This is a genomic window from Sphingosinicella sp. (assembly GCF_041916975.1).
In the GTDB taxonomy this organism is placed as follows: domain Bacteria; phylum Pseudomonadota; class Alphaproteobacteria; order Sphingomonadales; family Sphingomonadaceae; genus Sphingosinicella.
Map to the genome: position 1 here is coordinate 1,462,560 of NZ_JAYRYK010000001.1, position 43,272 is coordinate 1,505,831.

35 protein-coding genes, 2 tRNA genes and 1 pseudogene (1 of these 38 cut by a window edge) are annotated in these 43,272 nt (G+C 63.6%); 20 read left to right on the forward strand and 18 right to left on the reverse strand.

Annotated features, from left to right (window positions below; all coding sequences use genetic code 11):
* Nucleotides 1-320: the final stretch of an ABC transporter permease gene (locus ACE3TJ_RS06860; protein WP_374595171.1), read on the forward strand. Its footprint begins 517 nt before the window's first position; the window shows 320 of its 837 coding nt (coding positions 518-837); its start codon lies beyond the left edge, outside the window; the stop codon is at nt 318-320.
* Entirely contained in the window at nt 317-2,092 is a 1,776-nt protein-coding gene (locus tag ACE3TJ_RS06865) for a dipeptide ABC transporter ATP-binding protein (protein ID WP_374595173.1), read from the forward strand. Before ACE3TJ_RS06860 ends, ACE3TJ_RS06865 begins: the two co-directional genes overlap by 4 nt.
* A gap of 143 nt (nt 2,093-2,235) precedes the next feature.
* Here ACE3TJ_RS06865 and ACE3TJ_RS06870 read toward each other — a convergent pair whose 3' ends face one another.
* On the reverse strand, nt 2,236-2,730 hold the full coding sequence (locus ACE3TJ_RS06870; RefSeq protein ID WP_374595175.1) for a hypothetical protein: 495 nt from the start codon (nt 2,728-2,730) through the stop codon (nt 2,236-2,238).
* Between the two features lie 10 nt (nt 2,731-2,740).
* Nucleotides 2,741-5,608 carry a Ti-type conjugative transfer relaxase TraA gene (gene traA / locus ACE3TJ_RS06875; protein WP_374595177.1) on the reverse strand — a complete coding sequence of 956 codons (2,868 nt, stop codon included), beginning with the start codon at nt 5,606-5,608 and terminating at the stop codon, nt 2,741-2,743.
* A 174-nt stretch (nt 5,609-5,782) separates the two neighbouring features.
* On the opposite strand from traA, the gene ACE3TJ_RS06880 reads away from it, so the two are divergent.
* Together ACE3TJ_RS06880 and ACE3TJ_RS06885 are read left to right on the forward strand one after the other, a co-directional pair.
* On the forward strand, nt 5,783-6,103 hold the full coding sequence (locus ACE3TJ_RS06880; protein ID WP_374595179.1) for a conjugal transfer protein TraD: 321 nt from the start codon (nt 5,783-5,785) through the stop codon (nt 6,101-6,103).
* A gap of 16 nt (nt 6,104-6,119) precedes the next feature.
* Nucleotides 6,120-6,341 carry a conjugal transfer protein TraD gene (locus ACE3TJ_RS06885; RefSeq protein WP_374595181.1) on the forward strand — a complete coding sequence of 74 codons (222 nt, stop codon included), beginning with the start codon at nt 6,120-6,122 and terminating at the stop codon, nt 6,339-6,341.
* A 225-nt stretch (nt 6,342-6,566) separates the two neighbouring features.
* On the opposite strand, the gene ACE3TJ_RS06890 is transcribed toward ACE3TJ_RS06885, so the two are convergent.
* From ACE3TJ_RS06890 to ACE3TJ_RS06925, 8 genes are all read right to left on the reverse strand, one after another.
* On the reverse strand, nt 6,567-9,116 hold the full coding sequence (locus tag ACE3TJ_RS06890) for a S8 family serine peptidase (protein WP_374595183.1): 2,550 nt from the start codon (nt 9,114-9,116) through the stop codon (nt 6,567-6,569).
* A 60-nt stretch (nt 9,117-9,176) separates the two neighbouring features.
* Nucleotides 9,177-10,214, reverse strand: a complete 1,038-nt coding sequence (locus tag ACE3TJ_RS06895; RefSeq protein ID WP_374595185.1) for an AAA family ATPase — start codon at nt 10,212-10,214, stop codon at nt 9,177-9,179.
* 384 nt (nt 10,215-10,598) lie between these two features.
* Complete coding sequence (locus tag ACE3TJ_RS06900) at nt 10,599-12,182, reverse strand: hypothetical protein (protein ID WP_374595187.1); 1,584 nt, start codon at nt 12,180-12,182, stop codon at nt 10,599-10,601.
* Between the two features lie 249 nt (nt 12,183-12,431).
* Entirely contained in the window at nt 12,432-13,355 is a 924-nt protein-coding gene (locus ACE3TJ_RS06905) for a nucleotidyltransferase and HEPN domain-containing protein (protein ID WP_374595189.1), read from the reverse strand.
* 84 nt (nt 13,356-13,439) lie between these two features.
* A complete protein-coding gene (locus ACE3TJ_RS06910; RefSeq protein WP_374595191.1) occupies nt 13,440-13,841 on the reverse strand; it encodes a sigma factor-like helix-turn-helix DNA-binding protein in 402 nt (133 codons plus the stop codon).
* A 637-nt stretch (nt 13,842-14,478) separates the two neighbouring features.
* A complete protein-coding gene (locus ACE3TJ_RS06915) occupies nt 14,479-15,501 on the reverse strand; it encodes an IS110 family transposase (RefSeq protein ID WP_374595193.1) in 1,023 nt (340 codons plus the stop codon).
* A gap of 273 nt (nt 15,502-15,774) precedes the next feature.
* On the reverse strand, nt 15,775-16,338 hold the full coding sequence (locus ACE3TJ_RS06920; RefSeq protein ID WP_374595195.1) for a hypothetical protein: 564 nt from the start codon (nt 16,336-16,338) through the stop codon (nt 15,775-15,777).
* A gap of 125 nt (nt 16,339-16,463) precedes the next feature.
* Nucleotides 16,464-16,895, reverse strand: a complete 432-nt coding sequence (locus ACE3TJ_RS06925) for a MucR family transcriptional regulator (RefSeq protein ID WP_374595197.1) — start codon at nt 16,893-16,895, stop codon at nt 16,464-16,466.
* Nucleotides 16,896-17,259: 364 nt separating this feature from the next.
* Here ACE3TJ_RS06925 and ACE3TJ_RS06930 point away from each other — a divergent pair, with 364 nt between their 5' ends.
* Together ACE3TJ_RS06930 and ACE3TJ_RS06935 are read left to right on the forward strand one after the other, a co-directional pair.
* Nucleotides 17,260-17,466, forward strand: a complete 207-nt coding sequence (locus ACE3TJ_RS06930) for a helix-turn-helix transcriptional regulator (RefSeq protein WP_374595199.1) — start codon at nt 17,260-17,262, stop codon at nt 17,464-17,466.
* A 48-nt stretch (nt 17,467-17,514) separates the two neighbouring features.
* The gene (locus ACE3TJ_RS06935) at nt 17,515-17,718 is read left to right on the forward strand and encodes a hypothetical protein (protein WP_374595201.1); all 204 of its coding nucleotides are present in this window, start codon (nt 17,515-17,517) and stop codon (nt 17,716-17,718) included.
* A gap of 9 nt (nt 17,719-17,727) precedes the next feature.
* Here ACE3TJ_RS06935 and ACE3TJ_RS06940 read toward each other — a convergent pair whose 3' ends face one another.
* Nucleotides 17,728-18,921: a tyrosine-type recombinase/integrase gene (locus tag ACE3TJ_RS06940; RefSeq protein WP_374595203.1), complete on the reverse strand. Its 1,194-nt coding sequence runs from the start codon at nt 18,919-18,921 to the stop codon at nt 17,728-17,730.
* Between the two features lie 221 nt (nt 18,922-19,142).
* Nucleotides 19,143-19,229, reverse strand: a tRNA-Leu gene (locus ACE3TJ_RS06945).
* A 127-nt stretch (nt 19,230-19,356) separates the two neighbouring features.
* On the opposite strand from ACE3TJ_RS06945, the gene ACE3TJ_RS06950 reads away from it, so the two are divergent.
* The 7 genes from ACE3TJ_RS06950 to ACE3TJ_RS06980 all read left to right on the forward strand — a co-directional run bounded on the left by ACE3TJ_RS06950 (nt 19,357) and on the right by ACE3TJ_RS06980 (nt 29,300).
* A complete protein-coding gene (locus tag ACE3TJ_RS06950) occupies nt 19,357-20,289 on the forward strand; it encodes a complex I NDUFA9 subunit family protein (protein ID WP_374595205.1) in 933 nt (310 codons plus the stop codon).
* Nucleotides 20,290-20,313: 24 nt separating this feature from the next.
* Nucleotides 20,314-21,114: an undecaprenyl-diphosphate phosphatase gene (locus ACE3TJ_RS06955; protein WP_374595207.1), complete on the forward strand. Its 801-nt coding sequence runs from the start codon at nt 20,314-20,316 to the stop codon at nt 21,112-21,114.
* A 168-nt stretch (nt 21,115-21,282) separates the two neighbouring features.
* Nucleotides 21,283-22,737 (forward strand): NAD(P)-dependent oxidoreductase, encoded by a 1,455-nt coding sequence (locus tag ACE3TJ_RS06960; protein ID WP_374595209.1) that lies wholly within the window; start codon nt 21,283-21,285, stop codon nt 22,735-22,737.
* Nucleotides 22,734-23,267: a DUF2059 domain-containing protein gene (locus ACE3TJ_RS06965; RefSeq protein WP_374595211.1), complete on the forward strand. Its 534-nt coding sequence runs from the start codon at nt 22,734-22,736 to the stop codon at nt 23,265-23,267. Before ACE3TJ_RS06960 ends, ACE3TJ_RS06965 begins: the two co-directional genes overlap by 4 nt.
* Nucleotides 23,264-23,974: a hypothetical protein gene (locus ACE3TJ_RS06970; protein ID WP_374595213.1), complete on the forward strand. Its 711-nt coding sequence runs from the start codon at nt 23,264-23,266 to the stop codon at nt 23,972-23,974. Before ACE3TJ_RS06965 ends, ACE3TJ_RS06970 begins: the two co-directional genes overlap by 4 nt.
* An 85-nt stretch (nt 23,975-24,059) precedes the next feature.
* The gene (gltB, locus tag ACE3TJ_RS06975; RefSeq protein WP_374595215.1) at nt 24,060-28,589 is read left to right on the forward strand and encodes a glutamate synthase large subunit; all 4,530 of its coding nucleotides are present in this window, start codon (nt 24,060-24,062) and stop codon (nt 28,587-28,589) included.
* Between the two features lie 42 nt (nt 28,590-28,631).
* The gene (locus ACE3TJ_RS06980; protein WP_374595217.1) at nt 28,632-29,300 is read left to right on the forward strand and encodes a glutathione S-transferase family protein; all 669 of its coding nucleotides are present in this window, start codon (nt 28,632-28,634) and stop codon (nt 29,298-29,300) included.
* 14 nt (nt 29,301-29,314) lie between these two features.
* On the opposite strand, the gene ACE3TJ_RS06985 is transcribed toward ACE3TJ_RS06980, so the two are convergent.
* From ACE3TJ_RS06985 to ACE3TJ_RS06995, 3 genes are all read right to left on the reverse strand, one after another.
* Complete coding sequence (locus ACE3TJ_RS06985; RefSeq protein ID WP_374595219.1) at nt 29,315-29,749, reverse strand: hypothetical protein; 435 nt, start codon at nt 29,747-29,749, stop codon at nt 29,315-29,317.
* 242 nt (nt 29,750-29,991) lie between these two features.
* On the reverse strand, nt 29,992-34,758 hold the full coding sequence (locus ACE3TJ_RS06990) for an NAD-glutamate dehydrogenase (protein WP_374595221.1): 4,767 nt from the start codon (nt 34,756-34,758) through the stop codon (nt 29,992-29,994).
* A 61-nt stretch (nt 34,759-34,819) separates the two neighbouring features.
* Entirely contained in the window at nt 34,820-36,016 is a 1,197-nt protein-coding gene (locus tag ACE3TJ_RS06995; RefSeq protein ID WP_374595223.1) for a hypothetical protein, read from the reverse strand.
* A 168-nt stretch (nt 36,017-36,184) separates the two neighbouring features.
* On the opposite strand from ACE3TJ_RS06995, the gene ACE3TJ_RS07000 reads away from it, so the two are divergent.
* From ACE3TJ_RS07000 to ACE3TJ_RS07010, 3 genes are all read left to right on the forward strand, one after another.
* A complete protein-coding gene (locus tag ACE3TJ_RS07000; protein ID WP_374595225.1) occupies nt 36,185-37,570 on the forward strand; it encodes a methyl-accepting chemotaxis protein in 1,386 nt (461 codons plus the stop codon).
* 70 nt (nt 37,571-37,640) lie between these two features.
* Nucleotides 37,641-37,716, forward strand: a tRNA-Thr gene (locus tag ACE3TJ_RS07005).
* Nucleotides 37,717-37,878: 162 nt separating this feature from the next.
* Nucleotides 37,879-39,108, forward strand: a complete 1,230-nt coding sequence (locus ACE3TJ_RS07010) for a tyrosine-type recombinase/integrase (RefSeq protein WP_374595227.1) — start codon at nt 37,879-37,881, stop codon at nt 39,106-39,108.
* Nucleotides 39,109-39,117: 9 nt separating this feature from the next.
* On the opposite strand, the gene ACE3TJ_RS07015 is transcribed toward ACE3TJ_RS07010, so the two are convergent.
* Nucleotides 39,118-39,321 (reverse strand): hypothetical protein, encoded by a 204-nt coding sequence (locus ACE3TJ_RS07015; protein WP_121050356.1) that lies wholly within the window; start codon nt 39,319-39,321, stop codon nt 39,118-39,120.
* Between the two features lie 49 nt (nt 39,322-39,370).
* The gene (locus ACE3TJ_RS07020; protein WP_374595230.1) at nt 39,371-39,577 is read right to left on the reverse strand and encodes a helix-turn-helix transcriptional regulator; all 207 of its coding nucleotides are present in this window, start codon (nt 39,575-39,577) and stop codon (nt 39,371-39,373) included.
* 362 nt (nt 39,578-39,939) lie between these two features.
* Here ACE3TJ_RS07020 and ACE3TJ_RS07025 point away from each other — a divergent pair, with 362 nt between their 5' ends.
* From ACE3TJ_RS07025 to ACE3TJ_RS07040, 4 genes and pseudogenes are all read left to right on the forward strand, one after another.
* Complete coding sequence (locus tag ACE3TJ_RS07025; protein ID WP_374595232.1) at nt 39,940-40,371, forward strand: MucR family transcriptional regulator; 432 nt, start codon at nt 39,940-39,942, stop codon at nt 40,369-40,371.
* A gap of 125 nt (nt 40,372-40,496) precedes the next feature.
* Entirely contained in the window at nt 40,497-41,042 is a 546-nt protein-coding gene (locus tag ACE3TJ_RS07030) for a hypothetical protein (RefSeq protein WP_374595234.1), read from the forward strand.
* A gap of 295 nt (nt 41,043-41,337) precedes the next feature.
* Nucleotides 41,338-41,598, forward strand: a pseudogene (locus ACE3TJ_RS07035) (sigma factor-like helix-turn-helix DNA-binding protein); the annotation flags it as partial.
* 76 nt (nt 41,599-41,674) lie between these two features.
* The gene (locus ACE3TJ_RS07040) at nt 41,675-42,574 is read left to right on the forward strand and encodes a HEPN domain-containing protein (RefSeq protein WP_374599341.1); all 900 of its coding nucleotides are present in this window, start codon (nt 41,675-41,677) and stop codon (nt 42,572-42,574) included.
* Between the two features lie 215 nt (nt 42,575-42,789).
* Here the strand turns inward: ACE3TJ_RS07040 and ACE3TJ_RS07045 are convergent.
* The coding region (locus tag ACE3TJ_RS07045) for an alpha/beta hydrolase family protein (RefSeq protein ID WP_374595236.1) at nt 42,790-43,272 on the reverse strand (483 nt) is incomplete at its 5' end.

The following is a 43,272-nucleotide window of genomic DNA, read 5'->3' on the forward strand; positions in this document are numbered from 1 at the left end:
CCCTTGTGATGGGCAACAGTCGCGCCTTCACATTATATCGACATATATTGCCCAATACGATCGCGACAGTGATCGTGCTCGCCACTTCCCTGTTTGGCTGGGCTTTACTCGCGGAAAGCTCCCTCTCGTTCCTTGGACTCGGCGTACCACCGCCCGCCCCAAGTTGGGGGGGGATGCTGGCCGACAGTCGCCATTATTTTGAAGATGCCCCTTGGCTGGCGATCGCACCCGGCCTTGCCATTTCGTTCTCCCTTCTTGGTACAAACCTGCTTGGCGACGCGCTGCGTGACCATTTCGATCCAAGGATGCGCAATCTGTGAGTATCGATACACCCACGCCCGTTCTTGATGTTAACGGACTGACCATCGCACTGTCGCGGCATGGCCGTGTCGTGCGCAAGCTGGTCGAGAATGTCAGCTTCACGATCCCTTCCAAGGGAATTCTGGCACTCGTTGGCGAATCCGGCAGCGGCAAAACGATGATCGGTCGATCAATACTTGGTCTGCTGCCCGATGCCGCATCGATCGCGGCGGGGAATGTCGATCTGGCAGGAGAGAGCCTGATCGGGCTGCCGCCCCAACGCATGCGTCATATCCGAGGCAGCAGGATCGGCATGGTGTTTCAGGAGCCGATGGTATCGCTCAACCCATCTCTGCGTATTGGTTTTCAAATGATGGAAGCGCTGCGCCTCCACAAGCGGATGTCAGTTTCAGAAGCCCGCGAGCTCTGTCTCGACATGCTTGCACGCGTTGGCATCGTAGACCCCCAGGGAAGCTTCGATGCATATCCGGCACAATTTTCAGGTGGCATGCGGCAGCGAATCATGCTCGCCTCGGTCCTGGCGATCCGCCCCACACTCCTGATAGCCGACGAGCCAACAACCGCTCTCGATGCCGTCATTCGCAAGCAGGTGATGGACCTGATGGTCGACCTGACACAGGAGATGAGCACAGCAGTGCTGCTCATCAGCCACGATCTGGGCATGGTGTCCCAATATGCCGATCAGGTTGTCGTCATGCAGCACGGCCAGATGATTGAAGCAGGTTCGCCCGATGACATCCTACTTAATCCCCAGCATGATTATACGGCAGCACTGGTCGGCGCGCTCCCGAGCCGCCTGCCGGACGATAATAGCAAAAGCGCGAAAGCGCCGCTGATAGAGATACGCGATCTGCGTATCGAATATCCCCGAAAACGCCGGCTTTTCAGGAAGTCGCCCCCAACCAGGCCGGCGGTCGACGCCGTATCTTTCGACATCTGCCGGGGCGAAACGTTAGCAGTGGTGGGTGAATCCGGATCGGGCAAAACAACGATTGGCCGAGCCCTGATCCGGCTTCTCGAAAAGACCAGCGGCCAGGTACGTTTCGACGGCGATGACTACGATCAGTTTAGCGCCGAGCGTCTGCGGTGGTTTCGTCAGAGCACACAGATGGTGTTCCAGGATCCCTATGGCTCACTCGACCCACGCATGCGGTTGGAGGAGCTTGTTGCGGAGAGCCTGAGACTTCAACGAAGTCTTCCAACCCAGCAGCGCCTGGAACGCGCCAGGGCAATGCTCACCGAAGTGGGCTTGCCCGGGGAATTTGCGCGGCGCTTCGCCCATGAACTGTCGGGTGGCCAACGTCAGCGCGTCTGCATCGCCCGCGCGATCGTTGGCGAACCGAAGTTCATTGTAGCCGACGAACCTGTGTCAGCACTGGATGTCACAATTCAGAGTCAGGTGCTGGCATTGCTGTCCCGCTTACAGAAAAAATACAGTTTCACAGTCATGTTCATCAGTCATGACCTTGGTGTCGTCGAACAGATCGCCGACCGGGTCGCTGTGATGTTCCGGGGGTATCTGGTGGAGATCGGTTCGCGCGACGATATCTATGATCGTCCCCATCATCCCTACACGCAAAAACTTCTTGCGGCTACGCCGCGGCTATACCGGCGCGACGAAGGCGGCTATGCGCTGATGACACCCGATCTCCGTAAGATGCGCACACCCGACAATCTCGACTGGTTCTCCCCCTCTGACATGCCACATCAAATGCGAATGATGGAAGTTGGACAAGGACATTGGGTCGCCTGCCGGCCCAGTCTGACATAATTGCACAAAATTGGAGCTCCCCCGACAAAGGTGCCTATATTGACAACAACGATTTGTTGGTGTGGTCTGGGGAAAGGGGGCCATTTGGCAATTTAGTTTTTCCGCCTTGTGAAGCGCTTGGGATTGGTGGTCCAGATCCAGCGTTAACTGGAGCTGTTTACGCCACCTTCGCCGGTGATCGCGGCGTGCGACTTGTTCCATTCGATTGTGATGGCAGCGCTCGCGGCGCCGATGAAAAGCCCAGCAACAATGCCGACTACTGCAGACCATCTGATGATGCGTTGTTGGGCATGCGCCGTGCGTGCCGTCGCGAGCGCCGCCTCGATCTGACGCGTCGCGCTTGTCATCCCATTCTGAGCATGACCGAGCAGTCGGGCGTCTTCGGCGCGCACCTGGTCGCTCGCGCGCATGATCTGCTGTCCGATGGCTTCGGGTGTCAACTGGAGCGCCGGCGTCTCGGCCATGGCGCCGAGCGCGGCGTTCTGTTCCCTGATCCTCTGGCCGATCCCGGCCAGCACGCCGCTGTAATCGGGCTGTGCCTTCTGCTCGGCGGCAAGCCCTTCGAGCGCGCGGCGGAGCAGCGCTACCTCGCGCCTCAGTGCCTCGAACGCGTCTGCCGGGGATGAGTCGGTCGTCATGGGTGTGAGCCTAACGGCTGAGACCCCGCCCGCGCGAGAGGCCGAACCAGTCTGAGAGCTCCCGGGACAGGCCGCGCGCCGGTTCCATGCCGATGCCGAGCCCAAGCTCGCGAGCGCGTGGCCGAAGGAGTGATTCCATCTGCGCGTCGCGCTCGAGGCTCTTGGCGAGCCCGGCCATGCCGGCGTTGATCTTCGAGAGCTTGTGTTCCTCGCCCCAGAACCTGGCATGTTCCTGCTGCTTCCTGAGCCGGGTCCATTCGGCGACGAAGCGGTCGGCGCGGTAGGCAGGGTCGCTGCGAACACGCTCGGCCTCGTCGAGAAGGGCACGCGCCTTCCGCACGTCGCCGCGCGCCATCGTGTCGAGGAGTTTCAGGTCCGCGCGCCATGTATTGCGAAGGTCGCGCGCCGCGCCTGGGCGGATCGCGTCGAGCGCGGCCTCGTCGCGTTCGTGCGTTGCGCGAAGTTCGTCGCTCATCGGGACGCGCGCAAGCCCCATCTCGCGGACCTTGTGCACCGTCCGCGCATACTGCTCGACCGCCGGCTCCAGCTGGGGTTTCGGCGCCTGGATGGGGGTGCTTTTGAGCTGCAGCCCCTCGAACATGTCGCGGACCTTGACCGCGATCGCCTTGGCGCGCTCCCGGAGCGTGATGCCGCGCCGGGCGGCGAACGCCTCGGCCTTGTCTGCGACCGGCCCGTAGTCGCCGACCATATCCTTGCCGCGGTCGCGCCCAAGCGTGCGGACAAGCTGCTGCTCGGTCTTGAACGTCTCCTTGCCGTAGTAGAGATCGACCCGCTCCCTGTGACGCGAGAGCGCCACATAGGCACCGTGCCGGTCCATGCCGGATGTTCCGAGGACATAGGTCCGGTCCACCGTCACCCCCTGCGCCTTGTGGATCGTAGCGGCATAGCCATGGTCGATGTCGGTGTAGAGCTTCGTGTCGAACTGCAGGCTCCTGCCGTCATCGAGCATGATGGCCATGCGGGCCGGACTTACGTTCTCGACCCGCCCAAGCGATCCGTTCTTCACCTCCAGGCTTTTCTCGTTCCGCAGGAACATCACCCGGTCACCGCGCGCGAACGGCTTTGCGCCTTTCGTCGTTTCCACACGGACGTCATCACCCAGCTGCCTCCCCAGCCGCAGGCGCTGCCGCGCCAGTGCGTTGAGCTCTGCAACATCGGCGCGCGTGTGCGCGAGGATCAGCCGGCTCTTCTGCGGCTGCGTCGTCCGATCCTTGTCCCAGTGGTCGATGAGCGCTTTCTTCGCGTCGGCTTCGGTCGGCGCTCCGTGGACACGGTCATGCTCCTTGAGCGTCTGGACCGCCTCTGCCGTTCTGCCCGTGGCGAGCTGCCGGACGGCATCCCTCTGCCAGCCCTCATGCTGGCGGCGGATCTCGGTGACCTCGACGCCGCCGTGACGCTCGTGGATGGAGCGGAACGCCGCGCCTGCCTCGATCGCTTGCAGCTGCTCGGGATCACCCACGAGCACCACCTTCGCGCCGGCGTAGTTGGCGTGGCTCAGCACGCGCTCCATCTGCCGCGTCCCGATCATCCCGGCCTCGTCGATGACGAGCACGTCGCGGGGCGTCAGATGATCGGTGCCGCCCGCCCAGGCGTGCTCTTGTGCCGCGATCGTTCGCGACATGATGCGTGAGCCGCTTTCAAGGTTCTCGGCGGCGATGCCCGAGAGCGCGAGCCCTCGTACACGATAGCCTGCATCTTCCCAGGCTTCGCGCGCCACACCGAGCAGCGCGGACTTCCCCGTTCCGGCATAGCCGACAATGACACCGAGGCCTTTGGGTTCGGTGACATCATCGAGCGCGGCGCGCTGTTCCGACGAGAGCGCGAGCCCGCGCCGCCCGGCGCGCGCGACGGCATGGTCGCGGAAGAGCTCGGGGACACTGTGCTTTTCTCGCGCGTGCAGGCGCTCCGTGGCCTGCTCGAGCCGCTGCTCGGTCTCGATCATCGCGCGGGATGTGAACCGCTCCTGCTCGCGCCCGTCCTTGCCCAAGGCGACGAGCGCGGGCGAGGCTTCGACCGCGGCGAGCACGCGGTCGAACTGGTCCTTGCCGTCGCTGTGCCGGTGTACGAACATCGCAAGCTCACGGCGCGTGAACGTTGCCTGCTGGTGCGTGAGCGCATCGAGTGCCACCTCAGGGTGTTTGAGGATACGCTCACCGTTGGCGTGCGCGATGGCGCGGTGCTCGTCGAGGCGCTCCCCCGTGAGCCCCACGTCGGCCATGCGCGATGCCGCGGGGCCGATCTTGTTCTGGGGCTCAAGGTCGATGCCCTGCGCCTCAAGGCTGCGGTGGTCGACGCTGAGGTCGATGTCGCGCTCGGCGAGTGCGCGGTTGAGGTGCTGCGCCCAGGCCTCGCGCCAGTGTTCCAGAAGCTGCGTGCTGTTCCAGTCGCGCACCTTGGCGCCGAAGCCATTCTCATCCACCTCACGCATGGTGAGCATGACGTGGGCATGCGGCTTTGCCATGCCGTCGGCGCCGATGTCCCAGTGCACATTGAGGTCGACGCACATGCCGCGTTCCACGAACTCGTGGGCGACAAAGTCGCGCGCCACTTCAATCGCGTCCGCCTGTTCCAGTTCCCTTGGCAGCGCGAACTCGACCTCGCGCGCGAGCTGCGCGTCCTTGCGCACCTCGGCAGCTTCGACGCTGTTCCAGAGCGCTTCCCGGTCACGAAGCTGCTCCGGAGCGTTCTCCGGCAGCATCACCTCGGAGTGGATGACGCCGGCCTTGTTGGTGAAGTCGTGCTGACGATCGAGGCGCTGGTCGTGCAGCCGCGAGGCGGAGCGGTAGGCGGCGGACGCGAGCGCGCTCGCGCCGGTCGAACGGCTGATGATCTTCGCGCTGAGGTGGTAGATCGCCATGGCGGCACACGATCTACACCCCGAAAGCCACGTCGGCACGACGTATAAGCGCGCCCTCACAAGATCGAATCTCGTGAGGGACCGGGTGATCTCACACAGGTTCGGCCTCTTTACGGCTTGCGAAAACGACTCGTAGCGTCGGGTGCATCACCGCGAATGGAAAGGACACATCCCATGCGCAGGCCCCGTGACTATGATGCCGAGATGAAGGCACTCGCCGACAAGGCGAAGGCGCTTCAGGACCGGAAGCTGAGAGAGCTTGGGCAGCTCGTCATAGCGACCGGCGCTGATACGCTCGGGGCCGATGTGCTCGCGGGCGTGCTGGTCAAAGCCGTCACCACGACAGACATGGTGCAGAAGGAGGAATGGCGCACGGCTGGTGCTGCGTTCTTTCTGCGAGGGAAACACGCTGCTGGTGCTGCGAAGGACACTGCGCGCCGAGCGAAGGCTCCGCGTTCTACAGAGCCGACTGCAGGCGCGGCGGGCGCGGGCTGATACACGACACTGGGTCGTGAAACGCCGCGAGCGGACGCGTAAGCTCATTGAGCTTGGCGGGCTCGTCGTCAAGGCCAGGCTCGATGCGATGGTCGAGGATGACAGGGCGGCGATCTATGGCGCGCTGCTCGGGCTCGTGCAACAGGCGGATGGAGAGCAGCGCGAGGAGGAGGTTGCGTTGTGGCGGCGCAAGGGGAAACGGGCGTTCGAAACGGAGGCGGCGGAACAGAGTCGATAGTCAGCTTCGTTCGACACTCCGGAACGTCCACTTTCAGAAATCAATGGCCTTGAGCTGCCCTAAATTTATCTCACGAGATCCGCTGTCAACAAGGGCAGGTCAAGAGGCGTGTGCCCAGCGACACGGGCGACAATCTTCCCCGCTTGTTCGCGAACGCCACAACCACCAAGGCGGACGCATCGACTTGGATCTCGCAAAGCTTGCGGCCATGGCTCGCATGCACCCTCAGGCTCCGGGCGCGCCCGGCACCACGACCTCGGCGGCGATGCGTGCTTCTATCTCTGCCGTCACCTCGGCATAGAGATCGACATCTAGGTCGGGCGCACTGATCGAGATGGCTAGCGCATAGCGCGCCTTGTCGTTGGCTCGCTTCTGTCCGAGATGCGACTTCCACCAGCCGCCGACAGGCAGGATCGCGATTTCGTCGTGCGCGGCAAGGTCGACCGCAGGACCACGCCACAGGTCGCAGTGGAGCGAACCGGCCTGCATCGCCTGCGGGCCAAGCAGCCAATAGTCCGTCTCGGCGCCGACCTTCTCCGCCGCCTCGTCGGTCTTGCTGAGCCTCGCACGAAAATCGCGCGCGGTCTCGGTACGCTTCTTGAGCGCGAAGCGAAGGCCGAAAGAGCGGTATGTATCGGGCCGCGTGCCTGCCCGCCCGGACAGGTTCGGCTCGACGAAATAGGACAGTGTCACCTTCATCGTTACGGACGCATTCTCTAGCGCCTGGAGCGCCCCGCGGGGCCATGGAAGGTCGTAGAAATGGATAGCGTTGAACACGGCGCGGCCATCGTCGGTCAGCGCATAGGGCTGGATCTCGGCCTCTGCGATTAGCGTGATGTCATTTTTCGTCGAAGCGATGGCGCGCTCCAGATTGGGAACGCCGAAGCCGACCTCGCGCAGCAGGCTCTGCCTGGCGCCCTTAGTGATGCCCTTCCACGACCGTCCCCGGCCAATAAGCTTGGACCGGATAGGCTGCGGCCAGTCAGCGGCATGGACGGTAAGCGCGCGGTAGGTTTCGGGCCAGTAGCCCGGCAGCGCCGCCATCAGCTGGCCGACGAAATTGCCGGCCACCCCGGTCGCTGCACTCGTCGCCCAGAAGGGCACCAGTGGCTCTGTGGCGAGGTCCTTGCCGGAGGTCACCAGCGATACCGCCGGATGCCAACCGCAATAGTCCGCGCCGTCGACCATCATATTGCCAGCCTCGAACAGCACTTCGGGCTTGATCGGTGTGAGGTCGGGTGGAAGAATCTGCGACCCGCGGCTGAACGGGCTTTTGTGGTTGGCCTCTGCAAGCGGGGTCATCGCCGGGTCCGCGGCGGACAGCTCGACCTTGGCCGTATAGCCGCCGATGGTGAGCGCGTTCCAGCTTTGCGCCGGGTCTTCGAGCGAATGATGCTGTTCGACATCGGCCTTGAGCCCACCCTGCATATTGCCAGTCGCGATCATCACGAGCCGCTTGGGATGATCCTTGGCGGCGACATTGTCTTGCCGGTCGCCCGGCATCGCGCCCGAAGCGATCTGGTCGATCGCGCCGCTCCAGCTCGATGGCGCGTCCGGATCGAGATCCTCGGTCGACGATGCGATGCAGAAGCTGCGTGGCACGCCTGCACGCTCGATCTCGACGGTCGCTACCGCGGATTGAGTGACGATGCCGTATTTCGGCGGCTCCGTGGCGGGAAAGCCGGCGGGCGGCAGGAATTTCACCGATTCAACGTGATGGCTGAGCGGGACCACGCGGCCATCGGAAAGCGGGCCGGCCATATCGCCATGGACGACGAGACCGGCCATGCCGGTGCCGTGGCCGCCATGATCGGCATGATCATCCGGTCCCCATGCGGCGTTGACCGCCCAGGCGCCGGCGAGTGCCGGTGCGACCAGCGGGTGCGCGCCGGCAACGCCGGAATCGAGGATGCAGATGCTCGGCGCGCCTTCGGGCGGCGGGGTGAGACGCGCGAGATAATCCTCCACGAGTGCGTGCTGCCCAAGACCATGTTCACCGGTATCGAGCAAGGGTTCGACCACCGGCGCCGCGGCCCGGATTTCGCTGATCGTGCCGTGCAGCCGATCAGCGAGCTGGAGGATTGCGGCGGCGCTGGCATGAACAAACAGCACCACCGTATCGGGGAAGACCAAGCGGTCGGCATGGACGTCGAGGTTCATGGCCTGGCCGGCGGCTACGACCGCATTGACCACGGCATCGGGCCGTCGCAGCCATAATTCCCACCAGCGCGTGTCGGGCGACTGGAGATCGGGTGTGCCCGCGATCAGGTCACGCGCACTGGCTTCATGGAAGGCTTCGACGACCTCGAACTTGTCGACGTCGGGGCGCTCGCGGTTGCCAAGATCTTCCTCACCATAAGCAGTGATCCTTGCCTGAAGGAAGGCGCGCGCGTCATCGGGCACGAACAGGATCGCCCGCTCGGTGCGGTCGTCACCGCGTTCGGAGCGCAGCAACGCGATCTGCTGGGCGGCGAATTCGAGGCCGGCCGGGATCTTGGTGGCCTTGGCCTGCGGTGTCGGCGGCATCGTCTCCAGTTCGACGAGGACACCTCGCTTGCGCCCGGGAACCGCGATACGCTGGTCGGCGCCGGCTGCAGGAAGCGCGCCCAGCGCGTCGACGAGCTGCGCCAACAGCGTCTCGGCATGCGCATGATAATCCGCGCGCCGCTCGCGGGGATCGCGCTTCGACTTGGGATAGACATATTGCGCGTCGTCCTTCCAGCGCGCGATGGGGATATGTGGCAGCGGTCCCGCGCCAGCCTCTCCTTCGGACATGTTTCCCCCGCCTAACTTTATGATTCCTGTTAATCTCTCACTGGCGCGATCGGGATGTCATTACGCATGAAAGCGCCGGCGGAAAGATTGCCGGTCTTCGAGCGCAGTGCGCAGCCGCGCGACATCGATCGATTTGGCGTTTTCCAAGATCGCGTCCTTGAGCACGGCATCTGCGGCGCGCACGAGTTCACCCTGGCTGAGGCCATCGGTCATCGGCGCGATCGAACTCCAGGCCTTTGCCGTCAGGCGCAGCTGGCCCAGTCGCCGCGTCAGCAGAATGCGAGCCGCCTCGTGATCGGGTACATGATATTCGATGACCTCGTCGAAGCGGCGAGCGAGCGCCTTGTCGAGGATCTCGACATGGTTGGTCGCAGCAATGACGATGCTGTCGGTGCTGTTGGGCTCTTCCATGAAGGACAGGACCGAGTTCAGGACGCGACGGATTTCGCCGACATCATTGGGATCGCCGCGCCTGGAGCCAATCGCGTCGAATTCGTCGAGCAAATAGATACCGCGGGTCTGGGCGATCTGATCGAAGACGAGCCGCAGCTTTCCGGCGGTCTCGCCGAAGAAGCGGCTGAACAGGGATTCGAGCTTCACTGTGAACAGCGGCAAACGTAGTTCGCCGGCGAGCGCGGCGGCAGTCATCGTCTTGCCGGTTCCCGGCGGCCCGACAAGCAGCAGGTGCGTCGCCGGGATCTGCCCATGGTCGCGAAGCACAGCGCGTTGGCCCTGCTCGCGCACGACGCGTTCGAGGCGCGCACGAATGGCGTCGGTCAGCACCATGTTGGCAAGCGTGGTCTTGGGATAGGCGCTTTCGACCAGTCCCTGTAGTTCACCACGCGGTCGCGCCAACGGGATCGGCGTCTGGCCCGAGGGCGCTCCGCCTTGGCGCTCGCGCGCTTTCTGCACCAGCCGCTTCAGCGCGTTGGCGTCGGTCTCATTGCCAGCCCGTGCCTGTTGCGCAGCGATTTGCAAGGCGATCGAGAGAAACTGTTCTTGATCGCCCTCGACATGCGAGTTCAGGAGCGCAACGATTTGCTTGGTAGACATGAGCGCTCCTTTCTCTTGGTCATGACCTGAGCGCGGTCCCGGCACGACGCGGACCTTGCCCCCGCGTCGACCTCTATCAGAGCGGGATTCGACGCGCCATCACGGATTGAATACACGAGCTGTCCCGCCGGTTGCGGCCCAGCCATCTGCTGATTGCGGGACCGGTGCGGCCGCGCCCGATGGTCCAGCTGATGCTGTCGCCGTTCACCAAGCCTGCCGCTCTGAGGTAGGTAGCGGGATGTGACAGCTGAGAATGTACGGCAGCTATCAGGCAGCTTTATCTGGGCGCGAATGTCGGCAATGTTGGCGGAACTTCGGATTCCTCGCGCTGATCTGCAGGGGGATCCAGGTCCGCACCAGCGTGATCCTGGCGATGCACTATCCGCCGACTGCACTGGCCGCCAGACCAAGGAATCGACCGCGAACCAACTACTGCCCGAGCCGAGAGGGGCGCACACTTCGCGAAGGAAGGTCGGATTTCAAGGGGTGATCGCCTGGACCTTGCGACGCGACAACCCGCAGGTCGCCCAACGCCATCACGTCGCCGTCGCCGGCCATGATGTCCAGCTGGCGCGCATAAGCCCGCTCGACAGCATCCAGCGACCAACCCGACTTCGCGACGACAAAGCCGTCGAGGATACGCGGCGCACCGAATCCGAGCTGCCGGCGGCCCTTGATCTTTTTATCGTGAAGTACCGGGCGGCGGGCGACTGCTGCCACGACCGTGTCCCCGATCTCGGCCCAGGCATAGGCGAGCATACTCGCGAACTTGCGTGGGATGCGGCGCTCAGGAACAAAATCGATGCGCATGTAGCGCTCGCTGGCCAATGCGCAGAGAATTTCGAGCGGCCATGTCGCGGCGTTGAAGGCGCTAATCGATGTCGGCGGCAGCGGCTTGCCCGCCAGGGACGCGATCTGACGAACCACGTCGATCGACAAGCCAAGCCAGGGCCATCCGTCCCTCTGATCCTGACCTTGCATCTCGATGTATCCGAGATCAACCGACCGGCCGTTCAATTCGGCATCGATGTACACCTTGGCCTCGGGCTTGGTCGCCTGAAGGTTGGTGAACAGCGCCAAGTCTTCAATGTCCGCTTCGGTTGCGGCATTGAGCTTGGCCTTGGCGCGAATACGGCCTCCGGGCCCGAAGACGATGTCGAGGCACGGCGTTACGAGCCTCCAGGCCCGAGCATCGCCATCTTCCGCATCGAATAGCTTAGCTGCGACAGTGATCGATGGACCGGTAGGGAACGTCGCCCGCAGCCGCGCCGGTCGCCCTTCCGGAGACAGCCAAACTTGCACGTCGCGAAGATCGATCTCGGGCTGGCCCGAGCTGATCCCAAACCGCTCGCTGTGGAAGACGAAGCGATTGGCATGCCAACGGGGTTTAAGCCCGAGCTGGAGGTCGAGATAGTCGTCCTGGCTTTCGAGCTGCAAGGTAAAGGTGGCAGTACCGCGAGATTTGCTGAAGCCGATCGTCTGGTAGAGGTTCGTCTTTTGGGCAGCGTAAGGAGAGGCGACCGCCGCAATCTGCCCTTCGATCCAGCCGAGCAAATTGTCGATCTGCTCGTCACCTTCATCAAAGGTGACCGACAAATATTGCCGATGCGTGTCGGTTCGTCCCTCGGCGTCTGCTTGGCGAGCTGCGAGCAGCCAAGCTGCGATTAGGGTGCTCCAAACGTGCTTGGCGAAATAGCGCGGACCGTCTGCGCCCAGAACTACGAGCACGATAAAGGTTGGCAAGGACGAACCGGCATAACGCAGGGCATTGGCGAGACTGATCTGTACCGTCCGGCTTTCGCCTTCGGTCGCCTTGACCTGCACCAGTGCCGCGACCGGTCCGCGTTTCATGTCGAGCGCAATCGCGAGCTGTGGACGCGGTGGAAATTCTATAAATTTGTCCCAGCCATTGTCGTCCTCTTCGGACTTGTTGCACGTCACGCCAGCTTCCGAGCAAAGAAGACTGAAATGCTTCTCACCGCGACGGCCAATCATCTGGTTGTGCTTCGACATTTCGCTCCCGCTCTTCGCACGACCTTTTTGGACCGCCAAGGCTTGCTGCGCAAATCTTGGCGTGCGGAAAACGCGCTTGCAATCGTCGCCGCAATCCGCGGAACACGCCGCAGGTCAGCCTTAAGGCGATATCATCTTGATGAACGGCAGCTTTCAGGGAGATCATCATATGGCTCAAGTGGCCGCTTTGGCGGCGGCTATCGCCGCTGTTGCGATGCCTGAGACCGCGCAGGCCGCTACCAATCCAGTTCAACTCTTTGCCGTTACGTCCAGCTCAGCGATCCGTTCACTGCACACGGCATGGACAACGCGGCCGAGTTCCTCGACTTGGCTACCCAACCACTCCAGTTCCTCCGCAGAAATACGGTAGTGCTTCGAGTAGCGGGCCTTCACATAGGCCTCTTTCAGCTTCTCGAAGAGCGCGCGTTCCTTCTTCGTATCGCGCGGCCAGACATGGAAAAGGCGCCGGTCCAGCCGTTCGGCCTGCGTGCGCAGGAAGCCCAGATTATGGACGTGCGGCGTATAGAAGGTGCACACCAAGAGCACGCAATGGTAAAGGCTTTCGGTGGCCTGATGATAGAGGAATGCCGCCTCTTTGGGATAGCCGCGAGCTACCGCTTCCCTAGCCAGATCGAATTTGCGAAGGCCTGCCGGTAGCCACTCCTCGAAGTATTCCTTCGCCATGGCGAGCGCCTGTTTGGGCGTCTTGGGCTTGGGCGTATGGAACGGTGCGTCGTCGCTCTGGTAGAGCGCGATGCCGTCTTTCGCGAGGTCCATGAAGAAGTACCGGCCATGCGCGAGCCCGTCGTTCACCTCCTGCAGCGTGTGCACGATGAAGTTGACCGGGGTCTTCAGGGCCTTCGTGATGCCGTACTCGCGCATCAGCTGGTCTTCGGCCTTTTCCCAGTAGGGGATGCGGTCGGTGAGGCGTTTGTCGTTGACGACAACAAGCAGGTCGAAGTCGGACTTGTAGCCTTTGGCGGTATGCGGCTCGTCGACCCAGCCGCCGCGCGCGTAGCTGCCGTAGAGCACGACCTTGAGGATTCGGCCCTTCTTCTTCCATGCCTGCGTCGCAAGTGCAGTCGCTTCCTCGAACCCCGCGAACAGCACCTCGAGCACGCGCTCAAGCTCGCGCTGCTTTGCGGGCGGAAGATGATCGAGGCTCGTGCGCATAGGAGACCTTCCTAGCAACTCAGATATGACTTTGCACTGCAAGAACAGGCTGTTGCCGCAAGTGCGGACCCCGCAACCCCCTGATCAGAGGGTTGCAGCCTTGTGCAGCGCCACCAGTGCCGCCGCCATGCGGGTTTCGACCTCTTGGGTGGTGAGGCCCAGCCGCAGCGCGATGCGGTCGTTGAGGAGGTCGTCCCAGGCGAGCTCCATCACCTGCTGCGACACGGGATCGAGCGCCGCGAACGCCGCGCGGTAGGGCCTGCCGATCTTCAATATGTGCCGGACGGCTTTCCGCATGTGCCAGCGCACCCGCCACTCACCGATGCCGAGCTCTGCGGCGATCTCGGCGTAGGACTTGCCTTCGACCCTGTGCGCGATGAACACCATCAGCGTTCGCTCGGGGAGCTTCCGCAGCCATGCCCGCATGACAGCGTGACGATCCCGCTCAAGGGGCGCACCGGGTTCAGGTACAGATTTGCCGTTCATCATCCTTACTCCTGCCAAAGCCGCGGCCCCGGCCGGAGGGCGGGGGCGGGCGGCAGGAACGGGATCCGGCGGGCCGCATGAGGCGGCCTGCACCCGAAGGGCTGGAACGAATGTGTGGACGGCCAAAGCAAGCCTCTCATTGCCCTTTCCTTTCTCTTTCCTTCCGCACCCGGCCCCGGAGGGGATAGGCGGCGAGAAACTCCCGAAAAGGCCCGCTACAGAGGCAGGCGGCACCCGCAGGGCCGGAACATCGTGAAGGACCCTGAGCATCGCGAAGGGTTGCGGCCTGCCGGAGCGGGCCTAGCAGGGAGCGCCGGCTACCCCTTCCGGGGCCGGTCGATCACAACGCCATCGCGCGATCAGCGCGATGACAGTTGGTCTTCAGATTATTGCGCGAGGCAGCGCCGAGTATCTTACGAACGGTTGGGTGCGGTCATGTGTCCGGCCTATCGGTGCGGCACTTGGCCGCTGGCCCTGATGAAATCCGCGGATCGATCGTTCCATCAGAGGAACGGGCTCGAAGGCTCCCTTCGTTTTCCGAACTGATCGATCCCCGGCTCAGCCGGTTCGTCATCATGGCTCAAACACCACCTCGCGCTTCCTTCGGAGCGGACTCCGGCGGAAACGCGAAACCCGGTTAGCAGGCCGGAGACGGCGCGCGATAAGCGCCGCCTCGTGTCAACACGGCCCAGATTATGCGCGCGGTCTTGTTCGCCCAAGCGACAGCCGCGACAAGCGGCGGACGACGCGACAAGATCGCGAGCAACCAAGGCAAGGCTTTAGCGGGATCGACTCTTGCGCGTCTGATGATCGTAAAGGCGCCGAGAACCAGGAGCGTGCGAAGCGTCTGATCGCCCGCTTTGGTAATCCTGCCGAGCCGTGCTTTGCCGCCGCTACTATTTTGGCGCGGGGTCAACCCGAGCCACGCCGCGAAATCCCGCCCGGTCGAAAAACGCGATAGATCACCCGCAAGGGCGACAATGGTGGTAGATGTGACGGGACCGATGCCGGGAATGGTACAGAGGCGTCGGCATGCATCATCGATCCGCGCATTGGCCTGAATCTCTAGATCAAGGGTGGCGAGTTGCCGTTCGACATTGCGGATCGCTTCCGCGATCATGGCATAGGTGTTGCGGATGAGATCGGGCATCCGCTCATCACGGGCATCAGCGATCCTGAGCAACTCGTTCGCGCCGCCAAGGCCAGTGGTCGTTATGATGCCGAACTCCGCCAAGCCGGCGCGCAGGCCATTCAGCAATGCGGTGCGCTGTCCGACGAGCTGCGTGCGCATCCGGTGCATCAGGGCGAGAGCCTGTGTGTCAGGCGCCTTCACCGGCACAAACCGCATATTGGGCCGCTCGACAGCTTCACAAATCGCTTCGGCGTCGGCGGCGTCATTCTTCGACCGCTTCACATATGGCTTCACGTAATGTGCCGGCATCAACCGCACTTCATGCCCCAGCGCCGACAGCTCGCGCGCCCAATAATGCGCCGTGGCGCATGCCTCGATACCGATTAGGCAGGGCGGCAGGGCTTCGAAGAAAACGCGCATCTGATTGCGGTTCAATCGCTTACGGATCGCGACCTCGCCATCTTCGTCTATGCCGTGGACCTGAAATACGGTCTTGGCGATATCGAGCCCGATCGTTGTCACCTTCATTGCTACCTCCATCCCTGCGCCGGCGAATCAGACCGGCTAGCAACGAATGCCGCAACCGGAGCCGTCCCACCTCATCAGAGGAAGACCTGCCGCAGGCAGGTTGCAGGCCGGTGCGGCTCGCCCAAAGCCCCGTGACGCCCGCTCCCGTTCCTCAGGACGGCACAAACGACAACACCCCGCCCGAAAGCGAGGTGTCACCAGACATGGCGCAAGGCGCCCTGTCCTCAGGATCAGATCCGCGCCGCCACACGGCGGCGCGAGAACTGACAATGATCAGTACGGGATCGGCTGATCGGTGAACACGGTCACCATCTGCCCGGGCAGCATCACCGCAGAGCGTCCGCTTACCAGCCAGGTTGCAAACACAGCCGCAACGGTGTTGCCCTTGCCTTCCTGCCGGTGCGTACCGCGCATCTTGTAGTCGGCGCCGCGGACATTGATCTTGTCGAAGCTGAGCTCGAACTTGCCCGACTTGCCGCCAACGGCCTTGCCGGTCTTCCACGTCACCGTGGCCTCGACCTTCGAGCCGCGCGGTATGGCGACTTCGCCGGCTTCCTGAACGTCATTCACCACGGTGAACTGGAACTTGTCGCCGACTTCGACTTTCTTCGAGGTGATCTCGCCGTCCGATGTGATCGAAACCTGCGTGCTTGCCGGAAGTGCTCGGGCGACCGGTGTCTCGGCGACCGGTTCGGGAACCGCTGCCTCAGCGGCCGGCGCAGACGCCGCCGCAGGTTCGGCGGGCGCTGCGGTTTCGGCAGGCGCGACTTCCTGCGCATGGAGCGGCGCTGCCGCAAAGCACAAAGCCGCGGATACAGTTGCTATGACGATTTTCATGATGCCCCCATGGATGTGCGCAAGTGCACACTGTGGCAGCACCATATCGTTACGGGGGTGTCAACGTAGCGTGTAAGGCGGTCCCAAGAAAACAGGCGCCGCCACGCGGGCGGCGCCCGTTGCGGTCAGGCCTTCTTCTTGCCGCGGCCCGGTGTGGTACGCTTGGTGCCGAGGCCGATCTTCTTCGCCAGTTCCTGGCGCTGCAGCGCATAGTTCGGAGCGACCATCGGATAGTCGGCAGGAAGGCCCCACTTCGCGCGGTATTCATCGGGCGTCAGGTTGTAGTGCGTCATCAAGTGACGCTTCAGCATCTTGAGCTTCTTGCCGTCTTCAAGGCAGACGATGAAGTCAGGCTTCACTGAGGCGCGGATGGAAACGGCCGGTTCCTGCTTGGGCTTTTCCGGCTCCATGGTGCCGCCCACGTTGGCGAGCGCAGCGTAGACGTTCTGGATGAGCGTCGGCAGGTCGGAGACCGCGACCGTGTTGTTCGCGACATGCGAAGAGACGATGTCGGCGGTAAGCGCCAGGACATCCTGATGCGTGTTCTGTTCAGTCATGAAGTAAGACCCCGTTGGTTTTGCGTCCTGCTTCATTGCCGGACTTGCGCGCTGCCCTACACGAACGCGCATGAACGCGAAATTGCTGAAACGACATCCGGTTCCATGCTTTTATACTTTTGACGCAAAGTGATTCGTATCCACCTTTGCTCTGTGGAACCTCCTGAGACGGTAAATCGCGGCCAGCTTCAAAAATATCTTTGCGTCAATAAGTGTCAATTGGTGTTCACCAGCGTCCGTGTGTTTCCAGAACGTACTATTCGCCTGTCTGGCGCCATTTTGGCACTCTTGACGCGCGTGCCAATTCTGGACTTCCTAATCTGCGTTTGGGGAAAGCTGACAACCGCTTAAGGAAGGACCAGCCATGTCCCATGACCGTATCCTGCGCTTGCACACTGTCCTAGACCGCACCGGGCTCAGCCGCTCGACGCTCTACCGGAAGATGCAAAGCGGCACGTTTCCAAGGCAGGTCCGGATCGCCACGCGTTGCACCGGCTGGCGCGAGTCCGCCGTCAGCGCATGGATGAAGAACCCCATGTTCTTCCATGTTGATGATCTGCCCGCGGAGTAGGCTAAGCCTTTCTGGACAAGATGAGGGCGTGCCCGCTATCGGCACGCCATGGCAATCATCGCAACGATCATGAACACGGCCACAGGCCAGCCCATTCAGAAGATGACCTTCGGTCGCATGCCCAAGCCGTGGGCGACGTTCAATCTGGAGACCGGGGAGCGCGTCACCGCGGACCGCGTGCATGTCGGCAAGCCTGCGCCGGGCAAGTTCATCGCACCCGTCGAAGTGTGGGTCACACCGAAAGCAGATTGAGCGAAATACTCAGCTGAGCTTTCCTGCACGAAGCTCGTCAAGATGGTCGCTCCACCACTGGTGCATAGCCACTCGCTCGTCCCAGTAACGGCCTCGGTTATAAATTCCTCTGACCGCGTTCGTGTCGGCGTGGGCAAGCGATCGCTCGATTGCGTCAGCACTCCATTGTCCGCTCTCGTTAAGCAGCGTGGAGGCTGTTGTCCGGAGTCCGTGCGCCGTTATCTCTCCCACCGTGTAACCCATACGTCGAAATGCCTGATTGATCGTATTTTCGCTCTGCGGTCTTTGGGAGGTATGGAAAGCCGGAAAGAGAAAGCCTTCGGGGCCGGTGACCGCGTAAAGCTCATTCAGGTACCGAAGCACCTGTCGGGAAAGTGGCACAGCATGGGGACGACGCATCTTCATGCGTTCAGCGGGAATTTTCCAGATTGAGGCTTCGAGGTCGATCTCTGACCACAGTGCCTTTCTGAGTTCTCCAGGGCGCGCCATCACATGGGGCGCGATCTGCATTGCGAGGCGCGTGATTGTGTTGCCGGAGTAGGCCTCTATCGCTCGTAGCAGCTCTCCAACGGCATCTGGATCAAGCAATGCGCCGTGATGCTTGGTCTTCGGAGTGATCAAAGCCCCGCGAAGGAGTGATGTGGGGTCCGTCTCACCCCGGCCAGTAGCAACGGCATACCGGAAGACCCGGCTGGCGAACGAGCGGCAGCGACGGGCAGTTTCATGTTTTCCTCGTGCTTCAAGTCGCTTCAATGCGGAGAGCACGTCAAGGGGCTTGAGGTCGCTAATGGGAAAGCTGGCGATAGGCTTCAGCTGTTCCAGAATCCAGTTGGCTTTGGTCGTCGTCGTCTCGGCCCGTCCCTCAGCAACCATTTTGTCGATGTATTCCTTGGCAAGGTCACCGAAAGTGTTGGCAGCCGCATAGGCAGCATTCAATTTCTCGCGCTTCCGCTCGGCAAGCGGATCACGGTTGTTTGCGAGACTTATTCGTGCCTCGTCGCTTTTCCGGCGGGCATCCGCGAGGCCGACATCTGGATATACGCCAAGCGCAATGCGTTTTTCCTTGCCTTGATAAAGATACTTGTAACGCCACAGCTTTGCACCTGTGGGCCGCACCTCAATATACAAACCGCGCCCATCGGTGCACTTGTAGCTTCGATCCTTCGTTTTGAGTGCGCGAATTGCTACATCCGTAAGAGCCATCGCTGATCTCCTTCAAAAAGGGCCAGTCCGCGCCACCGCCATCACTACATTTCAGCACTCGGGCCACCGTATTTTCACGGGCCACCGATGCCCTTTTTGGTGGCCCGTTTTTGGCTGAGATGGAGTGAAACTCTCTCGGATGCCATAGGACAGGACCAAGAGAAAAATGGCAGATTCCTGCCGTTTTGTCGATGTTTTTGGGATGCTCTGAGGAGAACAAATGGTGCCCAGGAAAGGACTCGAACCTTCACGCCGTTACCGGCACTAGCACCTGAAGCTAGCGCGTCTACCAATTCCGCCACCTGGGCACGGGGTCGGATGCTCTCGCTTTCGCGAGGCGATGCGGGTTACGGTCCGTCCCCGTGCTTGTCAATGGGCGTGCGTATGGAATATGCGGCGCGGGAACCATTTGGACTGGCCGGAAGGATTATAGTTGTGGCGAAGCTGATTACGATCTTCGGCGGTTCGGGCTTCGTGGGGCGCTATGTCGTGCAGGCGCTGGCGAAGACGGGGGCGCGGCTGCGCGTCGCGACGCGTGATCCCCACCTTGCCCTGCACGTGCGTCCGCTCGCGGCGCTCGGCCAGCTCGATTTCGTCCGCACGGACCTTGGGAACGCCGCCTCGCTCGCCCGCGCGGTCGAGGGCGCGGACGCGGTCGTCAACCTCATCGGCACGCTTTCCGATTCGCACGGTGGCTTCGAGGCGGTGCACGTGAAGGGCGCCGGAGCCATCGCGAAGGCGGCTGCAGCGGCGGGCGCGACCTCGCTGGTGCACGTCTCGGCGCTCGGTGCCGACGCCGAGAGCGAGTCGGGCTACGGCCGCAGCAAGGCGCTTGGCGAGACCGCCGTGCGCGCGGCCTTCCCGAAGGCCACCATCTTGCGCCCGTCGGTGATCTTCGGCCCGGAGGACGGCTTCCTGAACCGCTTCGCCGGTATGCTTCGCCTGCCGGTGGTGCCGGTGGTGACGCCGGGCACGAAGTTCCAGCCGGTCTATGTGGTAGACGTAGCGCGCGCCATCGCGGCCGCGGCCTGCGAGCCCCAGCTCCACGCGGGCAAGACGGTGTCGCTCGGCGGCCCCGACGTGCTGACGATGCGCGCGCTGCTCGAATGGCTCGCCGAGACCACGGGGCGGACGCCCACGTTTGTCGATGTGCCGGATGCCGCCGCGGGCCTGCTCGCGCGTTTCACCGGCTGGCTGCCGGGCGCGCCGCTCACCAGTGACCAGTGGAAGATGCTGCAGAGCGACAACGTCGTGCCCGAAGGCGCGCCTGGCCTTGCCGCGCTCGGGGTGGCCGCGACGCCGATGGCGGCCGTCGCGCCCGGCTGGCTCGTCCGCTTCCGCCCGCACGGCCGTTTCAGCGTCGCCTGACGCCCCCATTCCGGAGATCGCTTCATGAACGGGCAGTCGATTCTCGACATCATCCTGCTTGGCATCGTCGAGGGCCTCACGGAGTTCATTCCGGTTTCGTCGACGGGGCACCTCGTGCTCGCGGGCGAACTGCTCGGCTTCAAGGGCGACGTCGGCCCCACGTTCAACATCGTCATCCAGCTCGGCGCGATCCTGGCGGTCGTCGTCGCTTACTGGCGGCGGTTCCTCGATGTGATCGTCGGGCTCCCGCGGGAGCGGGGGGCGCAGCTGTTCACGCTCAACGTCGCGCTTGGCGTACTGCCGTCGCTCGTCGTCGGCGCGTTCGCCTACAGCGCCGTGAAGGCCATGCTGGAAAGCCCGATGATCGTGGCGGTCGCGCTCATCGTCGGCGGCATCGCCATCCTTGTCATCGAGCGCTTCGTGAAGCCGGGCAAGACGGACAGCGTGGAAGCGATGCCGTGGCGGACGGCGCTCGGCATCGGCCTTGTCCAGTGCCTTTCGATGGTGCCCGGCGTTTCCCGATCGGGCGCGACGATCATGGGCGCGCTCCTGCTGGGGGTGGAACGCAAGACCGCGGCCGAATTCAGCTTCTTCGTGGCCGTGCCCACCATGGTCGCCGCCACATGCTATGAGCTTTACAAGAGCCACGCCCTGCTCGCCAGCGAGGCGTTCGGCGCGATCGCGCTCGGTTTCGTCGTTTCCTTCATCGTCGCACTCGTCGTGATCCGGGGCTTCGTGGCCATTGTCGGCCGCTACGGGTTCGCCCCGTTCGCTTGGTACCGAATCATCGCCGGCAGCATCGCCGCAATCTGGCTGATGATGTAGAAAGGTCCGATACGGCCATTTATTGACCCACAAAAACTGCGAACGATTCTTGATAAGCCTCTTTCCGCACAATAATAGGTAATAATAGCTTACCTATTTGTCGAAAATTGCGTGACAAGCGCCGTTTGCGACCGTAAAAGCCGCGCCGGAACCGCAAGGGGAAATCGGGTGGCCGAAAAGGATATGTTGAAGTTCGTGGGGCTCGCGCAGGCGTTCCCGGAGAAGCGCCCGGCCGCCGAACGCGACGACGATTTCCTCGAGATCAACCGCACCTACATCCTCGCGAAGGCCGAGGAGCAGGCCTCGCGCTGCTCGCAGTGCGGCGTGCCCTTCTGTCAGGTCCACTGCCCGCTTCACAACAACATTCCGGATTGGCTGCGCCTCACCGCCGAAGGCCGCCTGCAGGAGGCGTACGAGCTCTCCGAATCCACCTCCACCATGCCCGAGGTGTGCGGCCGCATCTGCCCGCAGGACCGCCTGTGCGAGGGCAATTGCGTGATCGAGCAGTCCGGCCACGGTGCAGTCACCATCGGCTCGGTTGAAAAGTTCATCACCGACACCGCGTGGAAGGAAGGCTGGGTCCGCCCGCTGCGCCCGCTCAGCGATCGTTCCGGCCAGTCCGTCGGCATCATCGGCGCGGGGCCTGCGGGCGTCACCGCCGCCGAATATCTGCGCCGCCGCGGCTACGACGTGCACGTCTACGATCGCCACGATCGCGGCGGCGGCCTCCTCACCTATGGCATCCCCGGCTTCAAGCTGGAAAAAGAGGTCGTCATGCGCCGCCTCGCGCGGCTCGAGGAAGGCGGCATCGTCTTCCACTACAATTTCGAGGTCGGCCGCGACCTGACGCTCGCCGCGCTCCGCGCGAAGCATGATGCGCTGCTCGTCGCCACCGGCGTCTACAAGGCGCGCGACATCAAGGCGCCGGGCGTTGGCGCAGGCGGCGTCATCCCCGCGCTCGATTACCTGATCGCCTCCAACCGCAAGAGCTTCGGCGACAGCGTGCCCGCCTTCGAGGACGGATCGCTGAACGCGGAAGGCAAGCACGTCGTCGTCATCGGCGGCGGCGACACCGCGATGGACTGCGTGCGCACCGCCGTGCGGCAGGGCGCAGCTTCAGTGAAGTGCCTCTACCGCCGCGACCGCGCCAACATGCCGGGCTCGCAGCGCGAGGTGGCGAACGCGGAAGAAGAAGGCGTCGAGTTCGTCTGGCTCTCCGCGCCGCAGGCGTTCGACGACAAGGACGGCAAGGTCGCGGGCGTGCGCGCGCAGCAGATGCGTCTCGGTGCGCCGGACGCCTCCGGCCGCCGCGCGCCGGAAGTGGTCGAGGGCGGTGATTTCCGCGTCGAGGCCGATCTCGTGATCAAGGCGCTCGGCTTCGATCCCGAAGACCTGCCGCAGCTGTTCGGCGCGCCCGATCTCACCGTCACGCGCTGGGGCACGCTCCGCACCGACCACAAGACGATGATGACGAGCGTGGACGGCGTGTTCGCCGCCGGCGACATCGTGCGCGGCGCGAGCCTCGTCGTCTGGGCGATCCGCGACGGCCGCGACGTCGCGAAGACGATGCACACGTATCTCGCCGCGCGGGCGGGCGCATCAGCCAAGAAAGCCGCCGCATGAAAATCCGCCTCTTCACGCTCACGGCGGCGCTGCTGCTCTCCGCCGCCCCCGCCCTCGCGGCAGAGCCCGACCGCGCGGCGCAGCTTGTCGCCCTCATGGGTGTCGAAGCCAAACTCGACGAGGTGTTCAGCACGCTCGTGCCGATGTTCGGCACGCAGGTCGTCGCGCAGCTCGAAAACGACAAGGGCACCAGCAACGCCGTTCGCAATCTCATCGAGAACGGTCGCGGCGGTCGGGAGCGGCTGCAGAAGATTCTGGCCGAGGAATTCCTCGCCGAACTGCGCAAGGCGTATCCGGCAATGCTCGCCGATTTCACGGCCGCCTATCGGGGCGCACTCTCGCCGGCCGAACTCGATGCCGCGATCGCCTTCCTGAAAAGCCCGGCCGGACAGAAATTCATCGCCGCCGAAAAACAGACGCAGGCGAGCATGAAGGCCATCGGCGAACGCGCCGGAATGACCGCCGGCATGGCCGCTGTCTCGAACGGATTTGCCCGCGCGCAGCGCGAAATGCTGGATGAAGCGAAATGAGCGCATACCGGTCCGGAATCGCACTTGGTGCACTCTGGCTGGCGTTTATCGTCAGTCCGTCGACCGCAGGTGCCCAAGAAGCAGCGGCTGAGATATCCTTGCCCGCCCCTATTCCGGCTACGGCTTTGCAGTTGGCCGAGGAATGGGTGCCGTGGGACCCACTGGTAACGAAAACGGTAGATACGCTGGTTGCGGCCCATAGTGACTCTTTGCTGCGTAGTCCCGATATCGTCGCGGCAGACAAGCGATTTCCTGGCCTGATAAAGACTGCGGTCTCAGCCACGAGACAGCACACAACCGCGACGGCTCGTCGCGCACAGCGCGAGCTGACAGCGCAGCTCTCCGGCATGATCGGAACGGATATGACGACAGATCATATCAATCAGACCTATGGCTTCATCAAAAGCCCCGCGGGTGAAGCATACAAAAAGCTTTTGGGATCGTTCACCGAAAGCGTCGAAATCACAGACGAAGAAATTGTTCGCAGAATGAACAACGAGAATATGGCGACGATGAATGCGTTTCTCGGCACACCGGCAGGAACCGTGTCCAAAACTCTCTATGCGCAGTTTTTCCCCAGCGCACTCGCGTCTCTTGGGCACACCATGCAACAGGATGCCCAGGCAGCGTCCAAGGCGGGTATCGACGCCATGAACGCGCACATCGCCAAGCTTGCCAAGCAGACGAAGCCGGCAACTCCGAAATGAATTCCTTCGATCTTGTCGCGGCTGAACCGCCCAAGACTGTTTGCCCTTTAGGACGCGCGCAGCGCGAAACATTGGATGAAATGAAATGATCAACGCCGCCGAACGTGAACGCATCGCCCGCGAGGGTATGTACCGCCCGGATATGGAATCCGATGCCTGCGGCGTCGGGCTCATCGCGGCGACCGACGGCAAGCCGTCGCGGCGCGTGGTGGCGCTCGGCATTGATGCGCTGAAGGCGGTCTGGCATCGCGGCGCGGTGGATGCGGACGGCAAGACCGGCGACGGCGCGGGCATTCATGTCGAATTGCCCATCGCCTTCTTTTCGAAGCACATCGAGCACGCCGGACACAAGCACCGCATCGATCGCCTGCTCGCCGTGGGGCAGGTGTTCCTGCCGCGCACCAACCTTGCCGAGCAGGAAACCTGCCGCAGCATCGTCGAATCCGAGATCATCGATTTCGGCTACGAGATCTATGGCTGGCGGCAGGTGCCCGTCGATACGTCGGTGATCGGCGACAAGGCGAAGCTGACGCGCCCCGAGATCGAGCAGATCATGATCAAGGGCCCGCAGCCCGGCGAGAACTACGAAAATCAGGATGCGTTCGAAAAGGATCTGTATCTGATCCGCCGCCGCATCGAAAAGAAGATCATCGAAGCGCAGATCCGCGATTTCTACATCTGCTCGCTGTCGTCGCGCTCGATCATCTACAAGGGACTGTTCCTCGCCGAGGCGCTCTCCGTCTTCTATCCCGATCTGCAGGACGAGAAATTCGTCAGCCGCTTCGCAATTTATCACCAGCGCTATTCGACGAACACGTTCCCCACGTGGTGGCTGGCACAGCCGTTCCGCTGCCTTGCGCACAACGGCGAGATCAACACGGTTCGCGGCAACAAGAACCTGATGAAGAGCCACGAGATCAAGATGGCCGCGCAGGCTTTCGGCGATCTTTCGGAAGACATCAAGCCGGTGATCCCGGCGGGCGCTTCGGATACCGCCGCGCTCGACGCGACGTTCGAGGTGATGGTGCGTTCGGGCCGCGACGCGCCGACTGCCAAGTTGATGCTTGTGCCCGAGGCGTGGAACAAGGACACGACGCTCGCGCAGGCGCACCGCGACATGTACGCGTTCTTCGCGAGCGTGATGGAGCCGTGGGACGGCCCTGCCGCGCTCGCCATGACGGACGGGCGCTGGATCGCCGCCGCCGTCGATCGCAACGCGCTGCGCCCGATGCGCTTCACGCGCACCAGCGACAACCTTCTCATCGTCGGCTCGGAAACCGGCATGGTCGTGGTGCCAGAGGCGACCGTGATCGAGAAGGGTCGGCTGGGGCCGGGCCAGATGATCGCGGTCGATCTCGACGAGGCGCGCTACTACGACGACAAGGCGATCAAGGATCGCATCGCGGGAGAGGCGGATTACGCATCGCTCGTGAAGGGCTTCCGCAATTTCGCCGACGTGCCGGGCGCGGATGCGCCGGAGCCGGGCCAGACGCTCGATGCCGATGAACTTCGCCGCCGTCAGGTCGCTGCGGGGCTCACCATGGAGGACATGGAACTGATCCTCGCGCCGATGGTGGAGGACGCGAAGGAAGCCGTCGGCTCGATGGGCGACGACACGCCGCTCGCCGTCATTTCCGAAAACCCGCGCTGCCTGTCGCACTTCTTCCGGCAGAATTTCAGCCAGGTGACGAATCCGCCGATCGACTCGCTTCGCGAGACGCGCGTGATGAGCCTGAAGACGCGCTTTTCGAACTACGCGAACATCCTCGACAAGGATGCGAAGCAGCAGGGCGTCGTCGTGATGGAATCGCCCGTGCTGACGAACCGGGATTGGGCGCGCCTGCTCACGCACTTCGGCGATCAGGCGGCAATCATCGATTGCACTTACGATGTTGCAGGCGGCCCTGCCGCGCTGCGCGAGGCGATCGCGCGCGTGCGCGCCGAAGCCGAGCATCTCGTGCGCTCGGGCAAGAGCCAGCTCTTCCTCACCGACGAAACCGTTTCGAAGACACGCGCGGGCATCACCATGATCCTCGCCGCGGCGGGCGTGCACACGCATCTCGTGCGCAAGGGGCTGCGTTCGTTCGCCAGCATCAACGTGCGTTCGGCCGAGTGCATGGATACGCATTATTTCGCGGTGCTGATCGGTGTCGGCGCCACGACCGTGAACGCGTGGCTTTCGCAGGAATCGATTGTGGCGCGCCATGCCAAGGGCCTGTTCGGCGACATGGACCTCACCACCTGCGTGAACCGGTTCAAGAAGTCGATCGAGGACGGTCTTCTGAAGATCATGGGCAAGATGGGCATCAGCGTCATCTCGTCCTATCGCGGCGGTTATAATTTCGAGGCGGTCGGCCTGTCGCGCGCGCTCGTCGCGGATTTCTTCCCCGGTATGCCCGCGAAGATTTCGGGCGAGGGTTTCTCGTCGCTGCATGTGAGCGCGGGCGATCGGCACGCACTTGCCTACGACGAGGAAGTGACGGCGCTTCCCGTCGGCGGCCTCTATCGCTACCGCGCGAACGGCGAGCCGCACGCCTATCAGGCGAACCTCATCCATCTGCTGCAGCAGGCGGTGGCGAGCGACAGCTATTCCACCTATCTGCAGTTCAGCCGCGGCGTGCGCGATCTGCCGCCGATCTATCTGCGCGATCTTCTGGAATTCAATCACACCCGCCCTCCCGTACCGGTAGAAGAGGTGCAGTCGATCGCCGAAATCCGGAAGCGCTTCGTGACGCCGGGCATGTCTTTGGGCGCCCTGTCGCCGGAAGCGCACGAGACGCTCTCGATCGCGATGAACCGTATCGGCGCCAAGGCGGTTTCGGGCGAAGGCGGCGAGGACCGCTCGCGCTACAAGCCCTACCCCAATGGCGACAATGCGAACTCGGTCATCAAGCAGATCGCGTCAGGCCGTTTCGGCGTCACCGCCGAGTACCTCAACGCCTGCGAGGAGATCGAGATCAAGGTCGCGCAGGGCGCCAAGCCCGGCGAAGGCGGGCAGTTGCCCGGCTTCAAGGTCACCGAAATGATCGCACGCCTGCGCCACTCGACGCCGGGCGTCATGCTCATCTCCCCGCCGCCGCATCACGACATCTATTCGATCGAGGATCTCGCGCAGCTCATCTACGACCTGAAGCAGATCAACCCCGACGCGCGCGTCTGTGTGAAGCTGGTCTCGGAAGCGGGCATCGGCACGATCGCGGCGGGCGTCGCCAAAGCACACGCGGACGTGATCCTCGTCTCGGGCAACGTTGGCGGCACCGGCGCGTCTCCGCAGACCTCGATCAAGTATGCGGGCACGCCGTGGGAGATGGGCCTCACCGAGGTCAACCAGGTGCTGACGCTGAACAGCCTGCGCGGCCGCGTGAAGCTCCGCACCGACGGCGGCCTCAAGACCGGGCGCGATGTCGTGATCGCCGCGATCCTCGGCGCCGAGGAGTTCGGCATCGGCACTTTGAGCCTCGTCGCGATGGGCTGCATCATGGTGCGCCAGTGCCATTCGAACACCTGCCCCGTCGGCGTCTGCACGCAGGATGACAAGCTGCGGCAGAAATTCGCCGGAAGCCCCGAGAAGGTCATCAACCTGATGAGCTTCATCGCCGAGGAGGTCCGCGACATCCTCGCCGGTCTCGGCTTCCGCAGCCTCGACGAGGTCGTCGGCCGCACCGAGCTGCTCCGCCAGGTCAGCCGCGGCGCCGAGCATCTCGACGACCTCGATCTCAACCCCATTCTCGCCAAGGTGGATGCGCCCGACAGCGAGCGCCGCTTCAACCTGAAGACGCGCCGCAACGAGGTGCCCGACAGCCTCGACGCGCAGATGCTCGTCGATGCGAAGGCCGTGTTCGATCGCGGCGAGAAGATGCAGCTCACGTACAGCGTGCGCAACACGCACCGCGCCGTCGGCACCCGCCTCTCCTCCGCGATCACGCGCAAGTACGGCATGAACGGCCTCGCGCCCGGCCATGTCCATGTGCGGCTGCGCGGTTCCGCCGGCCAGTCGCTCGGCGCCTTCGCGGTGCAGGGCCTCAAGCTCGAAGTCTTCGGCGACGCCAACGACTATGTCGGCAAGGGCCTCTCGGGCGCGACCATCGTGGTGCGCCCGCTCGTCTCCTCGCCGCTCCGCTCGCACGAGAACACCATCATCGGCAACACCGTGCTCTACGGCGCCACAGCGGGCCGCCTCTACGCGGCCGGTCAGGCCGGCGAGCGCTTCGCCGTCCGCAACTCGGGCGCCGAGGTCGTCGTCGAGGGCTGCGGCGCCAACGGCTGCGAATACATGACCGGCGGCATGGCGGTGATCCTCGGCCCCGTGGGCGACAATTTCGGCGCGGGCATGACCGGCGGCATGGCGTTCGTCTACGACACGGCCGGAGACTTCGACACGCGCGTCAACCCGGACAGCGTGATCTGGCAGCCGGTACGCGCCGCTTACTGGGAAGGCGTGCTCCGCGCCGCGATCGAAGCCCACCACCGCGAAACCGATTCCGCATGGGCGCTGTCGATCCTCGAAGACTGGGAAACCGCCCTCTCCCGCTTCGTTCAGATCTGTCCGAAGGAGATGGTGAGCCGCATCAAGCACCCGCTGGAGGATGCGGAAAACGTGGTCGCCGCGGAGTAAGGTTGCAGCGCCGCGGGCTTCCCCGTATCACCGGGCTTAACCATGTGGCGCCTTTACCAATATCCGCTCTGCCCGTTCTCCCGGAAGGTCCGCCTCGCGCTTGCCGAGAAGGGTGTCGAGGTCGAACTCGTTCCCGAATTGCCGTGGGCGCGACGCGATGAATTCGTCGATCTGAACCCGGCCGGGCAGACCCCGGTGCTGATCGGAGATCGCGGCGCGGCGCTCATCGACAGCACCGCGATCTGCGAATATTTCGAGGAAACCATCGAGCGGATGCCGCTGCTCGGCGCGAGCGCGGCGGACCGTGCCGAGGTGCGCCGCCTGTGCGTGTGGTTCGATCAGAAATTCTACGCCGAAGTCGGCCACATCCTGCTCGCCGAGCGCATGTTCAAGCGCATCGTGCAGCGCGCATCGCCCGATGGCGGCGCGCTCCGCACGGCGGGCCGCAACCTCGAACACCACCTCGGCTACATCGAATATCTGCTCGATCACCGTCGCTGGCTCTCGGGCACGACGTTCGGCCTCGCCGATATCGCGGCCGCAGCACATCTTTCGGTGATCGACTATCTCTCCGCGCTCGATTGGCACGGCCACGCAACCGCGAAGCAGTGGTATTCGGCGATCAAATCGCGGCCCACGTTCCGCGCACTCCTCTCGGAACGCATGGACGGCCTCTCGCCTCCCGCGCACTACGACAAGCTGGATTTCTAAAAAGCTGCTTACGCTTACTTGGGCTTCGGAACCTTCTCGCGCGCCTTCTGCAGTTCGCGCTCGCGGCGCCACTGCTCGTATTCGTTCCGGCTGCAGCCGACATCGCCCGCGGGGCCGACCGCGCTGCACGCGCTGCTCGGCGCGACATTCCCCGGTTCGGTGAGCTTCAGCCGCTCGCTCGGAACGTCGGTGCCCGGCTCGCCCGGCTCCGGCGGGGTTTCCACCGTCGGCTCCTCATCGGGGCGGCCGCAGACCACAATCTCGCCCCGGCGCTCAGGATTCGGGCAGTTTTCCGGCATCCACTGGTCGAGCGGAACGCGCTTCAGAACGCCGCTGTTCGTCACCGGCGGCTTGGCGCTCTCCGGCTGGGCGGCCTGAGCCAGCGCCGTACCGGATACGGCCGCGCCCGCCATTCCAATCGCTGCAACCAGTGCCAGACGAATCATCACGTTCCTTTCCGCCGCCGCCCGCTGGTGGACGACATCCTCACCCTTACCCAACGCCGCGCGGCGTGAACAGTGCCTGAACTTTTCGTGCTCCGGTTCTTGCCGAGGGTTTGGGGAATTCAGTTCAGGCCGAGGCGAAAACGGTGGATTTCGAGAACCGGAGCGGAGCGTACTTAACGTACGTGAGCACCGGAAGCGGAGAAAGCTGCCGTTTGCAGCCCGGCATGGGCTGAATTCCCCGAACCCTAGCTCACGAGCAGCGCGCGCGCCTGGCTGCCGAGATGCGCGAGCATCGCGGTGGTGACGACGCCGGACTTGCGCGCCCGCGCCGTGGCGTCCGCCATGCGCTGGATGAGGACCGGATTGGCCGCGCTCCAGGCCTCGATCGCCTTCACCGGATCTCCGCCCTTCTTGGTCTGGCGCTTGATGAGGTCGATACGCAGCTGCTCGAAATCGCGCAGCAGGCCCGCGACGAGCAGCCGCTCCCACGGGTCGGACGGCGAAAGCTGCGCGGTAACGCCCTTCGCCCAGTCCAGCCCCAGCGTCTCGCCGACACGCGTATAGGCATCGGCAATGGCCCGCTCGGTCACGCCGAGTTCGGCAGCCAGCCTTGCGTTCCCAATCGATCCATCGAGACCTTCAAGTTCAACGAGGCGCTCGGTGATGTCCGCGGGCGCGCCGTCGCGCAGCAGTTCCTGCCGCAGCCGCTCGACCTGCGCGCGCGGCTCCGGCCGCAGCAGCTTGTCGAGCTGCTTCGCGAGCCGCTGGATGCCCGGCTTCCACGCCGTGATGCACGCCGAGGGCTGATCGCCCGGTGTCGATGCGCGCAGCGCATCCGCCATCTGCGTGCGAAGCCCGCGGATCGATTTAGCGTGCAGCACGATGTGCGTGCGCGCATCCACCGCCGCGGTGTCGATCGTCCGCCACAGGTCGCGAAGGTCGAACAGCTCGCGCGCCATAACGAAGGCGGAGGCGACATGCGCGAGGCTGGTGCCCTGCTCCTCCGAAAGCTCGAACGCGAGCGTGATGCCGCCGCGATTGACGATCTGGTTCGCGAGCTTCGTGGCGATGATTTCGCGGCGCAGCCGGTGGCCGGTCACGCCCGCCTTGAAGGCTTTCAAGACGGCAGGCGGGAATGCCATTTCGAGATCGTGCACGAGCAGTGGATCGTCGGGCAGCGGACTTTCCACAATCGTGTCGTAGAGCGTCATCTTCGCATAGGCGAGCAGCACGGCGAGTTCGGGCCGTTCGAGCCCGCCGCCGGCAAGCGCGCGCTGCGTCAGCTGCTCATCGCTCGGCAGGTTCTCGACCACGCGGTCGAGCCGCCCGCTCGCTTCGAGAAGCTGGATGACACGCTGATAGGCGGGCAGCGCACTGCTGCCGCCGATCTCGGCCACCGAAATCGCCTGCGTCTGCATCACGTTGTCGCGCAGCACGAGCTGGCCGACATCGTCGGTCATCGATTCAAGCAGCGTGTTGCGCGCCGCCATGCTCATCTTGCCGGAAGCGAGCGCGGGCTGCAGCGCGATCTTGATGTTCACCTCGTTGTCCGAACAATCGACACCCGCCGAATTGTCGATGAAGTCGGTGTTGATGCGGCCGTGGGCACGCGCGAACGCGATGCGGCCCTGCTGCGTAACGCCAAGGTTCGCCCCCTCGCCGATCACGCGCACGCGCATCTCCTCGGCATTCACCCGAACGGGGTCGTTGGCGCGGTCGCCGACGTCGGCATTCGATTCTGTCGCCGCCTTCACATAGGTGCCGATGCCGCCGAACCAGCAGAGATCGGCGCGGCTCTTCAGGATCGCGTGGATCAGGTCGGTTGGCGACAGGCTCTTCGCGTCCACGTCCAGCATCGCCTGCACCTCGGGGGTGAGCGCAATCGATTTCTGGCTGCGCGGGAAGACCCCGCCACCCTTCGAAATCAGTTTCTTGTCGTAATCGTCCCACGACGATCGCGGCAGCTTGAACAGCCGGTCGCGTTCCTTCCAGCTTTTCGCCGGATCGGGTTCGGGATCGAAGAAGATGTGACGGTGATCGAACGCAGCGACCACCTTCAGCGTCTTCGAAAGCAACATGCCGTTGCCGAACACGTCACCCGACATGTCGCCGACGCCGATCACGCGGACCTCGTCTTTCTGCACATCGATACCGCGTTCGCGGAAATGCCGCTGCACGGAAATCCATGCGCCCTTGGCGGTGATGCCCATCGCCTTGTGGTCATAGCCGTTGGCGCCGCCGCTCGCGAACGCATCGCCCAGCCAGAAGCCATGATCGACGCTGATCGCATTGGCGATGTCGGAAAAGGTCGCCGTGCCCTTGTCGGCGGCGACAACGAGATAGGGATCGGGCGCATCGTGGCAGACGATGCCCGCGGGCGGCACGTCCTTGCCCTCCACGATATTGTCCGTCACCGAAAGCAGCGCGCGAATATAAATGCGATACGCCTCCTGCCCTTCGGCAAGCCACGCTTCGCGGTTCGATGCCGGCGGCAACTGCTTGGGATAGAAACCGCCCTTGGAGCCGGTGGGAACGATCACCGCGTTCTTCACCATCTGCGCCTTCACGAGGCCCAGCACCTCGGTGCGGAAATCGTCGCGGCGATCGGACCAGCGCAGGCCGCCGCGCGCAATGCGGCCGCCGCGCAGGTGGATGCCTTCCACGCGCGGGGAATAGACCCAGATCTCGCGGTAGGGAACGGGCGGCGGCAGGCCCGGCACCGCATGGGAATCGAGCTTGAACGCCAGCGCTTCCGGCCCTGCTCCGGACTCACCGTTCACGAAGGCATTGGTTCTGAGCGTCGCCGAGATGATGTCGCGGTAGAGGCTGATGATGCGGTCTTCGTCGATCGCGGAGACATCGGCAAGCCCGCCGTCGATCCGGCCCCGCGCCTCGGCGATGGCCGCGTCACGCGCCTTCACGCCCGGCGTGAAACGCGCGCGGAACAGATCGACGAGCGCAGCCGTGATCGCGCCGTGCGCGCGCAGCGCATCCACCACCGTCTGTTGGCTGTAGGAGACGCCCGTCTGCCGCATGTAGCGGAAATACGCACGCAGCCACACGACATTGCCGATCGGCAGCGCCGCACCAACGACGAGCGCGTTGAACACGTCGTTTTCCTGCTCGCCCTTCAAGACCGAACGGAGCGCGGGTTCGGCACGTTCCTTCACGAATGCCATGTCGATGGCTTCGCCGCGGCCGCTCTCCACCATGAAATCATGGATCCAGCCGAGCCGCCCACCCGCGAGGTCGAACGGATATTCCTCGATCACGCGGAAGCCGAAGTTCTCGAGCGCCGGGACGACCTCCGAAAGCGGGATGATCTCGCCGAGCCGGTAGATCTTGATGCGCAGCCGGTTTTCCGCGTCGCCGGGGCGGCGATAGATAAACACGTCGCGGTCGTCGCCGGTTTCGAGCGCGGTGAGGCGCATCACGTCCTCGGCCGCCTCGTCGGCACTGAACTGCTCGCGGTACGATGCCGTGAAGCTGCGCCCGTGGCTGAGCGCGAGGCGCGCTGCGCGGGTCGCGCCCGCGCGCTCGGAAAGCGCCGCTTCCAGCGCCTCTTCCCAGCCGCGCACCAGCGATGTCAGCCGCGCGTCGAGCGCAGCTTCGTCGACCTCGGGCACCTGCCCCGGCGTGGTGCCGAGATAATATTGGACGCGCGCGAGCCCTTCGGCGCGCAGTTCCACGTCATAGCGCGAAAGCCGTGCCTGGAAGGCATCCTCCAGCATCGCGCCGACACGCTCGCGGATGCCGCTGTGGTAGGCGTCGCGCGGCACGTAGACGATCACGGATACGAACCGCCCGAACGGGTCGAGCCGCGTGAACAGCTTGGGCCGCGGGCGTTCGAGCAGCGACAGCATCCCGAGCGCCATGCCGGTCAGGCGTTCGGCGTCGACGAGGAACAGGTCCTCGCGCGGGAACGTGTCGATGATGTGCGCGAGCGCCTTGCCGGTGTGGCTGCGCGGATCGAAGCCGAGCGCCGCCTCGACACGCTCCACCTTGCGGCGCACGATCGGGATCGATTTCGGCGAGGCCGCGAGTGCAGCGGAGGTGAACAGGCCCGCGAAGCGGCGTTCGCCGATCACCTTGCCCTTGTCGTTGTAGCGCTTGACGCTGACGACATCGTAGAAGGCGTTGCGGTGCACCGAAGAGACCGTGTTCGCCTTGGTGACGAGCAGCGGATCGGGCGTCGCCATATAGGCGCGCAGTGCCGCCGGCAGCACCTCGAAGCCTTCGGCGCCGCGCCACAGCGGGAACGCCGGGTCGCGCAGCAGTCCGTGCCCCTCGCCCGCCTTCGGCTCGACCTTCGCATCGGTCAGCGCGCGGCCGAAATCATAGTCGCAGGCGCCGAGCAGCGTGAAATTGTCCTGACCCAGCCAGTCGAGGAAGGCCTTCGCCTCCATAACGTCGTCGGCAGGCACCGGGATCGACGACCGGCCGAGTTCGGCGCGGGCGTCGCCGAGCCGCGCGAGCATGGCGCGCCAATCTTCGACCGCGACGCGCACTTCGGCGAGCACGCGCGCCAGATCTTCGGCAAGCGCAGTGCGACCGCGCGCGCCGACCCGGTCGGCCTCGACATAGATGAAGGACTCGCGAAGTCCGCCGTCGGCCTCGCCGCGTGCGGGCGCGATCGATTTGACCTTGCCGGCCTTGTCGCGCTCGACCGCCAGGATCGGGTGCAGCATCCGGTGGATCGTGATGCCGCTGCGCGTGAGCGCCGCGGAAACGGAATCGACGAGGAACGGCATGTCGTCGTTCAGGATGCCGATCCATGTGCGGCGGCGGCCCGGTTCGCCTTCAGACGACGCGATCTCGATGACGGGGGCGCCCGGCGTGCGCGTGTCGAACAGCCCGGCCGCGAAGTCGACGATGGCTTTCGCTGCGTCTTTGTCCAGGTTCTCGGTTTCACCCGGAAGCGCGTGATCGAAAAGCGCGGTTTCTAATGATTTCAATAGATTACGGGAAACTTTGGGTTTCGGCGCTTCATGAGTCGCCGCGGCGGTCGCCATCTCAACACTCCGGATAGAGAATGAAGTGACCTTATGCGATTTTGCCTCTTCCGAGGCAAGTTTAGTGCGCGGCGAGGCGTTTCAGGGCCACTTCGAGCAGATTTTGGGTGTGCGGAACCGCTTCCAGCACATCGATTCCGCCCGAATCGCTCTTTTTCGCAACGAGCAGCACGAACTCCTCGTCACTCTGGATCTCGAGATGCGCAAGCGGCTCGGTCGCGCGCAGCCGCGCCCGCACCGTCTCGGTCGTTTTCGTCACGGCAGCCGGCTTCGCCTTCGCCGCCCGCTCCCGCTGCACCAGCCCCTTGAGCCCGCCCTCGGCACTGACAACAAAGGCAATGAACCCGCCCGCCGGAATCCCGGCCCGCACCGCCGCCCCCAGCGCGGAGGCGAACTCGGTAAGCCGGGTCTTGTCGTAATCCGCACCGAACACCAGCTTCGCCACCGCCGTCAGCGGCGCCCGCGCCTGAACCTTCAGCCCAGCCTCAGCGAGCAACGCCGCGAAACCCTCGGGGTCCCCCTCGGATGCGAGGTGGAAATCATAAGCATTCCCAAGCGCCCGATAGAGTGCGGCACGCGAACGCTGGTCCGCCGTCTGCACCGCCGCCGCGTTGGCACGCGCAACCGCAAGCCGCCCCGCAAGATCGCCCGGCTCCAGCTCGACAACCGCGGCCTCGGCCTTATGCGCGATGATCGGCTCGTCACCGTCGGCTTCATGCGCCTCGAACGCCAGCTGCGCTTCGAACTCGGCGCCTGCCAGCTCTTTCCAGTTGATCACGCCGTAGATGAAATCGATGCTGTCATCGTCCGACGACAGCGGCATCAGGATGCCGCGGTAAAGCGTGTTGTTGCCGCGCTGCGACACGAACTCGGCCTCGAAGCCGATCGGCGCGCGATTGGCGATGATCTCGAAAAAATGGTCGGTAAGCCGCGAGACGAGCGAGCGGCTCGGCACGTGGTCGAGCGCGATGTCGGCACTCGAAAGCCCACACTCTTCACGCAGCAGTGTCCCGATGTAGCGCAGGCGCGGGTTCTCGCGGTCTTCCGTGAAATCGAGCAGGATCGAGTGCGGTCCGAAATCGTCGAGGCTCGCCGGATCAAGATCGGTCACGCTCGGAAACTCGCGCCCGCGCAGCAGCGACGCCCAGTAGTTATAGGCGCGCACGTGCATACGCCGCTCGTCCTGATCGGCGAAGATCGGCGGCGCCTCGAAATCCGGCTCGGAAAGGTCGAGAAAGTCTTCGCTCATGTCGCTCATTTTCGAACCCAATTCGCCCCGCTGTGCTGAACAGTACGGACCATGCCCGCGAAGCCGTTGAATAATGGTTAACAGCCTGTTTCGCCGACCCCATCCGCCGCATGGTCAAAGCCTCGTTAAGAAATCTCCGCTAGCGTCCGCCCATTCAGTGAATCAGGGGCACAGCGGGTGACACGGGCTATTCAGGACTGGGCAAAATCGGGCGGGGCGGGCGTGATCGTATCGGCACCGTCGACACCGCAGCTCAACGTGGCGGACCGGCGTCAGGCGATTGACCCCGAGGGGACCCTCGTCGCCACGCTCGCCGAGTTCTGGCCGCACGTAGAGCCGCAGATCGACGCGTTCGTGCGCACCTACATCGATCATTTCGCCCGACTCGCCCCCGGCCATGCTCGCGCCGACGACCCACACGGTCGCAAGCTCGCCGAGGGCATCGTCTACGCACGAGAGAAATGGTGCGACCCGTTCGGTTCAGCGTTTGGCGAGCGGCTCGTCGCCGCCGCGCGCGCCATCGATCGACGCGGTATTCCGCATCACATTGTTTTGGCCAGCTATCAGGCGAGCGACGAGGCCGTGCTGCGGCACCTGACCGTCGCCCTCGCCGACGCACCCGCACAGTTGCTGCGCGCCACGACGGCGCTGATGCGCCTTGCCTCCTATGAAGCGAGCGTACTTATCGCGGCACTTCACGACCTTGAGCGCGCGCGCGTCGACACACTGCTCCGCGAACAGGCCAACCGTTTCCGGCAAGAGATCGCCGCTGTCGTCGAGCGCGCAGGCGCACAGAGCCGCGCGCTTCGTGAACGCTCGCAGTCCGCCGCGCGGCGCACGCGCGAGATGCTGGGCAGTGCCGCAGAGGTCTCGTCCGCCGCCGAGCAGTCTGCCGTCGCAATGCGTCAGGCCGCCGAAACCGCCGCGAGCCTCATTCGCGTGATTGAGGAAACCCGCCGCGATGTCGACGCCACCACCGGCATCGCCAACGAAGCGACCGCGCAGGCAGACGCAGCCGCAACCACCGTTTCCATGCTCGAAAGCCACGGGCAGGCGATCGAATCGATCGTCAGCCTGATCCGCGACATCGCCGGGCAGACGAATCTCCTCGCACTCAACGCCACGATCGAGGCAGCGCGCGCAGGCGAAAGCGGCCGCGGTTTCGCCGTCGTCGCCTCCGAAGTGAAGTCGCTCGCCGGCCAGACCGCGCGCGCCACCGACGAAATCGCCGCCAAGATCGCCGCCATTCAGGAAGCGACGCGCAACACCGTGAACGCCAACGGCGCCATCCGGCGCACGGTAGACGGCGTCCGCGTCTCCGCCGACAGCATCCGCACCGCAATGGACAGCCAGGCCGCCACCGTCACCACGATCAGCGGCTCCGTCGACGAAACTGCGCTTTCCGCCGACGCCATGTCCCACGCCATCGCCCGCATCCGCCAGACGACCGAGGCCATGGCTTCCGAGATGGATACGGTGGAAACCTCGTTCCGCAGCGTCGACGACGACCTCGCCGCGCTTCAGCAGGCTGTTCACAGCTTCACCACCGGGCTCGCTGCGTGAACCGGCACGACACCTTGGCGCTTGTCTTGCCCCCCGCACACTGTTAAGGGGACCGCCGTTTCCGGGATAAGCCGCTTTAGCTCAGCCGGTAGAGCACATCATTCGTAATGATGGGGTCAGGTGTTCGAGTCACCTAAGCGGCACCACCCCTTCTTCCCAAAACGTTCTAAAACCTTGATTTTTTGCGGGCTACGAAGGAATCTCCTCCTTTGAGCGGTCTCGCTTTGTTCCACGAAATTCCACTGGATCGCAGAAATCCGGGGGCAATTTTGGGGGCAACGCGATAGCTGAAGAGGCGTTGCCCCCAAATGTGCTTGAGAGCCGCAGAAATCCGTACGTTTCCGACACTCGATACCCTCTATCGAAAATCGGACGAAAAAGGCCTGTATCTGGAGGTCCGCCCTAGCGGCGGAAAGCTCTGGTTCTTCAAGTATCGCGTTCACGGGTCGGAAAAGCGACTAGCGCTCGGCCCTTGGCCCGAGGTCAGTTTGGCTGAGGCACGCGATCTGAGGGATCAGGCGCGACGTGCCGTTCGGAGCGGGAAAGATCCGCTTCAGGAACGAAAGAAGGAAAAAATTACAGCCCAGCTTAGTGCCGGCAACAGTTTCCAATCAGTGGCCGAGGATTTCATTGAGGTGAAGTTTGTTGGTAACCGTAAGGCCGAGGCTACCATTGAGAAAGCTCGTTGGTTTCTCTCGCATCTGACAGGCGCAATCGGTGCCCGCCCCATCGCGGATATCGAGCCTGCGGAATTGCTAGCCGCGCTCAAGACGATCGAGAGGGCTGGGAAAAGAGAAACCGCCATGAGGACGCGGGCCTTTGCGAGCCGCGTTTTCCGACATGGCGTCGCGATGTCCCTGTGCAAGACAGACCCTGCGGCGCTTATAGGGGACGCCTTGATGTCGCCGATCGTGAAGCATCGTGCGGCCATTCTGGACCCCGCGGGCCTTGGGGAGCTTCTGAAAGCGGTCGACGAATACGGCGGCGGCCCCATCGTCAAAATCGCAATGCAGCTTCTCCCGCATGTTTTCGTCCGGCCGGGTGAACTCCGATATGCGAAATGGGATGAGGTCGATTGGGAAGAGGCTGTATGGCGAATTCCGGCTGAGCGAACCAAGCTCCGGCGTCCGCATAGCGTTCCGCTGTCGCCGCAGTCCGTTGCGCTTTTGCAGGAGCTGCGCCGTCACACGGGTTGGATGGACTGGTTGTTTCCCGGAGAACGCAGCCATCTGAAGCCGATGTGCGAGAACGCCATCAACCTCGCCTTCAGGCGCATGGGATTTCCCAAAGACGTTGTCACCGCTCATGGCTTCAGGGCGACTGCGAGCACTCTGCTAAACGAGAGTGGAAAATGGCATCCCGACGCCATCGAGCGCGCATTGGCCCACGGACACAGCAATGCCGTGCGCGGAACCTACGCAAGAGGCCAGCACTGGGACGAACGCGTCGAAATGGCGCAATGGTGGAGTGACTACCTTGACCGCCTGAAGGTCGGCGGAGCAGTGATCCCCATTCACAAGCTCAAAAGCGTAGGCTGAGTATTTCGCTCAGTCTGATTTCGGCGTGACCCACACTTCGACGGGTGCGATGAACTTGCCCGGGGCGGGCTTGCCGACATGCACGCGGTCTGCCGTGACCCGCTCTCCGGTTTCAAGGTTGAATGTCGCCCACGGCTTGGGCATCCGGCCGAAGGTCATCTTCTGGATGGGCTGGCCTGTGGCCGTGTTCATGATCGTTGCGATGATTGCCATGCCGGGCCGGTAGCGGGCACGCCCTCATCTTGTCCAGCGAAGGTCCTGCCTACTCCGCCGGAAGATCATCGACATGGAAGAACATGGGGTTCTTCATCCACGCGGCAACGGCGGACTCGCGCCAGCCGGTGCAGCGCGTGGCGATCCGGACCTGCCTTGGGAACGTGCCGCTTTGCATCTTCCGGTAGAGCGTCGAACGGCTGAGCCCGGTGCGGTCGAGGACAGTGTGCAAGCGCAGGATACGGTCATGGGACATGGCTGGTCCTTCCTTAAGCGGTTGTCAGCGCCCCCTTGCGAAGATCAGGAAGTCCAGAATTGGCGCACGCGTCAAGAGTGCCAAAACAGTGCCAAACGGACGAATAGTACGTTCTGGAAGCATACGGACGCACGTGAACGCATATTGATGCTTATTGACGCAAAGATATTTTTGATAGGCGCCGAGAATTACCGTCTCAGGAGGTTCCGCAGTACAAAAGCCACGCGAATCACTTAACGTCAAAAGTACATTTTGGTGGAACAAGACGTCGTTTCGGCAATTTTGCGTTCATGCGCGTTCGTGTAGGGGAACGCGCAAGTCCCGCAATACAGCGGGACGCAAAACCAACGGGGTCTTACTTCATGACTGAACAGAACACGCATCAGGATCTCCTGGCGCTCACCGCCGACATCGTCTCCTCGCATGTCGCGAACAATACGGTCGCGGTCTCCGACCTGCCAACGCTCATCTCGAACGTCTACGCGGCGCTCGCGAAGCTCGGCGGTGTGGTTGAGGCGGAAAAGCCCAAGCAAGAGCCCGCTGTCTCGATCCGCGCGTCGGTGAAGCCCGACTTCATCACATGTCTTGAGGACGGCAAGAAGCTGAAGATGCTGAAGCGCCATCTGATGACGCACTACAACATGACCCCCGACGAATACCGCGCGAAGTGGGGTCTTCCCGCCGACTATCCGATGGTCGCGCCAAATTACGCGCTGCAGCGCCAGGAACTGGCGAAGAAGATCGGCCTTGGCACCAAGCGTACCACGCCCGGCCGCGGCAAGAAGAAAGCCTGAGCATGACAGGGGCCGCCGTGCATGGCGGCGGCTATTTCTCTTAGCCGCCTCACACGATCCGTTGACACTGCCGTAACGATATGGTGCTGCCGCGAAGTGCACTTGCGCACATTGATGGGGGCATCATGAAAATCGCCATAGCAACTGTATCCGCGGCTTTGTGCCTTGCGGCAGCGCCGCTCCACGCGCAGGACTCAGCGCCTGCCGAAACCGCGGCACCGGCCGCGCCGGCCGCCGAGGCGCCGGTCCCGGATGCGGCCGCCGAAGCGCCGGTCGCCCGCGTGCTTCCGGCAAGCACGCAGGTTTCGATCACCTCGGACAGCGAGATCACATCGAAAAAGGTCGAGGTCGGCGATAAGTTCCAGTTCACCGTGGTGAATGACGTTCAGGAAGCCGGAGCGGTCGCCATTCCGCGCGGCTCGAAGGTCGAGGCCACCGTCACGTGGAAGACCGGCAAGGCCGTCGGCGGCAAGTCGGGCAAGTTCGAGCTCAGCTTCGACAAGATCAATGTGCGCGGCGCCGACTACAAGATGCGCGGCACACACCGGCAGGAAGGCAAGGGCAACACGGTTGCCGCCGTGTTCGCGACCTGGCTGGTGAGCGGCCGCTCGGCCGTCATGCTGCCCGGGCAGATGGTGACGGTGTTTACCGACCAGCCGATCCCGTATTGAGAAATGCCTTTGCTCGTGCCGCCGCACGTGGCGGCGCGGACTTTATCCCCACGTTTTGACGCCATGCGTCGAAGCCGATAGCCACCCCGCCCTCACGGGCGGGTGATGTCGTTTATACCGTCCTGAGAATCGGGAGCGGGCGTCACGGGACTTAGGCGGGCCGCGCCGGCCTGCAACCTGCCTGCGGCAGGTCTTCCACATGCGTTCCAGCCCTTCGGGTGCACGCCGCCTCATGCGGCCCGCCTGATCCCGTTCCTGCCGCCCGCCCCCGCCCTCCGGCCGGGGCCGCGGCTTTGGCAGGAGAAGGATGATGAACGGGAAGAGCGGCTCTGAAACCAGTTTGCAGGCAGATAGCGAGACGCTGGCCATCATGCGGGAGACGTTCGGCACGCTGCCGACGCAGACCCGGGCCGTGTTCGCGCTGCACCGCTTCGATGGCCTCGACTATGCCAGCATTGCGGTGCGGCTCGGGATCAGCGCGGCGGATGTCGAACGGCACGTCGCGCTTGCGCTGCGCGCGTTCGCTTATGCGCTGATCCGCGCGGGCAAGCTGTGACGACGCGGCGGGCTTGCGGCATATCGGCAAGCAATAAGTGCTTGGCAAGTCGAGGTTCAGCGGCGAATCTGTGTCCATGAGAACGGGGCTCGATCATCTTCCGGAGGGCAAGCAGCGCGAACTGGCGCATGTCGTGCGCGTGCTGTTCGAAGAGTTTGCCGAAGCCACCGCCCGCTCGACCCAGCCGTGGAAGAAGGCCGGGCGCATCCTCAAGGTCATCCTCTACGGCAGCTATGCCCGCGGCGACTGGGTTGATGATCCCGTCGGCGGGTACAAGTCGGATTACGACATCCTTGTCGTCGTCAGTGATGAGCGTCTCACCGACGTTGTCGATTACTGGGCTGCTGCAGACGACCGGTTGATGCGCGACATGACGATAAGCGGCGTGCTCAGCGCGCCCGTCGGGTTCATCGTTCATAGCCTCAAGGACGTGAACAAGCAGCTTGAGCAGGGCCGTCCCTTCTTCATCGACATCACCGAACAGGGCATCGCGCTCTACGAGGCCGAAGGGTTCGGGCTTGCCCGGCCCCGCAAGCTTCCTCCCGAAGAGGCCTGCGCCGAGGCTCAGAAGCATTTCGATCAGTGGTTTCCGAAAGTTTCCAGCGCCGTGAAGGGTGCTGCGCGCTATGTCGAGGATGGGGAGTACAACGACGCGGCATTCACGCTCCACCAAGCGGTGGAACGCGCATACCACTGCACCTTGCTGGTGCTTACGCTTTACTCGCCCAAATCACACAAGCTGAACTTCCTGCGCGGGCATGCGGAAGACGTGGCGCCGGAGCTGATCGCTGCCTGGCCACGCGACGACAAGTTCAGCCGTCGGTGTTTCGAGCTCCTTCGGCTGGCCTATGTCAATGCCCGCTACTCGCCGCACTACAAGGTCACTGAAGAGGAACTTTCTTGGCTCGGCGAGCGGGTCGCCATCCTGCAAGACGTCGTGAAGACGGTTTGCGAACGACGGCTGTCTCAAAGCTAAGGAAACTGACGGACTTTCGGGGCTGAAGCCGGTCCGGTGGCTTCAGATGATGCGGTGGCGTGTCTGCGCATCGCCGAAGCATAGTGCATCTGGCGGCACCCGCCCGAGTTGCGGACATTCCCCGCGCAGATCGGCTGTCCCAATAGCCGATGTCTCTTCAAATGCCCCGCGATGCCAGGCATTGTCCGGAAGCCGAATGGCAGGTTGTGGTTGGCCTACCGGTCGAGTTCGCCGTCGGTTTGGATCAGAGGCATTGCGTCAGCTTCGGATGGTTTGGCCCCGTCATCGGCTGTGCCGGTGCGATAGTGTTCGAAGAAGGTGAGCGTCCGCGCAATCATGTCCGGAGCGTTCAGCGTCATCGCGTGGGTGTCGCCCTCGTAGATGTGTAGCGCGAAGGGCGTGCCGGCCTTGTTCAGCCCCTGCGCCACGTCGAGCGCGTCCTTGACCGGCACGCGCCAGTCGGCAGTGCCATGAAACAGGATCGTGGGCACCTTGATCTCATCCGCCCACAGGATGGCAGAGCGGCGGTCGAGCGCGGCCTCCGGGTCTGCGGCATAGTCCGTCATCATGCGAGCCCGCATCGGTATCAACTTCGGCCGGTTCGCGTCGCGAACACTACCGGCGCCGGCCCGGATGGCCATGGCGCGCATCGGAAACCCCTCCCGCGCCAGCATATAGGCCTGCATCCCTCCGCGGGA

Bases quoted from the DNA above. Each gene is read 5' to 3' on its own strand.
- ACE3TJ_RS06925 (WP_374595197.1), bottom strand. From the start codon at position 16,895: ATGACTGAACAGAACACGCATCAGGATGTCCTGGCGCTTACCGCCGAC.
- gltB (WP_374595215.1), top strand. From the start codon at position 24,060: ATGATCAACGCCGCCGAACGTGAACGCATCGCCCGCGAGGGTATGTAC.
- ACE3TJ_RS06890 (WP_374595183.1), bottom strand. From the start codon at position 9,116: ATGTCCGAAGGAGAGGCTGGCGCGGGACCGCTGCCACATATCCCCATC.
- ACE3TJ_RS06915 (WP_374595193.1), bottom strand. From the start codon at position 15,501: ATGAAGGTGACAACGATCGGGCTCGATATCGCCAAGACCGTATTTCAG.
- ACE3TJ_RS06905 (WP_374595189.1), bottom strand. From the start codon at position 13,355: ATGCGCACGAGCCTCGATCATCTTCCGCCCGCAAAGCAGCGCGAGCTT.
- ACE3TJ_RS06870 (WP_374595175.1), bottom strand. From the start codon at position 2,730: ATGACGACCGACTCATCCCCGGCAGACGCGTTCGAGGCACTGAGGCGC.
- ACE3TJ_RS06965 (WP_374595211.1), top strand. From the start codon at position 22,734: ATGAAAATCCGCCTCTTCACGCTCACGGCGGCGCTGCTGCTCTCCGCC.
- ACE3TJ_RS06955 (WP_374595207.1), top strand. From the start codon at position 20,314: ATGAACGGGCAGTCGATTCTCGACATCATCCTGCTTGGCATCGTCGAG.
- ACE3TJ_RS07030 (WP_374595234.1), top strand. From the start codon at position 40,497: ATGAAAATCGCCATAGCAACTGTATCCGCGGCTTTGTGCCTTGCGGCA.
- ACE3TJ_RS06980 (WP_374595217.1), top strand. From the start codon at position 28,632: ATGTGGCGCCTTTACCAATATCCGCTCTGCCCGTTCTCCCGGAAGGTC.
- ACE3TJ_RS06900 (WP_374595187.1), bottom strand. From the start codon at position 12,182: ATGTCGAAGCACAACCAGATGATTGGCCGTCGCGGTGAGAAGCATTTC.
- ACE3TJ_RS06910 (WP_374595191.1), bottom strand. From the start codon at position 13,841: ATGAACGGCAAATCTGTACCTGAACCCGGTGCGCCCCTTGAGCGGGAT.
- ACE3TJ_RS06930 (WP_374595199.1), top strand. From the start codon at position 17,260: ATGTCCCATGACCGTATCCTGCGCTTGCACACTGTCCTAGACCGCACC.
- ACE3TJ_RS06880 (WP_374595179.1), top strand. From the start codon at position 5,783: ATGCGCAGGCCCCGTGACTATGATGCCGAGATGAAGGCACTCGCCGAC.
- ACE3TJ_RS07025 (WP_374595232.1), top strand. From the start codon at position 39,940: ATGACTGAACAGAACACGCATCAGGATCTCCTGGCGCTCACCGCCGAC.
- ACE3TJ_RS06940 (WP_374595203.1), bottom strand. From the start codon at position 18,921: ATGGCTCTTACGGATGTAGCAATTCGCGCACTCAAAACGAAGGATCGA.
- ACE3TJ_RS06970 (WP_374595213.1), top strand. From the start codon at position 23,264: ATGAGCGCATACCGGTCCGGAATCGCACTTGGTGCACTCTGGCTGGCG.
- ACE3TJ_RS07040 (WP_374599341.1), top strand. From the start codon at position 41,675: ATGAGAACGGGGCTCGATCATCTTCCGGAGGGCAAGCAGCGCGAACTG.
- ACE3TJ_RS06990 (WP_374595221.1), bottom strand. From the start codon at position 34,758: ATGGCGACCGCCGCGGCGACTCATGAAGCGCCGAAACCCAAAGTTTCC.
- ACE3TJ_RS06920 (WP_374595195.1), bottom strand. From the start codon at position 16,338: ATGAAAATCGTCATAGCAACTGTATCCGCGGCTTTGTGCTTTGCGGCA.
- ACE3TJ_RS07020 (WP_374595230.1), bottom strand. From the start codon at position 39,577: ATGTCCCATGACCGTATCCTGCGCTTGCACACTGTCCTCGACCGCACC.
- traA (WP_374595177.1), bottom strand. From the start codon at position 5,608: ATGGCGATCTACCACCTCAGCGCGAAGATCATCAGCCGTTCGACCGGC.
- ACE3TJ_RS07015 (WP_121050356.1), bottom strand. From the start codon at position 39,321: ATGGCAATCATCGCAACGATCATGAACACGGCCACAGGCCAGCCCATC.
- ACE3TJ_RS07010 (WP_374595227.1), top strand. From the start codon at position 37,879: ATGTGCTTGAGAGCCGCAGAAATCCGTACGTTTCCGACACTCGATACC.
- ACE3TJ_RS06995 (WP_374595223.1), bottom strand. From the start codon at position 36,016: ATGAGCGACATGAGCGAAGACTTTCTCGACCTTTCCGAGCCGGATTTC.
- ACE3TJ_RS06935 (WP_374595201.1), top strand. From the start codon at position 17,515: ATGGCAATCATCGCAACGATCATGAACACGGCCACAGGCCAGCCCATT.